43 protein-coding genes, 1 tRNA gene and 1 pseudogene are annotated in these 44,930 nt (G+C 70.6%); 24 read left to right on the forward strand and 21 right to left on the reverse strand.

Translation table 11 applies throughout. The annotated features are described in order from the left end of the window. Window positions 1-985: 985 nt before the first annotated feature. Window positions 986-2,239, reverse strand: coding sequence for a calcium-binding protein (locus COGEMETH_RS02100; RefSeq protein WP_238180971.1), 1,254 nt, complete (start codon window positions 2,237-2,239; stop codon window positions 986-988). A 675-nt stretch (window positions 2,240-2,914) separates the two neighbouring features. Between COGEMETH_RS02100 and COGEMETH_RS02105 the strand changes: the two genes are divergently transcribed. Next, window positions 2,915-4,678, forward strand: a complete 1,764-nt coding sequence (locus tag COGEMETH_RS02105) for a hypothetical protein (RefSeq protein WP_238180972.1) — start codon at window positions 2,915-2,917, stop codon at window positions 4,676-4,678. Further along, complete coding sequence (locus tag COGEMETH_RS02110; protein ID WP_238180973.1) at window positions 4,675-5,445, forward strand: glycosyltransferase family 2 protein; 771 nt, start codon at window positions 4,675-4,677, stop codon at window positions 5,443-5,445. The genes COGEMETH_RS02105 and COGEMETH_RS02110 overlap by 4 nt, the downstream gene beginning before the upstream one ends. 9 nt (window positions 5,446-5,454) lie before the next feature. Here COGEMETH_RS02110 and COGEMETH_RS02115 read toward each other — a convergent pair whose 3' ends face one another. Together COGEMETH_RS02115 and COGEMETH_RS02120 are read right to left on the reverse strand one after the other, a co-directional pair. Next, window positions 5,455-7,140 (reverse strand): glycosyltransferase family 4 protein, encoded by a 1,686-nt coding sequence (locus tag COGEMETH_RS02115; protein ID WP_238180974.1) that lies wholly within the window; start codon window positions 7,138-7,140, stop codon window positions 5,455-5,457. Further along, the gene (locus COGEMETH_RS02120; protein ID WP_238180975.1) at window positions 7,137-7,898 is read right to left on the reverse strand and encodes a sulfotransferase domain-containing protein; all 762 of its coding nucleotides are present in this window, start codon (window positions 7,896-7,898) and stop codon (window positions 7,137-7,139) included. The genes COGEMETH_RS02115 and COGEMETH_RS02120 overlap by 4 nt, the downstream gene beginning before the upstream one ends. A gap of 314 nt (window positions 7,899-8,212) precedes the next feature. Between COGEMETH_RS02120 and COGEMETH_RS02125 the strand changes: the two genes are divergently transcribed. Both COGEMETH_RS02125 and COGEMETH_RS02130 read left to right on the forward strand, forming a co-directional pair. Beyond that, window positions 8,213-8,407: a type II toxin-antitoxin system HicA family toxin gene (locus tag COGEMETH_RS02125; RefSeq protein WP_238180976.1), complete on the forward strand. Its 195-nt coding sequence runs from the start codon at window positions 8,213-8,215 to the stop codon at window positions 8,405-8,407. 11 nt (window positions 8,408-8,418) lie between these two features. Next, window positions 8,419-8,829, forward strand: coding sequence for a type II toxin-antitoxin system HicB family antitoxin (locus COGEMETH_RS02130; RefSeq protein WP_238180977.1), 411 nt, complete (start codon window positions 8,419-8,421; stop codon window positions 8,827-8,829). Window positions 8,830-8,872: 43 nt separating this feature from the next. Here the strand turns inward: COGEMETH_RS02130 and COGEMETH_RS02135 are convergent, their stop codons facing one another. Further along, on the reverse strand, window positions 8,873-9,256 hold the full coding sequence (locus COGEMETH_RS02135) for a DUF3307 domain-containing protein (protein ID WP_238180978.1): 384 nt from the start codon (window positions 9,254-9,256) through the stop codon (window positions 8,873-8,875). Window positions 9,257-9,396: 140 nt separating this feature from the next. Between COGEMETH_RS02135 and cynS the strand changes: the two genes are divergently transcribed. Then, window positions 9,397-9,885, forward strand: a complete 489-nt coding sequence (gene cynS / locus COGEMETH_RS02140; protein WP_238180979.1) for a cyanase — start codon at window positions 9,397-9,399, stop codon at window positions 9,883-9,885. A 113-nt stretch (window positions 9,886-9,998) separates the two neighbouring features. Then, the gene (locus tag COGEMETH_RS02145; RefSeq protein WP_238180980.1) at window positions 9,999-10,412 is read left to right on the forward strand and encodes a DoxX family protein; all 414 of its coding nucleotides are present in this window, start codon (window positions 9,999-10,001) and stop codon (window positions 10,410-10,412) included. A 22-nt stretch (window positions 10,413-10,434) separates the two neighbouring features. Here the strand turns inward: COGEMETH_RS02145 and COGEMETH_RS02150 are convergent, their stop codons facing one another. The 3 genes from COGEMETH_RS02150 to COGEMETH_RS02160 all read right to left on the reverse strand — a co-directional run bounded on the left by COGEMETH_RS02150 (window position 10,435) and on the right by COGEMETH_RS02160 (window position 14,070). Further along, window positions 10,435-11,616 (reverse strand): SMP-30/gluconolactonase/LRE family protein, encoded by a 1,182-nt coding sequence (locus tag COGEMETH_RS02150; protein WP_238180981.1) that lies wholly within the window; start codon window positions 11,614-11,616, stop codon window positions 10,435-10,437. Between the two features lie 17 nt (window positions 11,617-11,633). Beyond that, a complete protein-coding gene (locus COGEMETH_RS02155; protein ID WP_238180982.1) occupies window positions 11,634-12,608 on the reverse strand; it encodes an SMP-30/gluconolactonase/LRE family protein in 975 nt (324 codons plus the stop codon). Window positions 12,609-12,681: 73 nt separating this feature from the next. Beyond that, a complete protein-coding gene (locus COGEMETH_RS02160; protein WP_238180983.1) occupies window positions 12,682-14,070 on the reverse strand; it encodes a dipeptidase in 1,389 nt (462 codons plus the stop codon). 244 nt (window positions 14,071-14,314) lie between these two features. On the opposite strand from COGEMETH_RS02160, the gene COGEMETH_RS02165 reads away from it, so the two are divergent. The 7 genes from COGEMETH_RS02165 (at window position 14,315) to COGEMETH_RS02195 (ending at window position 19,724) form a co-directional block, all read left to right on the forward strand. Continuing rightward, on the forward strand, window positions 14,315-14,842 hold the full coding sequence (locus COGEMETH_RS02165; RefSeq protein WP_238180984.1) for a (2Fe-2S)-binding protein: 528 nt from the start codon (window positions 14,315-14,317) through the stop codon (window positions 14,840-14,842). Continuing rightward, window positions 14,839-15,852, forward strand: coding sequence for an FAD binding domain-containing protein (locus COGEMETH_RS02170; protein ID WP_238180985.1), 1,014 nt, complete (start codon window positions 14,839-14,841; stop codon window positions 15,850-15,852). Before COGEMETH_RS02165 ends, COGEMETH_RS02170 begins: the two co-directional genes overlap by 4 nt. 11 nt (window positions 15,853-15,863) lie before the next feature. Then, complete coding sequence (locus COGEMETH_RS02175; protein ID WP_238180986.1) at window positions 15,864-18,119, forward strand: xanthine dehydrogenase family protein molybdopterin-binding subunit; 2,256 nt, start codon at window positions 15,864-15,866, stop codon at window positions 18,117-18,119. A 4-nt stretch (window positions 18,120-18,123) separates the two neighbouring features. After that, entirely contained in the window at window positions 18,124-18,519 is a 396-nt protein-coding gene (locus COGEMETH_RS02180) for a nucleotidyltransferase domain-containing protein (RefSeq protein ID WP_238180987.1), read from the forward strand. Next, a complete protein-coding gene (locus tag COGEMETH_RS02185; RefSeq protein WP_238180988.1) occupies window positions 18,500-19,000 on the forward strand; it encodes a ribonuclease toxin HepT-like protein in 501 nt (166 codons plus the stop codon). The genes COGEMETH_RS02180 and COGEMETH_RS02185 overlap by 20 nt, the downstream gene beginning before the upstream one ends. Window positions 19,001-19,036: 36 nt before the next feature. Further along, window positions 19,037-19,474 (forward strand): EamA family transporter, encoded by a 438-nt coding sequence (locus tag COGEMETH_RS02190; RefSeq protein ID WP_238180989.1) that lies wholly within the window; start codon window positions 19,037-19,039, stop codon window positions 19,472-19,474. Between the two features lie 61 nt (window positions 19,475-19,535). Continuing rightward, on the forward strand, window positions 19,536-19,724 hold the full coding sequence (locus COGEMETH_RS02195) for a hypothetical protein (RefSeq protein WP_238180990.1): 189 nt from the start codon (window positions 19,536-19,538) through the stop codon (window positions 19,722-19,724). 10 nt (window positions 19,725-19,734) lie between these two features. On the opposite strand, the gene rfaD is transcribed toward COGEMETH_RS02195, so the two are convergent. From rfaD to COGEMETH_RS02225, 6 genes and pseudogenes are all read right to left on the reverse strand, one after another. Beyond that, entirely contained in the window at window positions 19,735-20,733 is a 999-nt protein-coding gene (gene rfaD, locus COGEMETH_RS02200; protein WP_238180991.1) for an ADP-glyceromanno-heptose 6-epimerase, read from the reverse strand. Further along, window positions 20,733-22,118, reverse strand: a pseudogene (rfaE1, locus tag COGEMETH_RS02205) (D-glycero-beta-D-manno-heptose-7-phosphate kinase). The gene rfaD and the pseudogene rfaE1 overlap by 1 nt, the downstream one beginning before the upstream one ends. A 109-nt stretch (window positions 22,119-22,227) precedes the next feature. Then, window positions 22,228-22,887 carry a D-glycero-alpha-D-manno-heptose-1,7-bisphosphate 7-phosphatase gene (locus tag COGEMETH_RS02210; RefSeq protein WP_238180993.1) on the reverse strand — a complete coding sequence of 220 codons (660 nt, stop codon included), beginning with the start codon at window positions 22,885-22,887 and terminating at the stop codon, window positions 22,228-22,230. Further along, window positions 22,884-23,132: a hypothetical protein gene (locus COGEMETH_RS02215; RefSeq protein WP_238180994.1), complete on the reverse strand. Its 249-nt coding sequence runs from the start codon at window positions 23,130-23,132 to the stop codon at window positions 22,884-22,886. Before COGEMETH_RS02215 ends, COGEMETH_RS02210 begins: the two co-directional genes overlap by 4 nt. After that, window positions 23,110-24,177, reverse strand: a complete 1,068-nt coding sequence (locus tag COGEMETH_RS02220; RefSeq protein WP_238180995.1) for a glycosyltransferase family 9 protein — start codon at window positions 24,175-24,177, stop codon at window positions 23,110-23,112. Before COGEMETH_RS02220 ends, COGEMETH_RS02215 begins: the two co-directional genes overlap by 23 nt. Next, window positions 24,174-24,497 (reverse strand): hypothetical protein, encoded by a 324-nt coding sequence (locus tag COGEMETH_RS02225; protein ID WP_238180996.1) that lies wholly within the window; start codon window positions 24,495-24,497, stop codon window positions 24,174-24,176. The genes COGEMETH_RS02220 and COGEMETH_RS02225 overlap by 4 nt, the downstream gene beginning before the upstream one ends. 299 nt (window positions 24,498-24,796) lie before the next feature. On the opposite strand from COGEMETH_RS02225, the gene COGEMETH_RS02230 reads away from it, so the two are divergent. The 8 genes from COGEMETH_RS02230 (at window position 24,797) to COGEMETH_RS02265 (ending at window position 31,742) form a co-directional block, all read left to right on the forward strand. Continuing rightward, complete coding sequence (locus tag COGEMETH_RS02230) at window positions 24,797-25,489, forward strand: GntR family transcriptional regulator (RefSeq protein ID WP_238180997.1); 693 nt, start codon at window positions 24,797-24,799, stop codon at window positions 25,487-25,489. A gap of 87 nt (window positions 25,490-25,576) precedes the next feature. Then, window positions 25,577-26,329, forward strand: coding sequence for an ABC transporter ATP-binding protein (locus COGEMETH_RS02235; protein WP_238180998.1), 753 nt, complete (start codon window positions 25,577-25,579; stop codon window positions 26,327-26,329). Beyond that, on the forward strand, window positions 26,322-27,032 hold the full coding sequence (locus COGEMETH_RS02240; RefSeq protein ID WP_238180999.1) for an ABC transporter ATP-binding protein: 711 nt from the start codon (window positions 26,322-26,324) through the stop codon (window positions 27,030-27,032). Before COGEMETH_RS02235 ends, COGEMETH_RS02240 begins: the two co-directional genes overlap by 8 nt. Before the next feature lie 44 nt (window positions 27,033-27,076). Further along, complete coding sequence (locus COGEMETH_RS02245; RefSeq protein ID WP_238181000.1) at window positions 27,077-28,297, forward strand: ABC transporter substrate-binding protein; 1,221 nt, start codon at window positions 27,077-27,079, stop codon at window positions 28,295-28,297. A gap of 71 nt (window positions 28,298-28,368) precedes the next feature. Further along, on the forward strand, window positions 28,369-29,274 hold the full coding sequence (locus COGEMETH_RS02250) for a branched-chain amino acid ABC transporter permease (RefSeq protein ID WP_238181012.1): 906 nt from the start codon (window positions 28,369-28,371) through the stop codon (window positions 29,272-29,274). 9 nt (window positions 29,275-29,283) lie between these two features. Next, a complete protein-coding gene (locus COGEMETH_RS02255) occupies window positions 29,284-30,288 on the forward strand; it encodes a branched-chain amino acid ABC transporter permease (RefSeq protein WP_238181001.1) in 1,005 nt (334 codons plus the stop codon). Window positions 30,289-30,422: 134 nt separating this feature from the next. Further along, window positions 30,423-31,313 (forward strand): dihydrodipicolinate synthase family protein, encoded by an 891-nt coding sequence (locus COGEMETH_RS02260; protein ID WP_238181002.1) that lies wholly within the window; start codon window positions 30,423-30,425, stop codon window positions 31,311-31,313. A 219-nt stretch (window positions 31,314-31,532) separates the two neighbouring features. Next, entirely contained in the window at window positions 31,533-31,742 is a 210-nt protein-coding gene (locus COGEMETH_RS02265) for a hypothetical protein (RefSeq protein ID WP_238181003.1), read from the forward strand. Between the two features lie 49 nt (window positions 31,743-31,791). On the opposite strand, the gene COGEMETH_RS02270 is transcribed toward COGEMETH_RS02265, so the two are convergent. Next, window positions 31,792-31,867 (reverse strand) — tRNA-Lys (locus COGEMETH_RS02270). A 232-nt stretch (window positions 31,868-32,099) separates the two neighbouring features. Here COGEMETH_RS02270 and selA point away from each other — a divergent pair. Both selA and COGEMETH_RS02280 read left to right on the forward strand, forming a co-directional pair. Further along, on the forward strand, window positions 32,100-33,524 hold the full coding sequence (selA, locus tag COGEMETH_RS02275) for an L-seryl-tRNA(Sec) selenium transferase (RefSeq protein WP_238181004.1): 1,425 nt from the start codon (window positions 32,100-32,102) through the stop codon (window positions 33,522-33,524). A gap of 144 nt (window positions 33,525-33,668) precedes the next feature. Further along, entirely contained in the window at window positions 33,669-34,163 is a 495-nt protein-coding gene (locus tag COGEMETH_RS02280; protein ID WP_238181005.1) for a MarR family winged helix-turn-helix transcriptional regulator, read from the forward strand. A gap of 5 nt (window positions 34,164-34,168) precedes the next feature. Here COGEMETH_RS02280 and COGEMETH_RS02285 read toward each other — a convergent pair whose 3' ends face one another. The 6 genes from COGEMETH_RS02285 to COGEMETH_RS02310 form a co-directional block, all read right to left on the reverse strand. Further along, window positions 34,169-35,560: a pentapeptide repeat-containing protein gene (locus tag COGEMETH_RS02285; RefSeq protein WP_373875302.1), complete on the reverse strand. Its 1,392-nt coding sequence runs from the start codon at window positions 35,558-35,560 to the stop codon at window positions 34,169-34,171. A gap of 42 nt (window positions 35,561-35,602) precedes the next feature. Next, window positions 35,603-37,903, reverse strand: coding sequence for an FdhF/YdeP family oxidoreductase (locus COGEMETH_RS02290; protein WP_238181006.1), 2,301 nt, complete (start codon window positions 37,901-37,903; stop codon window positions 35,603-35,605). A gap of 99 nt (window positions 37,904-38,002) precedes the next feature. Next, entirely contained in the window at window positions 38,003-40,147 is a 2,145-nt protein-coding gene (locus tag COGEMETH_RS02295; protein WP_238181007.1) for a TonB-dependent receptor, read from the reverse strand. A gap of 126 nt (window positions 40,148-40,273) precedes the next feature. Continuing rightward, window positions 40,274-40,906: a MarR family winged helix-turn-helix transcriptional regulator gene (locus tag COGEMETH_RS02300; protein WP_238181008.1), complete on the reverse strand. Its 633-nt coding sequence runs from the start codon at window positions 40,904-40,906 to the stop codon at window positions 40,274-40,276. A 145-nt stretch (window positions 40,907-41,051) separates the two neighbouring features. Next, a complete protein-coding gene (locus tag COGEMETH_RS02305; protein WP_238181009.1) occupies window positions 41,052-41,441 on the reverse strand; it encodes a response regulator in 390 nt (129 codons plus the stop codon). A 150-nt stretch (window positions 41,442-41,591) separates the two neighbouring features. After that, the gene (locus tag COGEMETH_RS02310; protein WP_238181014.1) at window positions 41,592-42,827 is read right to left on the reverse strand and encodes an adenosylmethionine--8-amino-7-oxononanoate transaminase; all 1,236 of its coding nucleotides are present in this window, start codon (window positions 42,825-42,827) and stop codon (window positions 41,592-41,594) included. Between the two features lie 81 nt (window positions 42,828-42,908). On the opposite strand from COGEMETH_RS02310, the gene COGEMETH_RS02315 reads away from it, so the two are divergent. After that, the gene (locus COGEMETH_RS02315) at window positions 42,909-44,033 is read left to right on the forward strand and encodes an aminotransferase class I/II-fold pyridoxal phosphate-dependent enzyme (RefSeq protein ID WP_238181010.1); all 1,125 of its coding nucleotides are present in this window, start codon (window positions 42,909-42,911) and stop codon (window positions 44,031-44,033) included. A 22-nt stretch (window positions 44,034-44,055) separates the two neighbouring features. Here COGEMETH_RS02315 and COGEMETH_RS02320 read toward each other — a convergent pair whose 3' ends face one another. Then, entirely contained in the window at window positions 44,056-44,664 is a 609-nt protein-coding gene (locus COGEMETH_RS02320) for a TetR/AcrR family transcriptional regulator (RefSeq protein WP_238181011.1), read from the reverse strand. Window positions 44,665-44,930: the final 266 nt, after the last annotated feature.

The raw sequence follows: 44,930 nt of genomic DNA on the forward strand, positions 1-44,930 counted from the left end.
GGGCCGCCGTCGTTGACGAAGAAGTCCTGCGAGAAGGGATCGATGGAGAAGTTCGCGATCGTCTGGTTCGACGAGAGAAAATACGTTGCCATGGCTTAACGATGCCTCCGAGCATCCGGGTGAAAACGAAGCCCGCCTATCGTCTCCTCCCCAACGCCCGCCTTCCAGCTCGGAGGCAGTCTGGCATACAGTAGGGAGCAGTTCGAATCGGCGTGCCCCGAGGGCGCTTCCGTATAGCAGAGGGGGCAAAAGCAGCAACTGCCGAGGTGAGGCGAAACCCTTACAGTGAACACACCAAATCAAGCTCTGTGGCCGGCGAGGCACAGTCGCTATGACACCGCAGTCGAAATCCGCAATATGAAGTCTTCTCGTAATGTTTCCGCTACCGCCGGTCTTATTGGGAAGAAACGTCGGAGATTCCTGTAATCCTTTCGTAAAATCGCCAAATTTTGAAAACTAAACAACGAAAATTTTGATGATTTAAGAATACTCGTAAGACACTTTTAGGCCATTTTCGGGTTCTCGCAGCGGCTCGGTTTGCTGAAGCTGCTAACGGTCAAGCATCGACGTTAAGACAAGTGCTTGCGGAAGCGGTACCGCTGATCGGATCGTCGGCACAGCGCTGACCGTATACGCGATATCGAAGACGGATCGGGTCTCGAAAACCTCCAGCCCCGCAGCCTGCTCGTGCCCGCACCTTTCGGTCCCGTAGAATCGATGGATCGGAAGACGCCTGTCGATCCAGGCACGACCTCGTGCCGTGGGCAGGACCTCTGGTTCAGGGCCTTCCGGGACGCTGGCCCGGTATGCCGTCCGCGGCGCCGGACGGTCGATTCATCCACAAGACTCCTCGGTAGCACCGAACGCGCATCGCGGAGGATCTGTCCCCCGCGATGCGTCTCGTCTTCGTGGAAGGGGCGGCCTCGTGAGGTCGCCCCTCTCGGATTGCCGATCCCGAGCGGTGTGAACCGCTCGGATGCGGGCTTTAGGCGACGGTGATGTCGGTGGCAGCCAGGCCGCCGGTGCCCTGGACGACGATGACGCCGGTGGCGGCGGCATTCGTGGTGTCGGCGTCGTAGATCAGGTAGCCGTTGCTCGCACCCTGGATGAAGGTGAAGGCGGTGCGGGGCAGCGTGCTGGCAGCGTAGGCGGTCACGGCATCCTCAACGGAGGCCACCGTGCCCACGGAGAAGCTGGTGGTGCGGCCCGTGCCGTTGCCGACGGCGAGGCCGGTGCCGGCGAAGCGCACCGAATCCGTGCCGGAGACGAAGTCGGTGATGACGTCGGCCGTGGCCGTGGTCACGCCCGTATCGGCGGGGACGGTCTCGGAGAAGACGTCGGCACCCGCGCCGCCGGTCAGCGTGTCGGCGCCGACGCCGCCCGTGAGGGTGTCGTTGCCGATATCGCCGAACAGACGGTCGTTGCCGTTGCCGCCGGAGACCAGGTCCTGGCCCTGGCCGCCGTAGATCGTGTCGTTGCCGCCGCCGCCGTTGAGCACGTCGTCGCCGAGGTTGCCGAGGATCAGGTCGGCACCGCCGTCGCCGCCCACGGTGTCCTGGCCCTGGCCGCCGAAGATCGTGTCGGCGCTGTCGCCGCCGAGGATGTTGTCGTTGCCGAGGTCACCGAACAGGACGTTGTTGCCGGCGGAATCGTCGAAGTTGATGACGTCGTTGCCCTGGCCGCCGAACACGGTGTTGTTGCCGGTCGTCGTGGTGCCGGTGCCGACGATGGTGTCGTCGCCGAGGTTGCCGAAGAGCTGGGCGGCGCCGGTGAAGCCGGTGAAGGTGAGGGTGTCGTTGCCCTGTCCACCGAATACGGTCGGCGACCCAGCGAACGCGCCGCTGGTGATCTGGTCGTTGCCGGCGTTGCCGAACACGAGATCGTTGCCGGTGATCTGGCTCACGACGTCGTCGCCGCCGAGGCCGAGGTAGTAGTCGCCGCCGGCAGTGTTGACGTAGCCGTTCGTGGAGGTGGCGTCGCCCGGGATGCCGGTCGTGTTGTCGCCGACCGTGATGGTCGAGCCGTCAGTCGACGTGAACTGGGCGCTGCTGATCTGGCCGACGGCGAAGTTCGTCAGGGTGACGGTGTTGGTGCCGTTGGTGATGACCGTGTTCGAGCCGCTCTGGAAGATGTTCAGCTTCGAGGCAGGGCCGCCGTCGTTGACGAAGAAGTCCTGCGAGAAGGGATCGATGGAGAAGTTCGCGATCGTCTGGTTCGACGAGAGAAAATACGTTGCCATGGCTTAACGATGCCTCCGAGCATCCGGGTGAAAACGAGCCGCCTCACGATCCTTACTCGACGCCCGCCTTCCAGCTCGGAGGCGGCCCGGCCTGTTCGGGTTCGGATCGAGTCGACACGGCTCTCAAGGCAGGGCCTGTCTATCAAAGGTCGGGCGGGGTGCAATAGCGTCGGCTGGCGGCATGTTCGAAAACATTACGTAAGGATCGCCGTGTGTCGCGCCGGTCACATAAGAGCAGGCGGTGATCAGGGGCGGTACAATCAGGCGTTGATTCTTGGATTATGCGGGTAGATTACGAAAAATGGGCCGGGATAAATCGGCAATCTACGTTGCCCGATGTCATGTAGTCGCTGAAGAGCCCTGCCGCGTCCCGATGACGGCCGGGGCCGGACGGACCGTGGAGGGTCGCCCCGATTCCGCCGGCCGGCCTCCGCGGCGGCGCCGGCCGTGCCGGTCGATCCGTCGCGGGGCGAAATCCGTGCGTGCGGGGGTGCCGGCCTTCGACCCGTGCCCATCCGTTCGGTTTGACAGGGGGACGAGCCCGCTCCTAAAGGCGGCCCTTGCTACGGGTCGGGATACAATCCGGCCGGATTCGGACCTGCGTCTTCGGGGTTCGCCCGGCGTCCTCCTGCCGGACCCTGCTCTCGAGACGACGGGCGATCCGAGAGGAGCGGAATGGCTGACGGGTCCAGAACGGCGATCATCGTGGCGGGGATGCACCGGAGCGGGACCTCCGCCCTGACCCGTGCGGTCAACTTGCTCGGCGTCGACCTCCCGGAGGGCCTCGTTCCCGGCTCGTCGGGCAACGAGCTCGGCCATTGGGAGCCGGAGGCGGTCGTGGCGATCCACGACGCCATGCTCCAGGCCGCCGGATCGGACGTGAACGACGTGGTCGGGTTCGACCCGACCTGGATCGGCTCGGAGGCCGCCCGCGAGAGCCGGCAGCGCATCCTGGACTACCTGGAGACGACCTTCGCCCGCGCCTCGGTCGTCGCCATCAAGGACCCGCGCATCTGCCTGGTGCTGCCGGCCTGGACGGAGGCCCTGGACCGGCTCGGCATCGCGCAGGCCTACATCCTGCCGTTCCGCCGGCCGGCCGAAGTCGCGGCCTCCCTCGAGCGGCGGCAGACGCGGATCTTCCCCGACAGCGTCTGGCCGCGGGAGCGCGGCGGCCTGCTCTGGCTGCGCCACGTGGTCGAGGCCGAGCGGTCCACCCGCGGGCGGCGGCGCGCGTTCGTCGCCTTCGACCGCCTGCTGGCCGACTGGCGCACGGAGTTGACGCGCGTGGCCGGGCAACTCGGACTGCGCTGGCCGGCCGGCCTGGAGGCCAATGCGGCCGAGATCGACGCCTTCCTCGACCGGCAGCACGCGCACGAGACGGCCTCCGGATCGGACGACACGCTCCCCGATTTGGACGGCTACCTCGACGACCTCCGGCGTCTGGAAGCCGAGCCGGACTGGACCGGGCATCGCTTCGGCGACGAGGCCTCGGCCGCGCCGGTCCGGCGGCGCTACCTCAACGCCTACGTCATGGCGATGGAGCGCAAGAACCTCCAGCTGTCCGAACGGAGCCGTGAGGCGCCGGCCGAAGCGCTCGGGGCTCCGGTCTCCGGCGACACCTTCGACTATGCGGGCTTGTCGCGAGCCCACGATGTGGCGGAGACGATGGAGGCGGACGCCGCCGCCGGGCCGCTGGATGCGGACCGCCTGAACCGGGCGTTGGCCCAGGCGCTGCGGGACGGCTCGGCGCATGTCAGGGACAAGCTCGCCCGCGCCGCCGCCGCCGTGCAGGCGGCCGAGACGCGCGAGCGCGAGGCCGTCGCCCGCGCCGGCGAGACGGCCCGCCTCCGGGACATCGCCGAGGGAGCCGCCCGCGAACGGGCGGAGGACCTGGAGAAGGCCCTGGCCGACGCGCGCGCGCGGGAGCAGGCGGCGATCCGCGCCGGGGCTCAGGCCCGGCGGGAGGCGGAGGCGGACCTCGCCGCCCTCCGGGAACGCCACGCCGCCGAAGCGGAACGCCGGGTCGCCCTGGAACGGCACCTGAGGGCGCTGCGCCTCCGCCGCCCGGCGCCCGCCACGCCGAACCCCGCCGGCCTCGCGGGTCGCGTGCGTGCGCTGCTCGGCGGACGGAGCCTCCCGAAGGCCGTCGCGGAGCGGGCCGAACGGGTGCGGCGCTCGGGCCTCTTCGATGCGGACTGGTACCTCGACACCTACCCCGACATCGAACTCGCCGGGACCGATCCCCTGCGGCACTTCGTGGAGTTCGGAAGCGCGGAAGGGCGCAGCCCCGGCCCGCGTTTCAGCGCGCTCCGCTACCTCGCCGCCTATGCCGATTGCCGCCAGGCCCGCTACGAGCCCCTGTTCCATTACATCGATCACGGGCTCCGCGAGGGCCGCCCGATCTTTCCCGTCGAGGCCCGGGCTGGGAGCGCGGCGTGAGCGCGGGCGCCGCGATCGAGCCCGGCCACGAGGTCGTCCTGGCTCATGGAGACGACGGCGAAGCCGTCCCGGCCGGCTGCGTCACGGTCGCGGTCAGCCTGTTCAACTACGAGCGCTTCATCGTCGACGCCCTCGACTCGGTCCACGGACAGACCCACTCCGACCTCGACCTCGTGGTGGTGGACGACCGCTCGACCGATCGCGGCCTGGAGGCCGTCTCCGCCTGGATGGCGTCGCACCACGCCCGGTTCCGGCGGGCCCGGCTGCTCCGGCACCGCAGGAACGGCGGGCTGTCGGCGGCCCGGAACACGGCGTTTGCGGACGCGCGGACCGAGGCCGTCTTCGTCCTGGATGCCGACAACCAGCTCTACCCGTCCGCGATCGAGAAACTCGCGGCAATTCTCGACCGGACGGGGGCGGCGGTCGCCTATTCGCAGATCGAGGTCTTCGGCAACGAGCGCGGTCTCGGCCAGGGGGCGGAATGGGACCGCGACCTGTTCCGGATCGGCAACTACGTGGACGCCATGGCGCTGATCGCCAAGCGCGCCTGGGCAATGGTGGGCGGATACGGCCCCCTCGACCTCGGCTGGGAGGATTACGACCTCTGGCTGAGCTTCATCGAGCACGGGCTCCACGGCGTCTACGTGCCGGAGGTCCTGTGCCGCTACCGGGTGCACGGGCAATCGATGCTGCGGACCGTGACCGACATCCGCCAGGAGCGCGTGCGCGCGCAGATCGCCTACCGCCACCCGTGGGTCGATCTCTGAGGAGAAGCCTCAGGCGTCGCCGGACCAAGCCAGGATGCCGAGCTTGCACATCCAGACGAGGGCCAGGGCGACCGCCTCCCGGCGCGAGGCCGGGAAGGCCGACTGGATCTCCGCGGCGCTCGCCCCGCCGCCGCCGATGCGGTTCAGCACGGCAGCGCATTCGGTGAGGTTCGCCCGCCATGGGCCCGCGAACGAATCGAGGCGGACGGGCTCCGTGCGGCGCAACTCGGCCAGAGCCTGGTCCACGCTCGCGCCCGGCCGCAGGGAGAGCCGCGTGCCCGGACCGAGCACGGCGGTGGCAAAGCCCGCAAACTGCGCGAACGGATCCCCCTTGATCGGATCGATCCGGGGCGTCTCCGCGGTGCCGAACGGGCGCCCGGCCTTGCGCTCGGATTCGAGGCCCTCCGACAGGTCGCGCATCTGGCGGGCGACGACCGGCCAGTCGAAGGTGGTGCGGACCCGCTCCCGCCCCGCCGCCCCCATCCGCCGCCGCAGCTCCGGGTCGGCGGCGAGCCGCGCGATGGCGGCGGCCGCCTGCCCCACGTCGACCGCCGTGTGCTGGGCGATCGTGCCGACGTAGTTCTGGTAGGCGTCCTGGTGGAAGACGTGGCGCGTGGCCATCATCCGGCCCGCGCGGCCGGGCGGGCCCCCGAGGGTACGGGCCAAAAAGCCCTCCTGCCCGTCGCGGACCGTGTAGCGGTAGCCGTCCCAGTCGCTGGCCACGATGGGCAGGCCCGCGGCCATCGCCTCCAGGGGCGTGAGCCCGAAGGTCTCCTGGATGTTGTCGACGAGCGACAGGAACACGTCCGAGGCGGCCCAGAGGGACGAGATCAGCTCGCGGTCGTTGCCGTCGAGGATGTGCAGCGGCATCTCCGGCGCGTAGGCGCGGGCGGCCTCCTCGTAGATCTGCCGGCCGAGGTCGCCGTTGGGAAACCAGCCGGCCATGGCGAAGGCAATGCGTTTGCCCGAGAGGGCGGCGGCCTCGGCCACCGCCCGGAACATCGGCTGCGGGAAGGCCTTCTCGAAGAACGAGAGGCGGCCGAGCCAGAGCACGAGCACGTCGTCCGGCCCGATGCCGAGGCGCTCCCGCGTCTCCGCGCGCCGGTCCGGCCGGTCGGCCTGCGCGGCCAGCGCGGCGCCGTCGACGCCGAGCGGCACCAGGGGCAGGGCCGGGCGCGGGCGGCCCCGGCCGCCGAATCGGTCGGCGAGGTAGGCCCCGTATTCCTTGAACATCACCTCCATCCCCTCCTTGACGGCGGGCGAGGTGCAGATCAGCGCGTCCCAGGGCTGGATCGGCGCCATGCAGGCGGAGGCGATGTACTCGCGGATCGCGGGCGCGCCGATGGTGTGGATCAGGCCGAGCAGGCTGTAGGCGCGGTCCCCCGCCTGCCGGCGCAGCCAGGCCTGGTCGGCGAGGTCCGCCTTGCCGCGCAGGATGCTGCCGGCCCGGATGCCGGCCTGCGGATCGTAGAGGCTCGCGGCGGTGATGCGCGTGCGGGACGGGCGCCCGCGCAGGAGCGCCTGGGTCAGGGCGGGCACGGAGCCGGGGACCGGCGAGAGCACCGAGACCTCCTCGAAGCCTCCGTGCTCGGCCAGCGCCCGGAACAGGCCGAGATTGGCCGTGTCCTTGCCGAAGGGGTTGTGGACCGCCCCGAATTCCGGCGTCGGGGCGTAGATGCCGAAGCGTCCGCTCACCGGCGGGCTCCGGCGAGCGCGAGGCCCGTCATCTGCGCGAACCGGCGCTGGTCCTCGGCGTAGAGCTCGCCGAGATAGGCGCGGTCGTCGGCCGACATCGGCGGGAAGCGGCCGGGCTCCGGCCCGACATTGGCGCGCACCGCCCCCTGCGGCCCCTCGAAGCCCGGCACGCCGAGGAACCGGCACACTTGGTCGAGGACCGCGTCGGGCTCGGTGCCGAGTGCCTGGGAATCGAGCAGCAGGATGTCGGCCTGCGCGAACAGCGCGTAGGCGCGCTCGATCTGGGCGGCGTAGAAGCCGCGCTCGACGTAGCTGTAGACACGGTGGTGCCCGGGTGCTGCCGGGTCGTCCACGCGGGCGCGGCCCTGCCGGATCGCCCAGGAGAACGGCCGGTCGTCGTAGCCGCGGGCCATCTCCATCTTCCAGTGCGAGTAGGCCCGCTCGACGGGATCGCGGAACAGGAAGATCAGGCGCATGCGCGGATCGTAGGCGCGCATGCGCGGCAGGCTCTCGGGCCAGTACAGGTAGATCGGCGTCGCCTCCCCGCGCAGGCGCCCGTCCGGCGGGTGGAAGGCGGCGTGGTAGGCGGCATAATCGGGGGCCGACCAGTCGACGTCGCCCTCGCGGTCGAAGAAGTGGACTTCCTTGCAGGCCGCCATCTGCAGGGCCGGATGGCCGCGCAGGTGCTCGAACAGGGCGGTGGTGCCGCCCTTCTGCACGCCGCCGATCACGAACTTCACGGACGGATCGTCTGCCATCGGCCCTCTCGCGCAAGCCCACCGCCCGGACGCGACGGTGCCGGTCGCGTCTCTAACCAGGTTCGCGTCGGCAAGCCAACGCCGCACCCGCTCGTAGCCTGCGGCGCGGATGGAATCCCGGATGCTCCCGCCCATCCTCCGCATCCTGAGTCGCTTGCGCTTCGGCAGGGGGATGGGTGGGCAGCCTATCGGGTCCCCGAAGGACCGCGGGGCTCGGCCGTGGAACCGGGGACCGTCTCCGCGCGGGGAATGACACATGTCACTTGCCGGGACCGATCCATGTGTGATGAAATAATTACACACGGAGTGGGTCGATGCCGAAGCCCGAGACCCATGCGAAGGCGATCGTCGATCGGCTCCTCAAGGAGGGTTGGGTCAGCGAGGGCGGCTCGAAGCACGACAAGTTCGGGCACCCGGACAGGCCCGGCGTCAAGATCATGGTGCCCCGGCACAGGACCCTGACGCCCGGCGTGGCCCGCAACGTCGCCGCCGCCGCCGGTTGGCTCTGAGAGGAACGCGCATGCCCCGCTATTTCGCTCTGATCGATGGCACGGCCGGCGCCTATGGGGCGGCTTTCCCCGACTGCCCCGGCTGCACCGCGATGGGTGAGAGCCTCGACGCGGTCATCCGTAACGCGGGCGAAGCCCTGCGCGAGTGGATGGGGGACCGCCTCGCCGCGGGTGGAACCGCCCCGGAGCCGCGCAGCGCCGAATCCCTCCTCGCGAGTCCCGATGCGGCGATGCTCGACGGACCGGCGTTCACCCTCGTGAGCGTGCCGCTGTTCTTGGACGAAGGCCGCTCGGTTCGCGTGAACCTCTCCCTCGATGCCGGTGCGCTCTCGATGATCGACAGGGCGGCGACGGAGCGCGGCATCACCCGGTCCGCCTTTCTCGTCTCGGCCGCACGGGACAAGATCCTCGCCGACGGATAGCGCACGGCGAAAACCTCCACGGCGGCGGCCGGTTCGGGATCAGCTAAAGGCTGAGGAAGGCCGCGACGAGGCCGATATCCGTCAGGCCATGCAGCATCTGGTCGAAGCCGAGCAGCCACCAGAACCGGACCTGCGCCGGACCCCAGCCGCCGCGCCGCGCCAGCCGGCTCTTGCCCCAGTCCACGCAGGCGTGGATCGCGAAATCCACCAGCGCCAGCCACCACAGGTGCGGGGCCACCACGAGGGCCACGCACAGGGTCGACGCCGCGTGGCAGGCCACGTGGGCGCAGAGGGGGCCGAGCCAGCCGGTCGCGCGCTCCTTGCCGCGGGCCATCCAGTCGGTCTGGAGCAGGAAGTCGGCGACGTAGTGCTTCGCGAGCATGGTGCCGGCGAGCAGCGCCATCGTCGAGACCGGGACCAGCGGCATCGTCTCCTCCGCGCGCACGGCCGGGCCGGAACGGTTCTGAGTGCCCGCAATCCTTCTCTTTTCCGTTAACCATCCGGTTCTCGCCAAGGTCGCCGGTCCCGGCCCGGTCCTTGCCTGCCCCGCGTCGCAGGAGGACCACCATGAAGCGCGAAGACCTCACCGAGAAGCTGCTCGACATCAAGCGGGAGAAGGGCTGGACCTGGAAGTACATCCAGGACGAGATCGGCGGCCTCTCGCCGATCCTGATCACCGCAGCCTGCATGGGGCAGATGAAGCTGCCCAAGGCCCAGGCGAAGAAGGCGGCCGCCCTGTTCGGCCTGGACCTCTCCGAGGAGCGGATGCTGAACGAGCCGCCCTATCGCGGCTCGATCCCCCAGATGCCGCCGACCGACCCGCTGATCTACCGCCTCTACGAGCTGGTGATGGTCTACGGCACCACCTTCAAGGAGCTGATCCAGGAAGAGTTCGGCGACGGCATCATGTCGGCCATCGACTTCAACATGGACATGGCGCGGGAGGCCAACAACAAGGGCGACCGGGTCAAGCTGACGATGTCGGGCAAGTTCCTGCCCTACAAGTACTACGGCAACGACGACGCGACCCCGGAATACGGCTTCAAGGAAGGCTGACCGGACGGAGGGCGGCGTGCCATCGCGCACGTCGTCGCCGAGCGCGACCGTTGACAGGCGGGCGGAGTCCGGGAAGCGAGTGGCGCGACGCCACGACCCGGAGACGCGCCACGATGAACGACCCCTTCGCCCGCCTGAACGGCTTCTCGCCCTACGCCCTGTCCGTCCTGCGGATCGTGACGGGCCTGCTGTTCATCGCGCACGGCACGCAGAAGTTCTTCGACCTGCCCCCGCGCACGAACCCGGCCCCGCAACTGCTCTCGCTGTTCGGCATCGGCGGCCTGCTCGAACTCGTCGGTGGCGCGCTCATCATCCTCGGCCTGTTCACCCGGCCGGTGGCCTTCCTGCTCTCCGGGCAGATGGCGGTGGCCTACTTCATGTTCCATGCGCCCAAGAGCGTCTACCCGTCCGTCAACGGGGGGGAGCCGGCAATTCTGTTCTGCTTCGTCTTCCTCTACCTGTGCTTTGCCGGCCCCGGCCTCTGGAGCGTCGACGCCACGCGCACGCGCTCGCGCGGCTGGTTCTGAGGCCGTCCGCGCCGGCCCGGCCTCAGGCCGGGTCGGCGTCGATCCGCACGCGCAGGATGGCGTAGGGCGGCTCCTGCAGGTCGCGGCCGCCGTTGAATTCCGGCCGGCGGTTGACCTGCGAGGCGGAGATGTAGAGCCAGCGGTCCGGGGTGATCCAGAACGTGTCGGCCCAGATCAGGCGCTCGTCGGAGGCGATGACCTCGATCGTCCCGTCCGGGTTCCGGCGGCCGACCGCGTTGTGCTCCTGCAGGCTCAGGTAGACCCGGTCCTTCGAATCCGTGGTCAGGCCGCCGGTCATGCCCTTCTCGCCGAGGTCCTGGACGGAGGCCGCCACCTCCGCATCCGTCACCGTCGGGTCGAGCAGGCCGGCGGTGTCGACCGCGTAGAGCCGCCGGCCCATCAGGGGCGCGTAGTAGAGCCGCTTGCCGTCCGGGCTCAGCGCGATCCCGTTGGCGCCGCCCTTCGGCGATTGCGGCGGGGCGTCGCCCTTGGTCAGCATGACGGGGCGGCGCTCGACGAACTTGACGATGCCCTTCTGCGACTTGGTGCTGGCATGCCCGTCCAGCCGCCGCGCCACCTGGCCGGTGGCGAGGTCGACGGCCAGGATCGCCCCCTCGTCCCCCTGACCCTGGTCGGTGATGTAGGCGCGCCGGTAGCCGTCCCGGATGTCCACCCGCAGGTCGTTCAGGGACGAGGTCGGGGTGATGCCGGAATCGAGCGGAATCACGCGAAGGATGCGATTCTCGCGGATGTCCACCTGGAGGAGCTTGGCTCCGCCCGGCACCGGGGCGCCCTTGCCCTCGGGCAGGCCGGCATCGAGCAGCCAGAGGGTGTCGTCGCGGTCGAACACTCCGTTGGGGACGTGGAAGAGCGCGGCCTGCGGCCGGGACCGGTCCGGCCGGTTGGCCGCCGCATCCGGATAGGGCACGACCTCGCCGCCGGCCACGACCTCGCCCAGGGTGATCGGGACTTTGTCGTCGAAGCGCGGCATCATCACGAAGACGCGCCCGCCCCGGGAGATCGCCAGCCCGGTCGGGGCCGAGGCGGCCTTGGCCGCGATCGCCAGTTCCATTCCCCCGGCCGGGCGGCTGGCCGCCGCCTTCGCGCCGGCGGTCGCGGGCGAGGCGGTGTCCGCGGCGGCCGCCTGCGTGGCGGCCAGGGTGACGAGGCCGGAGGCGAGAAGCGTGCGTCTGTCGAGGTCCATGGGGTTCCCTGGCGCGGTCAGCCGCGCGTGGCGGTCTTCAGGTCGATGGCGTGGATGGCCTTGCCGGCGGCGATGAAGAGCCGGCGCCCGTCCGCGCCGCCGAAGGCGAGGTTGCCGACGATTCCAGGCGTCGCGATGCGGCCGAGCCGGGTGCCGTCCGCATGGAACACCCGCACCCCGTCGAGGCAGGCGACGTAGACGCGGCCTCCCGCATCGACCTTCAGCCCGTCCGGCACACCGGCCTCCAGCGCGGCAAAGGTCCGGGGCGGCCCGAGCCGGCCGCCGGAGAGCGGGAAGGCCAGCACCATCCGCGCGCCTTCCGGATTCAGGGACGCCCCCGATTCGCTGACGTAGAGGGTCCGGCCGTCCGGCGAGAAGGCGAGGCCGTTCGGCTGGTCGACGGCGTCCGTCATCGCCTCGACGCGGCCGGGCTCGGGGATGCGGTAGACCCGCCGGGCGGTCTGGGCCGGCTCGGCCTGGATCCCCTCCTCCGGCTCGGTGATGCCGTAGACCGGATCGGTGAACCAGATCGCCCCGTCCGGGCCGAGCGTGGCATCGTTGGGGGAATTGAGCGGCTTGCCGTCGTAGGCATCGGCCAGCACCGTCACGGTGCCGTCCGCTTCGCGACGCACGACGCGGCGGGTGCGGTGCTCGCAGGTGACGAGCCGGCCGCGCGCGTCCAGGGTGTTGCCGTTGGCGTTGTTCGAGGGCGCGAAGAGCGGGCTCACGAGGCCGTCTCCGCCCAGCAGGTCGATGCGGTTGCCCTTCACGTCGCTGAAGACGAGGCCGCCGAGCCCGGCCACCCAGCACGGCCCCTCGCACCAGCGCCCCTGCCCGTAGAGGGTGCGCAGGCGCGCGTCCGGATCGATCACCGCGGTGAAGCGCGGGTCGTCCACGCGCACCACGGGCTCGGCAGCTTGCGCGAGGCCGGGTCGGACCGCGGCCAGGCCGAGGACGCCGCCGAGGATCGTGCGTCTGCGCAGGGTCTGCATGTCTCTCCCGGAGGCCGAGTCGTCCGGCTAACGCGACGGCGGCCGGGACGATCCCTCCTCCGGGGCGGCCGGGTCAGCCCCGTGCGCCGAAGGCCGCGAGGATGCGGGCCCAGGAGCGGGTGCCCTTGTGGAAGCTGCGCAGGTCGTACTTCTCGTTGGGCGAGTGGATGCGGTCGTCGTCCAGCCCGAAGCCGATCAGCAGGGTGTTGCGGTCGAGGATGCGCTTGAAGTCGCCCACGATCGGGATCGAGCCGCCGGCTCCCACCGTGACGGCCGGGACTCCCCATTCCTCGGCCAGTGCCGCTTTGGCGATCTCCAGTTCCGGCATGTCGAAGGGCAGGCTGATCGCCCGCGAGCCCTTGTAGGTGATCACCTCGACCCGGCAGTCGTCCGGCACCCGCGCCCGCACGAAGGCCTCGAAGGTCTCGGCCAGCACCTTCGGGTCCTGGTCGTCCACGAGGCGGAAGGAGACCTTGGCCGAGGCCGTGCTCGCGATCACGGTCTTGGTCCCCTCCCCCGTATAGCCGCCGATGATGCCGTTCACGTCGCAGGCCGGGCGGGACTGCACCAGCTCGATCGGGAGCCGCCCGCGCTCGCCGGCCGGCTCCTTCAGCCCGATCGGCCCCAGGAACTTCTCCGCAGTGAGGCCGAGGCCGCGCCACTGCTCGACGACCTCGGGCGGACGCTCGTGCACGCCGTCGTAGAATCCCGGCAGCGTCACGCGCCCCTCCGCATCATGCAGGTCCGCGATGATGCGCGACAGGACGTGGATCGGGTTGCGCGCCGCGCCCCCGAAGAAGCCGGAATGCAGGTCACGGTCGGCGCACGTCACCTTGACCTCGAAATAGGCGAGGCCCCGGAGCGAGGTGGTGATGGCAGGCGTGGCCGGGTCCCACATCCCCGTGTCGCAGACCAGCACGATGTCGGAGGCGAGCTTTTCACGGTTCTGCGCGACCCATTCGGGCAGCCCCTGCGAGCCGTTCTCTTCCGCCCCCTCGATCAGCAGGGTGACGCCGCAGGGCAACTCGCCGTTCATGGCCAGATGCGCCCGGCAGGCCTCGACGAAGGTCATCACCTGGCCCTTGTCGTCGGAGGCGCCCCGCGCGACGATTTTTTTGTTGCCCGCCGCGTCGGTCGCGATCCTCGGCTCGAAGGGCGGCGTCTCCCACAGGTTCAGGGGATCGACCGGCTGCACGTCGTAATGGCCGTAGAACAGGACGTGCGGCGCGCCGGGCTTGGGCTTGTGGGCGAGCACGACCGGGTGGAGCGACGTCTCGTTCACCGAGGTCTCGAAGCCGAGCGCCGTCAGGTCGGCCGCCAGCCAGTCCGCCGCCTTGCGGCAATCTCCGGCATAGGCCGGATCCGTCGAGATCGAGGGGATGCGCAGGAACGCGAACAGGCGCTCCAGGGCGTTGTCGAGATCCGTGTCGATGTCGTTGAGGACGGGATCGAGCGCGGCCATCGGGCTGCCTCCGGTGCGATGCGGGACCAGTGCGGGCAGGGTTAGCCGAGGCGGGCCCCGCACCGCAACGTCGGGCGATCGGCCTCTCGGGAACAGCCGCAGATTGGAACGGTTATCAGGAAAGCGACCGGGAAGCCGTGCGCCGCAGCGTCGACCCCCCGATTGCCGCGGGACGGCCGCGGCCCAGCCCCATCACGTCCGGTATCCGTCTGCGCGCGGCCCGGCGACACCTATGGAAAGTCCCATGCTTATTGAGAGCGGTTCGCCCGTCGCGGCCGACACACGGATCGGCATCAGCCTGACGATCAACGGGCAGCTGCGCGACCTCCAGGTCGCCCCCTGGACCACCCTCCTCGACCTCCTTCGCGAGCACCTCGACCTCACCGGCACCAAGAAGGGCTGCGACCACGGCCAGTGCGGCGCCTGCACCGTGCTGGTGGACGGCACCCGCGTGAATGCCTGCCTCGCGCTCGCGGTGATGAAGGACGGCGCCGAGATCACCACTGTCGAGGGCCTTGCGGGCCTTGCCAACGAGGGCGCCGGCAGCAACGGGCTGCACCCGATCCAGGCGGCCTTCGTCGAGCACGACGCCTTCCAGTGCGGCTACTGCACGCCGGGCCAGCTCTGCTCCTCCGTCGGCCTGATGAACGAAGGCCACGCCAAGTCGCGCGACGAGATCCGCGAGGCCATGAGCGGCAACATCTGCCGCTGCGGCGCCTACCCCAACATCGTCGACGCGATCGAGGACGTGATGCAGGGAGAGGCCCGATGAACCGCTTCGATTACGTCCGTGCCGGCACGGTCGCCGAGGCCGTCCAGGCCTTCGCTGCCGGACCGGACGCGCGCTTCATCGCCGGGGGCACCAACCTCGTCGACCTGATGAAGTACGACGTCGAGCGGCCGGGCCGCCTCGTCGACATCACTCGCCTGCCGCTGGCCGAGATCGAGGAGCACGACGGCGGCCTGCGCATCGGGGCGCTCGTGACCAACGCCAACGTCGCCTACGATGCCCGCGTCCGGGAGCGCTATCCGCTGCTCGCCAACGCGATCCTGGCGGGTGCCTCGGCGCAGCTGCGCAACGCGGCTTCCACCGGCGGAAACCTGCTCCAGCGCACCCGCTGCTATTATTTCTACGACACGGCCACGCCCTGCAACAAGCGCATCCCCGGCTCGGGATGCCCGGCGATCCAGGGCCTCAACCGCATCCACGCGATCTTCGGGGCGAGCGAGTCCTGCATCGCCACCCACCCCTCCGACATGTGCGTGGCGCTGGCCGCCCTGGAGGCCGTCGTGCGGGTGAGCGGGCCGGAGGGCGAGCGCAGCATCGCCTTCTCCGACTTCCACCGCCTGCCGGGCGACACGCCCGAGGTGGACACCACCCTCAAGCCCGGCGAGATCGTCGTCTCGGTCGACCTGCCGGAGCGGGGCTTCGCGTCCAACTTCACCTACCTGAAGCTGCGCGACCGGCTCTCCTACGCCTTCGCTCTGGTCTCGGTCGCCGCGGGCTTTGAGTTCGACGGCGAGACGGTCAAGACCGCCCGCCTCGCGCTCGGCGGCGTCGCCCACAAGCCCTGGCGCAACCGGGAGGCCGAGGCCCTGCTCCAGGGCAAGCCCGCCACCCGCGAAACCTTCCAGGCCGCCGCCGACCTGATCGTCGCGGAGGCCAAACCCCAGTCCGAGAACGGCTTCAAGGTCGAGCTGGCACGGCGCGCCATCGTGCGCGGCCTCGAACAGGCGGCCGCCGGCACGCCGCAATCGCTCTCCGACAAGCGCATCCAGTGAGATCCGACCCGATGACGCAGACGTTCAGCTCCACCGGCCGCGATACCTTCGTCGGCCGTCCCCATAGCCGCGTCGACGGCCCCGCCAAGGCCACGGGGCTCGCCAAGTACGCGGGCGAGTTCAACGCGCCCGACCTCAGCCACGGCTACGTCGTGTCCAGTGCCATCGCCAAGGGCCGGATCGTGGCGATCGACACCGCGGCGGCCGAGGCCGTGCCCGGCGTGATCAGGGTGTTCACGCACGAGAACCGGCCGCGCACGGCTTGGCTCGACTACAATTACCAGGACGCCGTGGCCCCGCCCGGCTCGCCGTTCCGCCCCCTCTACGACGACACCATCGCGTATAGCGGCCAGCCTGTGGCCCTGGTGGTGGCCGAGGATTTCGACACGGCCCGCCATGCCGCGACCCTGGTGCGCGTGGATTACGAGGCCGAGGCGCCGGAGACGGACCCCTCGAAGCTCCTCGACCTCGCCTACGACCCGCCCAAGAAGCGCAGCGGCATCAAGCCGCCGCCCAAGCCCTGGGGCGATGCTTCGGCGGCCTACGATGCCGCGCCGATCAAGCTGCGGGAAGAGTATCGGCTGGCCGTCGAGCACCACAACCCGATGGAGCCGCACGCCTCCACCGTGGTCTACGAGGGCGACGGCACCTACACGGTCTACGACAAGATCCAGGGCGTCTCGAACAGCCAGGGTTACCTCACCGGGGTGTTCGGCCTAAAGAAGGACGACGTGCGGGTGATGAACCCGTATCTCGGCGGCGGCTTCGGTGCCGGCCTGCGGCCCCAGTACCAGCTCTTCCTGGCGATGCTGGCCGCGCGCGAACTCAAGCGCTCGGTGCGCGTGGTGCTGACCCGCGACCAGATGTTCAGCTTCACCTATAGGCCCGACGCCCTCCAGACCGTCAGCCTCGGCTCGGACCGGGACGGGGCCCTGCAATCCCTGCGTCACGATGCGGTGGGCGCCACCTCGCGCTTCGAGGATTACCAGGAGGTCGTCGTCAACTGGTCGGCCGTCCTCTACGGCTGCGAGAACGTCGCCCTGAGCTATAAGCTCGCGCAGGTGGACACCTTCTCGCCCGGCGACATGCGGGCACCGGGCGCCGTCACCGGCGTGTTCGCCATCGAGACCGCGATGGACGAACTGGCCTATGCCACGGGCCTCGACCCGATCGCCCTGCGCCTGAAGAACTACAGCGAGAGCGACGCCACCGCCGAGGGCAAGCCCTTCGGCTCCAAGGCGCTGAAGGCCTGCTTCACGCAAGGCGCCGATCGCTTCGGCTGGGACAGGCGCAACCCCGAGCCACGCTCCATGCGGGAGGGCAAGGAACTCGTCGGCTGGGGCATGGCCACGGGCGTCTGGGAATCGATGATGATGCAGTCGAGCGCCCGCGCGGCCCTCACCGCGGACGGCAGGCTCGAGGTCGGCAACTCCACCGGCGACCTCGGCACCGGCACCTACACCATCCTCACCCAGATCGCGGCCGACACGCTGGGCCTGACCATGGAGGACGTGACCACCAAGCTCGGCGACACGCGGCTGGCCGAAGCGCCGGTGGCGGGCGGCTCCTGGACGGCGGCCTCGTCGGGCACCGCCGTGATGAAGGCCTGCCGTAACGTCGGCGAGCAGGTGTTCAAGCTCGCGCGCCAGATGGAGGGGTCGCCGCTCGCCAACGTCGATTTCGAGCGCGTGGCCTTCACGGACGGGCGCATCGAGGTCGCGGGCGATCCCGGCCGCAGCGTGTCGCTGGTCGACGCGATGCGGGCGGCCGGCGTCGAGTCGGTCGAGGCCACGGAATCGGCTGGCCCCGACACGGACTTCAACGCCAAGTACGAGGCCTACACCCACTCGGCCGTGTTCGTGGAGGTGAAGATCGACGAGGAACTCGGGCAGGTCCGCCTCACCCGCGTGGTCTCGGCCATCGCCGCCGGCAAGATCCTGAACCCGAAGACCGCCCGCAGCCAGATCATCGGCGGCGTGGTCATGGGCATCGGCTCGGCGCTGGAGGAGGAGTCGATGATGGATCACCGCCTCGGCCGGTTCATGAACCACAACCTCGGCGAGTACCACGTGCCCGTGAGCGCCGACATCCACGACATCGACGTGATCTTCGTGGACGAGGAGGACAAGGCCAACCCGCTCGGCGTGAAGGGGCTGGGCGAGATCGGCATCGTCGGCACCGCGGCGGCGGTGGCCAACGCCGTCTACCACGCCACCGGCAAGCGCATCCGCCACCTGCCGATCACGATCGACAAGATCCTCGGCTGAACCGATGGTGACGGGCGAGCCCGTCGCGATTGACGGTTCGACGGCGGCAAGCCATCTCTCGGGTGGAGGACAGATGACGTCTCCGCCCGATACCCGCTCGCCGACACAGGCTCACCGCGCGCGCGCCGTCGCCGGCGCACGCGCGGCCGTGGACGCCCTCCGGGAACTCGGCGTCTCGGCCCTGGTGACGGGCTCTCTCGCCGACGGCCGGTTTCGCTTCGGGTCCGACGTGGACCTGCTGGTCACGCGATGCCCCAGGCATCTCAAATACGCCATCGAAGGGGTCGTCGAAGACTGCCTGGGCGGCATTCCCTTCGATGTGATCTATCTCGACGAGGTCCTCGGCTGGCGCGCTCCGAGCTTCATGGAGAAGGCGGTCGATGCGCGCCATCTCGATTGATGTCGAGAACGAGTTCTCCGAGATCGGCGAGGAAGTCGGCCGGCTGACGATCTCCCTGTCGCGGTTGCGTCTTACTCCGCCGCAGCCCGGCAGTCATGAGGCCTGGGAGGCGGTGCATATCTGCGCCTCTGCCGCCGAGAAGATCTACACGGGCTTCGAACGGGTGATGGCGAGCATCGCGGCGAACGTGGACGCAGCCCCGATTCCCCATCTCGATGGATGGCACCGTTCGTTGCTGCGACGCATGGCGAACGATGTTCCGGGAATCCGGGCGCCGGTGATATCATCGGATTGCTATCAGCGCCTCGATCGCCCGCGCGCATTTCGCCATCGGGAGCGAAATACCTATGGGCTCGGCCTGGACTTCGACATCGTCCTCGAACGATGCGAGGAAATCGTAGGCGCCTTCGATCTGTTCCGACGCGAAGTCCGGTCGTTCCTCGCGCGGCCTGCGGCTGTCGATCCTCCGGCCGGCGCATAGAACCCGATCGTCCATCCCGCATGCCGAGGAGGCTCGTTGATCCAACTCTTGCAATCCTGGCGCTTCTGGGCGCTGCTCTCGGCGGCCTTCGCCGCCCTCACCGCGATCCTGGCCAAGGTCGGCGTCTCGGGCGTGCCCTCGGACGTGGCGACCTTCGTGCGGACCCTGGTGATCCTGGCGCTCACCGGTGCCATCCTCCTCGCCTCCGGGCAGGCGGCCGGGGTGGGCGAGGTCTCGGGGCGCAGCGCCGTGTTCCTGGTGCTGTCGGGGCTCGCCACCGGGGCGTCCTGGCTCTGCTACTTCCGTGCCCTCGCCCTGGGCGATGCCGCCCGCGTCGCGCCCCTGGACAAGCTCAGCGTCGTGCTGGTGGCCGTCTTCGGCGTGGCGCTCCTGGGGGAACACTTGAGCCTGCCGAACTGGATCGGCATCGGCCTGATCGCATTGGGCGCGGCCCTCGTCGCCTACGGCGCGTAAGGATCGCTTAACCCTGCCGGCCGCATCATCGCGGGAGTCCCACCGGTGCGGGAGACCTCGGATGGACGCGTTCTACGAGAGCGTCGAGACCTCGCTGCTGGCCTTCGGCTTCGCCCTGGGACTGGCGGCCTTCGCGGCCCTCGCCCTGCCCCGGCAGGAAAGCGTCCCGTTCCCCGTCACGCTGCCGATGCTCACCGTCACGGCGGTGGCGGCCCCTCCCCTAGCCGATACGGACGCCCGCCGGCCCTGACGGTGGCCCGTCAGCGGTGGCGGTCGGCCTCGTTGCCCGCCGCGAGGTAGCCCTGGACGTAGTCCCGCACGGCCTCTTCCAGGGACAGGAAGGGCCGGTCGTAGCCGGCCTGCCGCAGGCGGTCCATCCGGCTTTCCGTGAAGTACTGGTACTGGTCGCGGATCTCGACCGGCATCTCGACGTAGTCGATCCGCGGCGGCAGGTTCAGCGCCGCGAAGGTCGCCAGCGCCAGGTCGCGGAAGGAGCGGGCCTGACCCGTGCCGACGTTGAAGAGGCCATGGATTGCGGGCGTGCCGATCAGCCAGTCGACCACCGCGACGCAATCCTGGACGTAGACGAAGTCGCGCTGCTGGCCGCCGTCCGGAATGCCGTCGCGGTAGGACTTGAACAGGGTCACGGGCTTGCCCGCCGCGATCTGGTCGTAGACCTTGCAGACGACGCTGCGCATCGAGTCCTTGTGGTACTCGTTGGGCCCGAACACGTTGAAGAACTTCAGCCCGGCCCATTGCGGCGGGCAGGCGCCGCCGGCCTCGAAGCGCCCCACCACGATCTGGTCGAACAGGCTCTTGGACCAGCCGTAGGCGTTGAGCGGGCGCAGGCGCCGCAGGGCGGCCATCGACCAGTCGTCCTCGAAGCCGTCCGTGCTCTCGCCGTAGGTCGCCGCGCTGCTGGCGTAGATGAAGCGCGCGCGCTCGGCGACGCAATAATCCCAGAGCCGCAGCGACAGGGCGACGTTGGTGCGCACGATCAGGTCCACGTCGCGCTCGGTGGTGGCCGAGATCGCGCCCATGTGCACCACCACGTCGAAGCGCGTCCCGGCCAGGAGCTCGGGCAGGTCCTCGGGCAGGACGAGACCGGCAAGCCGCGCCTTGACGAGGTTGCGCCACTTGTCGCTGCTGCCGAAGCGGTCGCAGACGGTGACGGCATGGCCCTGGTCGGACAGGTGCCGGGCGATGCAGGAGCCGATGAAGCCGGCCCCGCCGGTGACGAGGATGGAGAGCTGGGGCATCACGCGTTCATCCGGCTGATGATCGAGGTCGTGCTCTGGCCCTGCACCAGGTCGACGAGCTTCACCTCGCCGCCATAGGCCATGACCACGTCCGCACCCACGACCTGGTCCAGGGTGTAGTCCGCGCCCTTGAGCAGGACGGAGGGGCGCACGGCGTCGATGAGGTTCAGGGGCGTGTCCTCGTCGAAGATCACCACGAGGTCCACCGAGCCCAGCGCCGCGAGCACGGCCGCCCGCGCCACCTCGCTCTGGAGGGGACGCGTCGGCCCCTTCAGGCGCTGCACGCTCGCATCCGAGTTCAGCCCGACGATCAGCCGGTCGCAGGCCGCGCGGGATTGCCGGAGCAGGCTGATGTGGCCGGGATGGAGCAGGTCGAAGCAGCCGTTGGTGAAACCGACGCGCTGGCCGGTGCGGCGCCACTGCGCCGCCAGCCGCCCGGCCTGGGCCGCCGTGTGAAGCTTGGTGCCGAAGCCCAGCAGCGTGTCGGCGATCTCGAGTTCGAGTTCGTCCAGCGAACAGGTGGCGGTGCCCTGCTTGGCCACCGCCACGCCGGCGGCGTAGTTGGCCAGTTCCGCCGCCGCCGGCCAGGGGATGCCGCTGGCCACCGCGAGCGCCAGGGTGCCGATCACGGTGTCGCCCGCGCCGGACACGTCGTAGACCTCGCGCTTGCGCGCCGGGATGTGCAGCGGCGCGGCCTCCCGGCCGACCAGCGACAGGCCCTTCTCCGAGCGGGTGACGAGGACGTAGTCCGCCCGCGCCGCCTCCAGCATGACGCGCGCGGCCGCCACGACCTCGTCGTCGCCGGCCACCGGCATGCCGGTGGCCAGCGCCAGCTCGGCGACGTTCGGGGTGATGCAGGTGGCCCCCGCGTAGCGTGCGACGTCCCGGTGCTTGGGATCGACCACCACGGGCCGCCCGGCCGCGCGGGCCGCCGCGATCACCGCCTTCAGCACCCGCGGCGTGAGCACGCCCTTGCCGTAATCCGAGACCACCACCGCCGACACGTCGGGGAGCGACTGCTGCACGGCCGCGATCAGCGCGTCCTCGGTCGCCGCGTCGACGGGGGCGGAGTCCTCGTGGTCCACCCGCAGCACCTGCTGGGCGGAGGCGATGAACCGGCGCTTGGTCGTCGTCGGGCGGTCGCCACAGCGGACGATGCGGTGGTCGATCCGCTCCTCGGCGGCGAGCAGATCCTCGACGGTGCCGCCCACCGCGTCGGCGCCGACCGCGCTGACCAGGAGCGAGCGTCCGTTCAGGGCCGCGATGTTGCGCGAGACGTTGCCGACGCCGCCGAGCATCCGCGTCTCGCGCTCCAGGTTCAGCACGGGCACCGGCGCCTCGGGGGAGATGCGCGCGATCGTGCCCTAGGCGAAGATGTCGAGCATCAGGTCGCCCAGCGTCAGGACGCGCCCGTGGAGGCGCGAGGCCGCGGCCAGCAGGCCGCTGTCGGCCGGGCCGCCGTGCTCCGCATCCGTCGTCGTCGCGCTCATCGCCTCAGCCTGTCGCATGGGTTTCGGCCGCGCGGAGCCGGGATGCCGGCGCCCCGTCCGCGAGCCAGGTCTCGACCGGTTCGAGCGCCGCGCGGACATCGCCTGCGCGATGCACCGGCATCGCGACGGCGGCCTCGCCGGGACCGACCAGGATGCCGCCGGAGAGGCCCGCGGCTGCGGCCGCGGCCATGTCGTCGCCCTTGTCGCCGATCATCAGCGATTCGGCGGCCGACAGGCCGAGGGACTCCGCGGCCCGCAGGATCATGCCGGGGTTGGGCTTGCGCATCGGCGGGTCGGCCAGCCGATAGGCCGCTTTCGCCTCGGGGTGGTGCGGGCAGGCCAGCACGGCCGCCGGCGCGACGCCGGCGCGGGCGAGGTCTTCGAGCATCCGCTCCTGCACCGCGTAGAACTCCGGCCAGCCGAACAGCCCGCGGCCGATGCCGGACTGGTTGGTGACGACGATGCAAGGCACGCCGGACCGTTGCGCCGCCCGCATGATCGCCACGATGCCGTCGAGGAGTTCGACGCCGTCCGGGTCGCGCAGGTAGTGACGGTCCCGGATGATGACGCCGTCGCGGTCGAGGAACAGCGCCCGCGTCCCCGGCGCCGGCCGGTGGCGGACCTCGTACCAGATCTGGTCGGGACCGACCGGGAACGGGCTCACGGCGTCCCATCCTTCGCAGGCGGGGCCGCGAGATGGGCCTCGGCCCGGGCGTTCGCCCGCTGGAGGGCGGCGTAGAGGGCGATCAGCCGCGCGATCCCGTACCGGTGGGGCGGGACGGGGCGCGCCTTGATCGCGTTGAGCGCCTCGATGAAGCGCAGCCGGGCCCGTTGCAGGTCTTCCAGGATCTGGCCCGGCGTCGCCGCAGCGCGCGCGGCCGTGCGGTCAGGACGCGATCCGATACGCATCGCGCACCTCCTCGTGGAAGCCGGCGAGCTTCCGTTCGCGGTCCAGGTGGCTGACCCCGATATGCAGGCGCACGCCGTCCCCGAGCGTCAGGGAGCGTGCCCGCGAGGCCGGCGGCATCCGTACGTCGAGGGCGCTGCCCACGTTCTCGGGCCTCAGGCCGGTCATGCATTCCGTGGTGAGGCAGCCGTTGAAAAGCTGCGCCGCGTATTGACAGCAGGGCGAGCAGGACATCTCCCGCGTCAGCAGCCGGTTCAGGCGCCCGAACGGCGCGTAGCGGCGGAACGGGCTCGGGCCGAACACCGAGATGATCGGCGTCGTCAGGGAGCAGAGATGCGCCGTGCCCCCGTCCGAGGCGACGACGAGGTCGAGGTCGTCCACGGCCCCGATGAAGCCCGCGAGGTCCCCGCCCCCGATCAGGAGGGAGACCGCGGCAGGTCGTCCGAGCCGGTCGCGGATGAACGCCGCCTTGGCCTGCTCGGCGGGACCGCCGATCAGCGTGACGGCGTCGGCCGTCTCGAGCAGATGCCGCGCCATGTCGATCCAGCGCGTCGTCGGCCAAGCGTTGGCGTGGAAGCCCGAGCCGATCGAGAGCCCGATCCGCTTCGGCACCCGCCCGGCCTTCTCCGTCACCCGCTCCAGGCGCGTGCCGAAGAAGGCACGGTCGATGTCGTAGAAGCCGGCAAAGCGGGCGGCGACGGTGTAGTCGATCAGGGATTGGTGGTCCTCGTGCGTGTCCTCCGGCTGGACGAAGCTGCGGGTGCGCAGCTCCGCCCATTGCCGGTTCAGCACGTGGTCGTTGCGCAGCATGGCGACGACCTCGAACGGGCTCAGGTCGGGGCTGGCCAGGGCACCGCCGGCCTTGGCGAGGTGCGGCAGGTCGATGGCGCGGATCTCGATGCCGGGAAACAGCAGGCGGGCGAGCGCGAGGTTCTTGGTCGCGACGAAGACCGTCGCGTCCGGCCGCGCGGCGCACATCGCGCGGATCGCCCCCGAGGACAGGATCAGGTCGCCGAGATGGTCCGGCTTGACGATGGCGAGGCTCATCCGGCCGTCCGCGTCCGCTCCAGGAGGTCGTGCTCGTTGAGGAGCGCGCGCGCGGTCTCGGCCTGGAGCAGGAGTTCCAGGGAGACGAGCAGTCCGCTCGCCTCGCGGGCGCGCTCGACGGCCCGACGCGCGTTCTCGGCCTCGTTCATTCCCGTGGCGGTCTCGATGTAGCGGCGGCTCAGGCCGTCCGGGACCGGACGGTTCTCGGGCGCGGCCTCGTACACGGACTTGCGCAGGAAGAAGGACTGCCAGGGCGGGCCGCCGACATCGCCCAGGCGCTCGAACTCGGCCCTGATGCAGCCGGTCAACGTCGTCAGCATCGCGTCGCCCATCCTTCTCCGTCGGGTCCGGGGCCGCACTCGGTCGGCCCCACCTATCGCAGAACGTCCGGTCGGGGCTAGACCCGGCGCGCCGCAGCGGGCTGTCCGTGCAATCCCGGATCGGCTCACGCATCGGCGAATCGTCGTGTGGCACGGGGCGTGGGCCGCAGGGTCCGATCCGGACCTTGCCGCCGAGGATCGGGGCGGCGTGGAGCGGCGCGTTCCCTCACGAACGATCCAGCAGCGCCCTCGAAGACGTGCTATCATCGGATAAAATATACGAGAACGATCGAGGCATCATGTCCGCTGCGGCCCCCACGCGTTCCGTCCCCGACCGCCTGCGCCACAAGACCGTGTCCGCCGCCGTCGCCGACGCGCTGCGGCAGCGAATCCTCAACGGCGAGTTCGCCCCCGGAATCCAGCTTCGGCAGGACGCCCTGGCGGAGGAGTTCGGGATCAGCCGCATCCCGATCCGCGAGGCCCTCCTGCAACTGGAGGCCACCGGGCTCGTCAAGATCGTGCCGCATCGCGGCGCCGTGGTCTCGGGCCTGTCGGTGGAGGAGGTCGAGGACATCTTCCAGCTGCGCGTCCAGCTCGAACCGTCCCTCCTCCTGCTGTCGGCGCGCCGGTTCTCCGAGGACGATTTCCACGCGCTGCGCAGCCTCACCGAGGAATACGGCACCGCGCTTCAGGCGGGACAGGTCGAACTCTGGGGCGAGTTGAACCGGCGCTTCCATCTCGACCTGCTGCGCCATGCCGGGCGGCCGCGCTCCCTCGGGATCGTCTCGGGGCTGCTCCAGGATTGCGACCGCCCGACCCGCCTCCAGCTCTCCGCCTCCGGCGACGTGGCACGCGCCGACCGCGAGCACACCCAGATCGTCGACCTCTGCGAAGGCGGCGCGATCGAAGCCGCGGCCGACCTGCTTCGGGCCCATATCGAGCACGCCGGCACCTCGCTGGTGGCGATCTACCGGCGCTCCGGCGGCGCCTGACCGCCGCCGGCCGACCCGTCACAGGCGCTTGACGGATTGCAGATTTTATACAATCTACGAAGCAGGACGTTCGGCGGGGGGCTCACGGTGTCGGACTACGCGCTGGTGACGGAGGGACTGACCAAGGCGTTCGGCGGCTTCACCGCCGTGCGCGCGGTCGACCTCAAGGTCCGGCGCCACGCGATCCACGCGCTGATCGGCCCGAACGGCGCCGGCAAGACCACCTTCTTCAACCTGCTGACCAAGGTGCACCGGCCGACCTCGGGACGCATCGTCTACGAGGGCGCCGACATCACCGCCGAGACCTCCGCGGCCATCGCCCGGCGCGGCATCGTGCGCTCGTTCCAGATCTCGGCGACCTTCCCCAAGATGAGCGTGCGCGACAACGTCCGGGTCGCGCTCCAGCGGCGGCTGGGCACGCAGTACAGCTTCTGGCGCTCGATGCGCTCGCTCGCCGTCCTCGACCGGGAGGCGATGGCATTGCTCGCGGATGTGGGCCTTGCCGACTATGCCGAGGCGAACGCGGCCGACCTCTCCTACGGGCGCAAGCGCACCCTGGAGATCGCCACCACCCTGGCGCTCGACCCGCCGATGCTGCTCCTCGACGAGCCGACGCAGGGCATGGCGATCGACGACGTCGACCGCATCAAGCGGTTGATCCGGAGGATCGCCAAGGGCCGCACCATCCTGATGGTCGAGCACAACATGTCGGTGGTGGCTGACATCTGCGACGCGATAACCGTGCTCCAGCGCGGCGAGATCCTGGCGCAGGGCAGCTACGCCGAGGTCTCGGCGGACCCCGCCGTGAAGGCGGCCTATCTCGGGGGCGGGCATGCTTGAGCCTCCCGTCGCCCTCCAGATCCGCGGGCTGGAAGCCTGGTACGGCGAGAGCCACGTCCTGCACGGCATCGACCTCACCGTGCGCGAGGGCGAGTGCGTGACCCTGCTCGGGCGCAACGGCGCCGGCCGCAGCACCACCCTGAAGGCGATCCTCGGGCTCACCGATCGCCGCGCCGGCTCGGTGAAGGTGCGGGGCCAGGAGGCGATCCGGCTCTCCACCCACCGCATCGCCCGCCTCGGCCTCGGCTACTGTCCGGAGGAGCGCGGCATCTACCGGACCCTGACCACGCAGGAGAACCTGACGCTCCTGCCGCGGCTCGGCTCCGAGGGCATGTCCGTCGCCGAGGTGCTGGCGATGTTCCCCAACCTAGCCGAGCGCGCCGACAGCTACGGCGGCCGGCTCTCGGGCGGCGAGCAGCAGATGCTGGCGCTCGGGCGCATCCTGACCACCGGGGCCCGCATCCTGCTGCTCGACGAGATCACGGAGGGGCTCGCCCCGGTGATCGTCGAGGCGCTCGGCCGCGCCGTGTCGCTGCTGAAGAGCCGCGGCTTCACCATCGTGCTGGTCGAGCAGAACTTCCACTTCGCGCGGCATCTGGCCGACCGCCACTACGTGATCGAGCACGGCCGCGTGGCCGCCGAGATCGCGGCCGGCGAGGTCGAGAGGCGCGAGGCGGAGGTCGGGCGCCTGCTCGGCGTCTAGCGTTTCACGAGGCTCCGGGGTCGGGGCGGACAGGGGGCAGGATCATGCGCGCGCGGTTCATCGGTTTGGCTCTCGGCGCGTCGATCGCGTCCCTCACCATCCCGGCGCTGGCGGCGGACAAGGTCAGCGACGGCGTCGTCAAGATCGGCATCCTCAACGACCTGTCGGGCATCTACTCCGACTTCACCGGCCGCGGCTCGGCGGTGGCGGCGCAGATCGCTATCGACGAGATGGGCGGCAAGGTGCTGGGCGCGCCGGTCGAACTCGTGGCGGCCGACCACCAGAACAAGCCTGACATCGCCGCCAACCTCGCCCGCGAGTGGTTCGACCAGGGCAAGGTCGACATGATCGCCGACTTCCCGACCTCCTCCACGGCGCTCGCCGTGATGGAGATCGCCAAGCAGAAGAACCGGGTGACGATGCTCTCGGCCGGCGTCGCCATGGCCGCGATCAACGAGAAGTGCTCACCGCTCAACGCGCAGTGGATGGTCAACACCTACGCGCTGGCCGCCGGCACGGCCAAGGCGCTCCTCAAGACCGGCCGCAAGAGCTGGTACTTCGTCACCGCCGACTACACCTTCGGCCATTCGCTGGAGAAGGACGCCTCGGCGATGGTCGAGGCCGAGGGCGGCAAGGTGCTCGGCGTCTCGCGCCACCCCTTCCCCGGCGGCGACTTCTCCTCCTTCATGCTGAAGGCCCAGGCCAGCGGCGCCCAGGTGATCGCGCTCGCCAACGCCGGCAGCGACACCGTCAACGCCGTCAAGCAGGCCGCCGAGTACGGCATCGGCCGCTCGGACAAGCAGGTGATCGCGCCGTTGCTCACCTACATCACCGACGTGAAGAGCCTGGGGCTGGCCAAGGCCCAGGACATGTACCTCACGGAAGCCTTCTACTGGGATTACGACGACCGCTCGCGCGCCTTCGCCGAGAAATACTTCGCCAAGATGAAGCGCATGCCGAGCGCCTCTCAGGCGGCAGTCTACTCGGCAGCCCTCAGCTACCTCAAGGCGATCGAGGCGGCCGGAACCGACGAGGCCGGGGCCGTGATGGCGAAACTCCGCACCATGACCATCGACGACGCGGTGATCCGCAACGGTCACCTGCGCGCCGACGGGGCGCTCGTGCACGACATGCTGCTCCTGCAGGTGAAGAAGCCGGCCGAATCCAAGCGCGACTGGGACTTCTACACCGTGAAGTCCGTGCTCAAGGGTGAGGAGGTGTTCCCGAAGCCCTCCGACGCCTGCCCGCTCAACGCCAAGGGTTAGGAAGCCTCCCTCCCCCGCAGAGGGGGAGGGAAATGCCGCTCCCCTTTTCCTCGATCCCCGCCGGTGCCGCCATGCCCGACATCACCCTCCAGGCCTTCATGGCCCAGCTCACGATCGGGCTCATCGGCGGCTGCTTCTACGCGCTCCTGAGCATGGGGCTCGCCATCATCTTCGGGCTCCTGAACATCATCAACTTCACCCACGGGGCGCAGTTCATGATGGCCGCCTTCCTCGCCTGGATCGGCCTGACGCAGATCGGCCCCTGGCTCGGCTACCCGGACTTCCAGGTCAGCTTCTGGGTGGCGCTGGTGCTGGCGCCCCTGTGCGTCGCGGTCTTCGGCATGGCGATCGAGCGGCTGCTGCTGGCCCGGCTCTATCACCTCGACCACCTCTACGGCCTGCTCCTCACCTTCGGCGTGGCCTTGGTGATGGAGGGCGGCTTCCGCTACGCCTTCGGCGTGTCCGGGCAGGGCTACGAGCCGCCGGAGATCCTTCAGGGCCCGGTCGACGTCGGCTTCATGCTGCTGCCGAAGTACCGGATCTTCGTCGTCGTCGCCTCGCTGCTGATCTGCTTCGGCACCTGGTTCCTGTTCGAGCGGACCAAGCTCGGCGCGTATCTCCGGGCCGGCACCGAGAACCCGCGCCTGCTCCAGGCCTTCGGCATCAACGTGCCGGTGATGATCACGCTCACCTACGGCTTCGGCGTGGCGCTGGCCGGCATCGCCGGGGTGCTGGCCGCCCCGATCATGCAGGTGACGCCCCTGATGGGCGGCAACCTGCTCAACATCGTCTTCGCGGTGGTGGTGATCGGCGGGCTCGGCTCGATCCTCGGCTCGATGCTCACGGGGCTGGCCCTGGGGCTGATCGAGGGCCTTACCAAGGTGGTCTACCCGGAGGCCTCGACCGTCGTGGTCTTCGTCATCATGGCGCTGGCGCTGCTGGTGCGCCCGGCCGGCCTGTTCGGCCGCGACGTCTGAGGGAAGCCCATGTCCACCACCCTCAAGATCTTCCTCGTCCTGGCGGCCTTCGCCCTCGTGGTGCCCTTCGTGCCGGGGCTGATCTACCCGGTCTTCGTGATGAAGGTGATGTGCTACGGGCTGTTCGCCTGCGCCTTCAACCTGCTGCTCGGCTTCACCGGCCTCGTGTCGTTCAGCCATGCGGCGTTCCTCGGCAGCGCCGGCTACGTCACCGGCGCGCTGATGATCCGCTTCGGCGCCCATCCGCTGGGGATGCCCGCGGCCCTGGTGCTGGGCGTCGCGGCCTCGCTGCTCGTCGGGCTCGCCATCGGCGGCCTCGCGATCCGGCGGCGCGGCATCTACTTCGCGATGATCACGCTGGCGCTCTCGCAGATCGTCTACTTCCTGGCCGTCCAGTTCCGCTGGACCGGCGGCGAGGACGGCCTCCAGGGCATCCCCCGCGGAAACCTGTTCGGCCTCGACCTCACCTCCGACACGACGATGTACTACGTGATGCTGGCGCTGTTTTCTGCCGGCTTCCTGTTCGTCGACCGGATCGTGCACTCGCCCTTCGGCCAGATCCTCCAGGCGGTGCGGGACAACGAGGCGCGGGCGACCTCGCTGGGCTACGACACCGACCGCTTCAAGCTCCTGGCCTTCGTGCTTTCGGCGGGCGTGGCGGGCTATGCGGGTGCGATGAAGGCGCTGGTGTTCCAGCTCGTCTCCCTCAACGACGTCTCGCTCCACACCTCGACGGAAGTGGTGCTGATGACCCTGCTCGGCGGCGTCGGCACGATCTTCGGGCCGCTCGTCGGTGCGGCCCTCGTCGTCGGCCTGCAGAACTACCTCGCCACCATCGGCGACCTCGTCACCGTGGTGATCGGGCTGATCTTCATCGTCTGCGTCTCGTTCTTCCGGCGCGGCTTCGTCGGCGAGTTTCTGCATGTCCGCCGGCGCCGGGCCGAGCGGCGCGCCCGCGCGGCACCGAGGCCGGAGCCGCCCCCGAACGACGCCCCGGTCGCGGAGCCGGCCTGAGCGGCGGCACCACCCGGAACGCCGAAACCCAAAAAAATTCGCCGTCACGCTCGGGGCCGACGCGTGCGCGGAGCCCTCGACGCGTCCCGAAGTCGGCCCGAACCGCAGTTTTTTCAGAAGAAGGACCGACGACCATGTGGACCGGTGTCATCCCCGCCGTCACGACCAAGTTCACCCCCGAGGGCGACCTCGACCACGCCGAGATGGAGCGCTGCTTCGCCCTCCAGATGGATGCGGGCTGCGACGGCATCATCGTCTGCGGCTCGTTGGGCGAGGGCCCGATGCTGTCGCAAGACGAGCGCATCGCCGTGCTCAAGCGGGCCCAGGCCGTCACGCAGGGCAAGCCGACCCTGATGACCGTCTCCGAGGCCGGCACCCGCGAGGCCTGCGCCCTCGCCGCCAAGGCGGCCAAGGCCGGCGCCACGGGACTGATGGTCGTGCCGAGCCCGATCTACCACACCGATCCGGCCGAGACGGCCGCCACGCTCCGCGCGGTGGCCGCCGCCGGCGACCTCCCGGTGATGATCTACTCCAACCGGGTCGCCTACCGGGTCGACGTGACGCCGGAGATCATGGAATCGCTGGCCGACGACGCCCGCTTCGTGGCGATCAAGGAATCGTCGGACGACATCCGCCGCACCACCGAGATCATCAACCGCCTGGGCGACCGCTACGCCGTGCTCACCGGCGTCGACAACCTCGCGCTCGAAGCGCTGGCGGTCGGCGCCTGCGGCTGGGTCGCGGGCCTCGTCTGCGCCTTCCCGAAGGAGACGGTGGCGATCTACCGGCTGATGCAGGCCGGGCGCACCGCCGAGGCCCTGGCGATCTACCGCTGGTTCCGCCCCCTCCTCGACCTCGACGTCTCGACCTTCCTCGTCCAGAACATCAAGCTCGCCGAGGCGCTGGCGATCGGCTCGACCGAGCATGTGCGCGCCCCCCGCAAGGTCCTGTCCGGCGCCCGCCGCGCCGAAGTCGAGGCCGTCGTGCGCGACGCCATCGAGCGCCGCCCGGCCCTGGCCGCCTGACATCCACCCCCGCGTCCCGTCCGGTCGCGCGACGCGGGCGGTCGGGACGCCGACACGAGCGCGTCGTGGCCCGAGGTGTGGAATGCTTCGCGCGCACCGGGCGTCGCGGCACGCTGATCGCGATGCAGGGAAAGCCGGACGGCCCTCCGCAAGGCGAACCTGCCGTGGGCCGTCGAGTGTTTCCGGCACCGGGTCGCGGCAGTTCGCGAGGCGGCCGGCATGGACACCAAGGTGAACTTCGTCGGGCTGCGCCACGGCGGTAACGTCGAGGCCGATCTCACGGACGCGCAACGCCGACCCGTGAACGGCCACCTCACCACCGCAGCGCTGCTCAGGGATGCGCAGCCGACACCCAAGCAGAGCCACGCGCGCGCGAAAACGCCGCGACGCTCGGACGAAGAAGAATGGGGTGTCGGAATGAGCCGCTGACGCCATTTCGGAATGGCGTCTTCGTATCGGGCCAAGTGTCCGGATTATTTGGTGGGCGCACTAGGGTTCGAACCTAGGACCCGCTGATTAAGAGTCAGCTGCTCTACCAACTGAGCTATGCGCCCGTCGCCGAAGCGAGGGTTGCGGGGCCACCAAAACGTCTCCCCCGCAAGCAGGGGTGCCAATAGCAATGGGGGCATGGGCTGTCCACCCCCGGCGGGCAAGTTTTCCGCATCCCGAGTCTACGCATCCAAGGGAGGGCGAGCCGGCTCGTCACGGACGGGCAGGACCGTCCCCCTCCCCGATCGTGTGCCGGCGAGGCTGGAGGTGGCGGGCCGACCTGCTATCACTGCCGCGATGAGCCGTGACGCCACCGATCCGACCGCGCCCGCGCGATCGGCGCTGAACCGCATCCCGTCCGTTGAACGCCTGCTCGGCCATGCCGATGCGGCCGCCCTCGGCGCCGCCTACGGGCGGTCCGGCCTGGTCGAGGCCGTCCGCGCGGTGCTGTCCCAGATCCGGACCGAAGGCGGCCCCGTGCCGGAGCCGGCCGCGATCCTCGCCCGCGCCGGGGAACGCCTTGCGGAGGAGCGCCGGCCTTCCCTGCGTCCCGTCTTCAACCTCACCGGGACGGTGCTGCACACCAATCTCGGCCGGGCGCTGCTGCCGGAGGCAGCGGTGGACGCCGTCGCCGCGGTGATGGCGGGGGCCAGCAACCTCGAATTCGACCTCGGCACGGGGGAGCGCGGCGAACGGGACAGCCATGTCGAGGCGCTCCTGTGCCGGCTGACGGGGGCGGAGGCGGCGATCGTCGTCAACAACAACGCCGGGGCCGTCTTCCTCGTCCTCAACGCGCTGGCCATGCGCCGAGAGGTCGTGGTCTCCCGCGGGGAACTCGTCGAGATCGGCGGCTCGTTCCGGGTGCCGGAGGTGATGGCGCGGGCCGGCTGCCGGATGCGCGAGGTCGGCACCACCAACCGCACGCACCTGCGCGACTTCGAGGAGGGGATCGGTCCGCGCACCGGCCTCGTGATGAAGGTGCATCCCAGCAACTACGCCATCCACGGCTTCACCGCCCAGCCCGAGGAGCGGGACCTGCACGAGCTCTGCCGTGCCCGCGGCGTGCCGCTCGCCCTCGACCTCGGCAGCGGCAGCCTCATCGACATGGCCGCCTACGGGCTCCCGCCGGAGCCGACCGTGCGGGCAGCGCTCGCGCATGCCGACCTCGTCACCTTCAGCGGCGACAAGCTCCTCGGGGCCGTCCAGTGCGGGATCGTGGCAGGCCGGGCCGACCTGCTGGCCAAGATCCGCAGGAGTCCCCTCAAGCGGGCGCTACGGGTCGACAAGATGACCTACGCGGCCCTGGAGGCGACCCTGCGGCTCTACCTGCACCCGGAGCGCCTGCGGCAGGACCTGCCCACCCTTCGGCTCCTCACCCGCACGGCACCGGAGATCGCCGCGCAGGCGCAGCGCCTGCGCCCCGCCGTCGCCGCGTGCCTCGCCGGGCGGGCGGAGGTGGCGGTCGTCGGCTGCACCAGCCAGATCGGCTCGGGGGCGCTGCCCGTCGAGACCCTGCCGAGCGCGGGCCTCGCCCTGACGCGGCCGGATGGGCCCGGGGGCCGGCGGGGGGCGGGCGGATGGTGCAAGCGCGTGGCCGGCGCCCTGCGCCTGCTTCCGGTGCCGGTGATCGGCCGGATCGCCGAGGACGCCCTGCGCCTCGACCTGCGCACCCTCGAGGACGAGGCCGGTTTCCTCGCCAGCCTGGAGCGGCTGGCGATCTGAACCGTACACATGGCCTATGTCGCGAGGGAAACGAAGGAATTTGCGGTATACCGCGCGTTGCTTTCTCGTCTATCGTGGGTGCCTGGGGCAACGGTATCGGCGCGGTCGCACCCGATGCGTGACGGTTCGCTGCGGACGGGTGACATGGCGTATTTGGCGAACGCGACGGACTTGGCGAACCCGACGGACCTGGCACACGATCCCGTCCAGGACCCGCTGCTCCTCGACAACCAGCTCTGCTACGCCCTCTACGCGGCCGCCCACCGGATGACGAAATCCTACCGGCCGCTGCTGGAGCGGATGGGCCTCACCTATCCGCAATACCTCGTGCTGCTGGTGCTCTGGGAACAGGACGGCGTCACCGTCTCCGAGATCGGCCGGCGCCTGCGGCTCGATTCCGGCACCCTCACGCCGGTGCTGAAGCGCCTGGAGGTCGCGGGGCTGCTCGTGCGCAACCGGCGCCAGTCGGACGAGCGCGAGGTCGAGATCGCCCTGACCGCGCAGGGCGCCGCCCTGCGGGCCGAGGCCGTCGGCGTGCGCGAGAGCGTGATGTGCCAGCTCGATCTCAGCGAACCCGAGATCCGGGCCATGCGGGCCGACCTCAACCGCTTGATCGAGCGCCTCAGCGCCCGCGACTGATAGGCCTACCGCCGCAGGCGGTTGCCCAGGACGAAGCCGAACAGCCCCATCAGGATGATGCCGGCCGCCCCCTGGATGCCGACCAGCAGGTTGGTGATCCGGCCGATGGGCTTGATGCCGATCTCGGGCGGGTTGGCCGTCATCATGTTGAGGGCGCTGTAGCTGACGAGATCGAGGGGGTTGTGGGTGGCGCCCCCCTCCGGCCCCTCCACGATCAGGCCGCCCGTCGCCCCGTACAGGATCGCGAACAGGCCGATGACGAGGACGAAGGCGCGGGCGATCCGCGACAGGCTCTCGCCGTAGTCGCAGAGCCATTCGACGAAGCGGTCCGAGGTCCAGCGGTAGCCGTGCCGCAGGAGGGCGCGGGCGTCGCGCTCGCGCCAAGCGTCACGGGCCTGGGTGCCGGCGTGGTAGCGGCCCATGCGCCGGCCGCGCTTGTAGGCCCAGCTCGCCTCGTCCTGGCTGCCGATGCTCTTCCAGTTCTGCTCCAGGGCGAGGTAGCTCGACTGCGCGGCCTCGAAGGCCCCGGCGACCTCCTCGCCGACCGCCCCGCCGAGCTGCTCCACCCGCATCCGGGTGCCGTTGAGCCAGGCGCCCGCGAAGCGGGCATGGTGGAGGCGGCAAGTCGCGAGGTTGAGCCGCACCAGGCTCGTCTCCGACAGGTCCGCACCGGAGAGGTCGGCCCCGTCGAGCTTGACGCCTGCGAAGTTGGCGCCCTTCAGCCGCGAGCCCACGAGCCGGGCCTTGGCGAGGCTGGCGCCCTCGAAATCGGCGTGCGTCAGGTTCACGTCGCTGAGGTTCGCCTCGTCCAGGCGGGCCTTGCGGAAGCTTGTGTAGTCGGCGTCCGCTCCTGTGAAGTCGGCCCCCCAGAGGTCGGCACCGGAGAAGTCGGCCCCGTCGAGGAGGGCGCGGGGGAACTTTGCGAACCGCATCGCCGCGCCGGTGAAGCGGGCATCCTCCAGCATGGCGTCGGCAAAGCCGACTTGCCCGGCCACGATCCCGTGGAAGCCGGCGCCGCTGAGGTCGGCCTCGCTGCAATCGGCCTCCTCCAGGATCGCGCCGTCGAAGCGGGTCGAGCGCCCGACGATTCCGCCGAGCCGCGCGCGCCTGAGGTTGGCGCCCGAGAGGTCCGCCTCCTCCAGGCGCGCCTGCGACAGGTCGCTGCCGGAGAGGTTCAGGCCCCCGTGCTCGGCATCCCACCAGGGCGGGGGCGGCCCATCGGCTCCGACCAGCCGGGCGAGGGATTCCCGACCGGCCTGGAGCCGGGACAGGTCGAGGGCTTGCGCCCCCGCCTCCAGGGGCGCCCCGTCGAGGGCGGCGATCCGGTCGAGAAGGGCGCGGGTGCGGGGATCGGTGGAGCCGGCTGGGTCGCGCATGGCGAGGGTGTCGTGGTCCATGCGCGATCTAGCAGCCTTGGCGGTAGCGATGCCAGACGCGATTCAGGCCGCTGCGCCCTGCGATCCCTTGACGATGCGCACCGGGATCGCCTTGGCCGCCGGGGTCTTGGCCTGCTCGTCGTGGTGCCAGAGGGGGATCAGCACGTTCAGCTCCGGGTAGTAGCCGGCGCAGTTGCCCACCGGGATGTCGTAGCGCACGATCCGCAGGCCCTTCACCACCCGGACCACCTCGTCGGAGGCCACGGTCGCCACGTCCACGTGCTCGCCGTCCGCGAGGTGCAGCCGCTCCATGTCGGCGGCGTTCATGAACAGGATGGAGCGCGTGCCCTTCACCCCGCGGAAGCGGTCGTGATAGCCGTAGACCGTGGTGTTGAACTGGTCGTTGGAGCGCAGCGTCATCAGGTCCAGCACGTCCGGTCCCGCTGCCGGCATGTCCGGATCGGCATCGAGGCCGGCCGGCACCACGAAGTTCGCCTTGCCGGTCTCGGTCTCCCACTTGCGCTCGCGGGCTTTAAGCGGCTTGCGCAGGCCGCCCGGATCGAACATCCGCGCGTTGAAGTCCTTGAACAGGTCCGGGTAGGTCGCCTCGATCGCGTCGCGGACCTTGGCGTAGTCGCCGGCCCAGGCGTCCCAGTCGACCTTCGGGTTCGGAGGCAGGACCGCCTTGGCGAGTTCGGCCACGATCCAGGGTTCCGAGCGGACGTGTTCGCTCACGGGCTTCGTCACGCCCTTCGAGCCGTGGAAGCAGGAGGTCGAATCCTCCATCGACACGGCCTGTGGGCCGCCGGCCTGCTCGTCGACCTCGATCCGGCCGAGGCAGGGCAGGATGTAGCTGACCTCCCCGTGCACCAGGTGCGAGCGGTTGAGCTTGGTCGAGACCTGCACGGTGAGGCGCTGCCGGCGCCAGGCGGCCTCCATCGGCCCGGTATCGGGGATCGCCCGCACGAAGTTGCCGCCCAGGCCGATGAAGGCCCGCACCGTGCCGTCGCGGATGCCCTCGCAGGCCTCGACGGTGTTCAGGCCCTGGTCGCGCGGCGGCGCGAAGCCGTATTGCGCGGCGATCCGGTCCAGGGGCACCAGCTCCGGCTTCTCGGAGATGCCGACGGTGCGCTGGCCCTGGACGTTGGAATGGCCGCGCACGGGGCAGATGCCTGCACCCGGACGGCCGACGTTCCCGCGCAGCAGCATCAGGTTGACCAGCATCTGCACCGTCTCGGTGCCCTTGCGGTGCTGGGTCAGGCCCATGCCGTAGATTCCGATGGTGCTGCGCGCCTTCGCGTAGGCGGCGGCCGCCGCCTCCAGGTCCGCGCGCGTCAGGCCGGAGCGGCGCGCGATGGCCGGCCAGCCCTGCGCGTCGCAGAACGCCCCGAACGCGTCGAGGCCGTGGGTGTGCTCCTCGAGGAAGGCGTGGTCGAGGACGCGCGCACGCCCGGCGGCCTCCGCCGCCCGGTCCGCGGCCAGGAGCGCCTTGCACAGGCCGGTGATCGCCGCGAGGTCGCCGCCGGCCTTCACCTGATGGTACTGCGTCGAGATCCGCGTGGAGGAGCGCGTCAGCATCTCCACGGGGGATTGCGGGTCCGTGAAGCGCTCCAGCCCCCGCTCGCGCAAGGGGTTGAAGGTGACGATCGCCGCACCGCGCCGACGCGCCTCCTGCAACGGGTGCAGCATCCGCGGCGCGTTCGAGCCGACGTTCTGGCCGAAGAACAGGAACAGGTCGGCGGTTTCGAAATCCTCCAGCCGCGTCGTGCCCACGGCCTGGCCGATCGACGCCTTGAGGCCGACCGAGGTCGGCTCGTGGCACATGTTGGAGGAATCGGGCAGGTTGTTGTTGCCGTACATCCGCGCGAACAACGCGTACATGTAACTGGTCTCGAGGGATGCCCGCCCGGAAGCGTAGCAGACCACCGATTTCGGATCGAGGGCGCGCAGCTCGCGCCCGATCTCCGCGAAGGCATCCGCCCAGGAGACCGTCTCGTAGCGGTCGGACACCGGATCGTAGCGCATCGGATGCGTCAGGCGGCCCTGTTCCTCCAGGGCGTAGTCCGACCAGCCGCGGAGCTCGGTGACGGTGTGCTCGGCGAAGAAGGCCGGCGTGGTGCGCTTGCGGGTCTGCTCCCAGGCGGTGGCCTTGGCGCCGTTCTCGCAATATTCGAAGGCCAGGGGCTTGGCCGGCTTCGACCAGGCGCAGGACACGCACATGAAGCCGCCCGGCTTGTTCTGCTTCATCAGCATCGCGGCGCCGGTGACAGGGATCTCCTCGCGGGTGAGGATCTCGGCCAGCGACCGTGCGGAGCCCCAGCCTCCGGCGGGACCGTCGTAGGCTTCGATCTTCGGCTCGCTCATGTCGCACACCTGACGGCGCGGTCCGGAACGGTCCGCGTTCAGCCAACGCCGCAGCCGGGCCTAGGATCAGAGCCATGATGACGCGTGGCGTCGTCCGGCTCAGAAGCGGGCGGTGAGGAAGAGCCGGAGGTTGCGCCCCGGCAGCAGGATCTCGTCCTTCTTGAAGGAGGCCGAGTTGCGGATGCGGTCGTCCAGCAGGTTGCGCCCTTGCAGGCCCAGCGTCACCTCGCTGGCGCCGTAGAGGGCCGGGTCCAGGGGCTTGGTGTAGCTGACCTCGGCCCGCAGGTCGTCCCAGCCCGGCGTCGTGGTCTCGAACGGCGCGATCTCGGTGTGGGCGAAGGCGTGGAGCAGGTTCACCCGCGCGAACCAGCCGTCCGCCCGCACGAACAGGCCGCCGCCGACCCGGTGGGGCGGGATGCGCGGCACGTAGGACCCGTCGTCGAACTGCGCGCGGACGAAATCGTACTGCGCCTCGATGCCGGCCCAGCCGCTGTCGACCGCGAAGGCGTCGAGCTGCGCGCCGATCTCGGCCCCGTAGAAGGTCGCGTTCTGCTGCGAGTAGACGATCTGGCGCAGCTCGTCGTCGCTGCCGCAGGAGCCGAAATCGTCGCCGCAGCGGATTCCGGTGTCGCGCTTGTAGATGAAGCCGGTGTAGCGGGTGAAATAGCCGGTGGCGTCCAGGCGCAGCGGCCCCTCCGCCCGGCGCAGGCCCACCTCGACGGTGCGCGCGCGCTCCAGCCGCAGGGTGGGATTTCCGATCTCGAAGGTCTCGGTCGCGTCGTGCGGCCCCTGCGAGAACAGCTCGTAGGCGGTCGGCGCCCGCTCGACGTAGCTGCCGTTCAGGCTGCCGACGAAGCCGTAGGGCAGGTCCTGGAGGGCGCCGAAGCTGAGGCTCTTCGGGGCGAATTTGCGCCGCAGCCCGTAGGCCAGGGGGTCCTGCCCGTCGACGGGCAAGTCATCGCTGGGGAATTGCCGCGCGGTGCTGGTCGAGCGGTCGCCCTCGATCCGCCCGGCCGCCTGGACGCGCAGGCCGCCTCCCACGTCGAGTTCCTCGAACAGGTAGACCGCGTTCGAGCGCGCCTCGGTCGGCGGCAGGAAGCTCTCCCCTTGCGTGTTGAGCACGCGCCGGCCGGTCTGGAGACCGAGCGCCCCTGTGAGCGTGCCGAGCGCGGTGAAGACCGGAACGTGCTGGAGTTCGACCCGCCCTTCCGCCTCGCGGTTCTTGAAGGTCGCCTGGATGCCGTCGATCCCGTCGCCGCCGATGCCGGTCTCGTCGTGCCGGTAGACCGAGCCGCCGGCCCAGAACCGGATCGCCGCGAAGGGCCCTTCCAGGGGCCGGTACTCGCCGCGGGCCAGCACCCGGTCCTGGCGCGGGTCGAGGCGGGTGCGGCTCTGCGCGGCCTCGCCGCCCGGGATCTGGTAGAGGGCGTCGTAGTGGCTGTAGGACAGGCCGACGAAGCCGCGGTCGCCGATGAACGACAGTCCCACCGATCCGCCCTGCGTCTCGGTGGCGGAGTTGCGCTGGATGCCCGACGGCGTCGCGTAGCTGTCGGTCGCCGTCCTGAAGCCGTCGGCGTGGACCGCGACGCCGTCATAGCCCGCATCGACGGAGGCCGCGCCCAGGCGGCCGTTGTCCACGCTGGTATAGCCCGTCGTCACCTGCCCCGCGATGCCGCGCGCGGGGATGAAGGTCGGCACCCGGTTGTTCTCGGCCGAGACCACGCCGCCGATCGCCTGCGAGCCGTAGCGCAGGGTCGCCGGGCCCCGGATCACCTCGATGCGGTCGGCTGCCAGCGGGTTGAACGGCACCGCATGGTCCTCGCCGAGCTCCGACACGTCGCCGATCGAGACGCCGTTCTCCTGAATGCGGACGCGGGCGTTGTCGAGGCCGCGGATGATCGGGCGGGAGGCCGCGCCCGGCGCGTAGGTCGAGGCCGAGATGCCGGGCCGGTCGGAGAGCGCATCGCCCAGGGTGCGCGGCTGGTCGCGGGCGATCTGGTCCCGGCTCACCACCGTGACCGGCGAGAACGCGTTCGCCGCCACCGGCAGCAGCCCGACGGGCAGCGTGGTCGCGGCGCCGATGGTGCCCGGCGCCTGGATCGGGCTCGCGGCCGTGACGCTGAGTTCCTCCAGGGTCACGGCGGGCGAAGCCTGTGCGAGGGCGGCCGATGGCAGCGCGAGGCAGCAGAGGCTCGTCGCCACCAGGGTGCCGGCGGCGAACCGTATGCGGTCGAGGGGTGGCATGGGCATCCGTTAGAGATGTTATGTTATAACAATCTCTCCTTACGACGGGCTCCGCAACGGGCAAGGCAGGCCACGGCCGCGAGCGTCCAGATGCGTAACGTTATTACAACACCATCTCGCCGTGGATCAGAAGGCCTGCGGCGCCGATGCGTCGGCGAGGGCCGCCTCCGGCTCGTCCTCGTCGGACTCGATCTCGGCGTCGGCCTCCGTCTCGTGGCCGGAGACGCCTGCCGCATCCGCGAGGCTGCGGGCGGCCTTGCGCAGGAGCTTGCGCAGGCGGCGCTTCTCCTTGCCGTCGAGGCCGCCGAGGAGTTCGGCCTCCACGTCGTCCCAGATCCGCTCGATCGCATCCGCCTTCGCCAGCCCCGCCTCGGTGAGGCGCACGCGCACGATCCGCCCGTCGCCGGCCTCGGCCCGGCGCTCGACGAAGCCGAGGGCGGCCAGCCGCGAGATCGTCTTCGAGGCGGTGGGCGGGCGGACCCGCAGGGTCGCGGCGAGGTCCCCCATCGTCATGGTGCCGGCCGCGGCGAGGGCCTGCACCACCTGCTCCTGTCCGGCGAACAGACCGAGCCCCGCCAGCCGGTCGCCGATGCGGGAGCGATGCAGCCGCGCCGCCTGGACCAGGGCCCAGCCGACGCTCTTGGCACCGGGGGGGCGGGCGCGCTTGGGGGACCCGGTCGCGGCCTTGTCCTGCTTCGCCTTGCCGGTCACGGGGATGCCTGGGATGTCGCCGACTGAAGATTCGTCCGCCGCTGGCATGGTGCACCCCACTGCCCGCGCGTCCAGGCGCGGAGACCCGGAACCCCACGGGTCCGAGTCTTCTGTACGGGGCATGTGCCCCGCGCCTGTGAAGGTGCGATGACAAAGCTTTGCCGGGACGCGATCGTCCTCGGCAAAGGGCCTTTCAGCAGGGCATCAGTCGGCGCAGGCGCTCCAGGATGTCCTCTCCCGTGCAGGGGCGGGCAATGAACTGCGCGCCGGCCGGCATCCGCTCCGGATCGGGCGCCGCCCGGCCCGAGACGATCAGGATCGGCAGTTGCGGGCGGGCCTCGGCGACGGAACTGGCCAGTTCGAAGCCGTTGGTCTTGCCCGACAGTTCCACGTCGGTGACGAGCCCGCAGATGTCGGGCCGCGCCTGGAGGATGCTGAGCGCCCGCTCGGCGGACGCGCATTGGACGGTCTCGTAGCCGCCGTCTTCGAGGACGTCGCCGAGGTCCATGATGGTCAGCGCCTCGTCCTCGACGAGGAGGATCACGGGCCGATCGTCCTGGGGACTCGTCTGCTCGCTCGTCACGATGTGCAACCCTCCAGCGTTCTGTCCGGGGACCGGTCCGTGCTCACGGAACCGGCCTCGCCGCGCGCATTCCAGCCGATGTCCCAACGAGAGAGACGCCGTCCGGTTGCAGCGGGCCTCGATCCCGCATCACGCGAATGCGAGCGCGCCTCAGGCGCTCCGCAAGGCCTCTGCCACCACGCTCGCGACCAGCAGGTCGAGGTCGGCCGGCCCGATGGTGAGCGCCGGCGTCAGGTAGAGCACGTCGCCGAACGGCCGCACCCAGACGCCGCGCTCGACGAGGCGCGCCTTGAGGACGGCGAGGTCCGGGGGGCTCGCGAACTGCACCGCGCCGATGGCGCCGAGGACGCGCACGTCCCGGATGCCGGGCCGGCCGCGCAGCACCGCGAGCCCCTCGGCGAGGCGCGCCTCGATCGTGCGCGCCTGGGCCAGGCGGGGCTCCCGCTCGAACAGGTCGAGGCTGGCATCGGCCGCCGCACAGGCGAGCGGGTTGGCCATGAAGGTCGGCCCATGCATCAGGGCGGCGGCCGGATCGTCGGACCAGAACGCCTCGAACACCGCGCCCGTGGCGACCGTCGCGGCCAGCGCCATGGTGCCGCCGGTCAGCGCCTTCGACAGGCAGAGGATGTCGGGCACGATTCCCGCCTGCTCGCAGGCGAACAGGGTGCCGGTGCGGCCGAAGCCCGTGAAGATCTCGTCCAGGATCAGCGGCAGCCCGTGCCGGCGGGCGAGGCGGGCGACGGTGGCCAGCACCTCCGGTGGATGCATGCGCATGCCGCCCGCCCCCTGCACCAGGGGCTCCACGATCACCGCCGCGAGTTCGTGGCGATGGAAGGCGAGGACGGCATCGAGGGCGGCGGTCTCCGCATCCGTCCCGGGCAGATCGCAGAAGACCTGGGCCGGCAGGTAGGCGCCGAAGCGGCGATGCATGCCCTCGTCGGGATCGCAGGCCGACATCGCCCCCATCGTGTCGCCGTGGTAGCCGCCACGGAAAGACAGAACGCGAGTGCGGCCGGTGACGCCCCGGTTGAGCCAGGACTGGACGGCCATCTTCAGGGCCACCTCGACGGCGACCGAGCCCGAATCGGTGAAGAAGACGTGGTTCAGGTCCCCGGGCAGGAGGGCCGCGAGGCGGGCGGCCAGCCGCTCGGCCGGCGCATGGGTGAGGCCGCCGAACATCACGTGCGGCATGGCCTCAAGCTGCGCCGCGACCGCTGCGGCGATGTGCGGGTGGTTGTAGCCGTGCACCGCCGTCCACCAGGAGGCGATGCCATCCACCAGTTCCCGCCCGTCGGCCAGCACGATGCGCGAGCCGTGGGTGCGCACCGCCTCCAGGGGGGGCGCCGCCGTCTTCATCTGCGTGTAGGGCCGCCAGAGTGCCGTCATCGCCGCCCGGATGACCCCCCGATGGGCGGGGGTCAAGGCGAGGCTTGACATCCCACCGCCTGCCGGGGCCATCACCCGGTCATGGACAGCCTCGAATCCTTCGCGCAGGCCAAGCTCGCCGGCCTGGAGGCGGGCGCCCTGCGGCGCCGGCTGGTGCCGACCCTGCGGGGGGCGGAGTCTTCGGCCGAACGCGGGGGACGCGCCCTCGTCTCGTTCTCCTGCAACGACTACCTCGGCCTCTCCCACGATCCGCGGGTGGTCGCGGCGGCGCAAGGGGCGGTGGCGGCCTTCGGTGCCGGGGCCGGCGGCTCGCGGCTGGTGGCCGGCAACCACCCGGTGCTGACGCGGCTCGAAGAACGGCTCGCCCGCCACAAGGGCACGGAGGCGGCCCTCGTCTTCGGCAGCGGCTACCTCGCAAACCTCGGCATCACCCCGGCGCTCGCCGGCCCCGGCGACCTGATCCTCGTGGACGAACTCGCCCATGCCTGCATGTGGGGGGGCGCGCGCCTCTCCGGCGCCCGCGTCGTGAGCGTGCGCCACAACGACGTCTCCGACCTCGCCCGGCTGCTCGCCGAGCACCGGGGCGCCCACCGCCGCGCCATGGTCCTGACCGAGCGGGTCTTCAGCATGGACGGCGACCGGGCGCCCATCGGCGACATCCTGGGCGTCGCCGAGGCGCACGATGCCTGGGTGCTGGTGGACGACGCCCACGGCCTCGGCGTGGTCGAGGCCGGCCCGCGGGCGCCCCTCGAAATGGGCACCCTGTCGAAGTCGCTCGGCTCCTACGGCGGCTACCTCTGCGCCTCGCAGGCCGTGATCGACCTCCTCGTCAGCCGCGCCCGCAGCTTCGTCTACACCACCGGCCTGCCCCCCGCCTCGGCGGCGGCGGCGTTGGAGGCCCTGACGATCCTCGAAGCGGAGCCGGAACGCGGGGCGAAGCCCCTGCTTCTGGCCCGCCGCTTCACCGCCCGCCTCGGGCTCCCCGAGGCCGAGAGCGCGGTCGTGCCGGTGCTGGTGGGCGAGGCGGAGGCGGCGCTCGCCCTGTCGGCGGCCCTGGAGGCGGCGGGCTTCCTGGTGGTGGCGATCCGCCCGCCCACCGTGCCCCCCGGCACGGCCCGCCTGCGCGTCGCCTTCTCGGCCGCCCACGACGCGGCGCAGGTCGACGCCCTCGCCGGCGTCCTGGCGGCGCTGACCGGCCGGAGCTGATCGCGAACGTTTGTTTCGGCGCCTACGCCAGCACCCGCTCCACCAGCATCCGCGCCAGGGTTTCGGGCGGTTCCGGCGTCATGGCGCCGAGCTTGCCCGAGGTCGAGAGGGCGGCGAGCCCGTGCAGGGCCGCCCACAGGGCGGCGACGGTGCGGGCCCGCTCCTCGGCTTGCGGGACCAGGGGCGCCAGCACCGTGTCCACGAGGCCGACGGCCTGCGCCAGGGCCTCCCCGTGCCAGTCCGGCACCGTCGTGCCGGGCGCCAGCGCGTATTCGTGGACGAGGCTCCAGACCAGGGGGTCCGCCCCGACGAAGGCGAGGTAGCTCTTCGCAAGCACCAGGGCGTTGACCCGCGCATCGGCTCCGGGCTCCAGGCTCCCGCCCAGCGCCGCGTGCAGGCGGCGGAAGGTTCGGGCGTTGACCCGCAGCACCACCTGATCGAGATCGCCCACCCCGTTGTAGATCGAGTTCGGCGCGTAGCCGATCGCGGCCGCTAGCCGGCGCATGCCGAGGGCGCGCGGCCCTTGCGCCCGCACGATGCCCTCGGCCGCCTCGGTGACGAGGGCGACGAAGGCCTCGCGATCGTGCTCGCCGCGGGGACCGGCCTGCTTCTTTCGCGCAACTCTCGCCATGCACGTCTCGAAGCCTGTTCGCGCCGCCGTGTCGAGGGCGTTGAAGCCATTGGGGAAGCCATGAGACGGCCGGCGCAGGCAAGCCGCACCGCCCTGCCTGAAATGCAGGCGGATCGGGGCGGCTGCGCCAAAAAGATTGACATGCCGTTGTTGTCACGGCGGCAACGCATGACCGGCGTGCAAGCCTGACCGTTGCCGAACCCCCTGGCTCTCGGGTCCGGGCGTCCGCATATTGCGCTGCAACATGGATCGGGCGACAGGCCCGA

This window comes from Methylobacterium trifolii, assembly GCF_022179685.1.
GTDB classification, from domain to species: Bacteria; Pseudomonadota; Alphaproteobacteria; order Rhizobiales; family Beijerinckiaceae; genus Methylobacterium; species Methylobacterium trifolii.

What these genes read in the sequence shown, in the direction of transcription:
- COGEMETH_RS02175 (WP_238180986.1), top strand. Translation starts at nt 15,864, where the DNA reads ATGACGCAGACGTTCAGCTCCACCGGCCGCGATACCTTCGTCGGCCGT.
- cynS (WP_238180979.1), top strand. Translation starts at nt 9,397, where the DNA reads ATGAAGCGCGAAGACCTCACCGAGAAGCTGCTCGACATCAAGCGGGAG.
- COGEMETH_RS02195 (WP_238180990.1), top strand. Translation starts at nt 19,536, where the DNA reads ATGGACGCGTTCTACGAGAGCGTCGAGACCTCGCTGCTGGCCTTCGGC.
- COGEMETH_RS02250 (WP_238181012.1), top strand. Translation starts at nt 28,369, where the DNA reads ATGCCCGACATCACCCTCCAGGCCTTCATGGCCCAGCTCACGATCGGG.
- COGEMETH_RS02285 (WP_373875302.1), bottom strand. Translation starts at nt 35,560, where the DNA reads ATGGACCACGACACCCTCGCCATGCGCGACCCAGCCGGCTCCACCGAT.
- COGEMETH_RS02170 (WP_238180985.1), top strand. Translation starts at nt 14,839, where the DNA reads ATGAACCGCTTCGATTACGTCCGTGCCGGCACGGTCGCCGAGGCCGTC.
- COGEMETH_RS02310 (WP_238181014.1), bottom strand. Translation starts at nt 42,827, where the DNA reads ATGACGGCACTCTGGCGGCCCTACACGCAGATGAAGACGGCGGCGCCC.
- COGEMETH_RS02295 (WP_238181007.1), bottom strand. Translation starts at nt 40,147, where the DNA reads ATGCCACCCCTCGACCGCATACGGTTCGCCGCCGGCACCCTGGTGGCG.
- COGEMETH_RS02180 (WP_238180987.1), top strand. Translation starts at nt 18,124, where the DNA reads ATGGTGACGGGCGAGCCCGTCGCGATTGACGGTTCGACGGCGGCAAGC.
- COGEMETH_RS02300 (WP_238181008.1), bottom strand. Translation starts at nt 40,906, where the DNA reads ATGCCAGCGGCGGACGAATCTTCAGTCGGCGACATCCCAGGCATCCCC.
- COGEMETH_RS02240 (WP_238180999.1), top strand. Translation starts at nt 26,322, where the DNA reads ATGCTTGAGCCTCCCGTCGCCCTCCAGATCCGCGGGCTGGAAGCCTGG.
- selA (WP_238181004.1), top strand. Translation starts at nt 32,100, where the DNA reads ATGAGCCGTGACGCCACCGATCCGACCGCGCCCGCGCGATCGGCGCTG.
- COGEMETH_RS02225 (WP_238180996.1), bottom strand. Translation starts at nt 24,497, where the DNA reads ATGCTGACGACGTTGACCGGCTGCATCAGGGCCGAGTTCGAGCGCCTG.
- COGEMETH_RS02255 (WP_238181001.1), top strand. Translation starts at nt 29,284, where the DNA reads ATGTCCACCACCCTCAAGATCTTCCTCGTCCTGGCGGCCTTCGCCCTC.
- COGEMETH_RS02215 (WP_238180994.1), bottom strand. Translation starts at nt 23,132, where the DNA reads ATGCGTATCGGATCGCGTCCTGACCGCACGGCCGCGCGCGCTGCGGCG.
- COGEMETH_RS02105 (WP_238180972.1), top strand. Translation starts at nt 2,915, where the DNA reads ATGGCTGACGGGTCCAGAACGGCGATCATCGTGGCGGGGATGCACCGG.
- COGEMETH_RS02125 (WP_238180976.1), top strand. Translation starts at nt 8,213, where the DNA reads ATGCCGAAGCCCGAGACCCATGCGAAGGCGATCGTCGATCGGCTCCTC.
- COGEMETH_RS02245 (WP_238181000.1), top strand. Translation starts at nt 27,077, where the DNA reads ATGCGCGCGCGGTTCATCGGTTTGGCTCTCGGCGCGTCGATCGCGTCC.
- COGEMETH_RS02290 (WP_238181006.1), bottom strand. Translation starts at nt 37,903, where the DNA reads ATGAGCGAGCCGAAGATCGAAGCCTACGACGGTCCCGCCGGAGGCTGG.
- COGEMETH_RS02315 (WP_238181010.1), top strand. Translation starts at nt 42,909, where the DNA reads ATGGACAGCCTCGAATCCTTCGCGCAGGCCAAGCTCGCCGGCCTGGAG.
- COGEMETH_RS02320 (WP_238181011.1), bottom strand. Translation starts at nt 44,664, where the DNA reads ATGGCGAGAGTTGCGCGAAAGAAGCAGGCCGGTCCCCGCGGCGAGCAC.
- COGEMETH_RS02100 (WP_238180971.1), bottom strand. Translation starts at nt 2,239, where the DNA reads ATGGCAACGTATTTTCTCTCGTCGAACCAGACGATCGCGAACTTCTCC.
- COGEMETH_RS02265 (WP_238181003.1), top strand. Translation starts at nt 31,533, where the DNA reads ATGGACACCAAGGTGAACTTCGTCGGGCTGCGCCACGGCGGTAACGTC.
- COGEMETH_RS02150 (WP_238180981.1), bottom strand. Translation starts at nt 11,616, where the DNA reads ATGGACCTCGACAGACGCACGCTTCTCGCCTCCGGCCTCGTCACCCTG.
- COGEMETH_RS02280 (WP_238181005.1), top strand. Translation starts at nt 33,669, where the DNA reads ATGGCGTATTTGGCGAACGCGACGGACTTGGCGAACCCGACGGACCTG.
- COGEMETH_RS02145 (WP_238180980.1), top strand. Translation starts at nt 9,999, where the DNA reads ATGAACGACCCCTTCGCCCGCCTGAACGGCTTCTCGCCCTACGCCCTG.
- rfaD (WP_238180991.1), bottom strand. Translation starts at nt 20,733, where the DNA reads ATGCCCCAGCTCTCCATCCTCGTCACCGGCGGGGCCGGCTTCATCGGC.
- COGEMETH_RS02165 (WP_238180984.1), top strand. Translation starts at nt 14,315, where the DNA reads ATGCTTATTGAGAGCGGTTCGCCCGTCGCGGCCGACACACGGATCGGC.
- COGEMETH_RS02230 (WP_238180997.1), top strand. Translation starts at nt 24,797, where the DNA reads ATGTCCGCTGCGGCCCCCACGCGTTCCGTCCCCGACCGCCTGCGCCAC.
- COGEMETH_RS02220 (WP_238180995.1), bottom strand. Translation starts at nt 24,177, where the DNA reads ATGAGCCTCGCCATCGTCAAGCCGGACCATCTCGGCGACCTGATCCTG.
- COGEMETH_RS02260 (WP_238181002.1), top strand. Translation starts at nt 30,423, where the DNA reads ATGTGGACCGGTGTCATCCCCGCCGTCACGACCAAGTTCACCCCCGAG.
- COGEMETH_RS02130 (WP_238180977.1), top strand. Translation starts at nt 8,419, where the DNA reads ATGCCCCGCTATTTCGCTCTGATCGATGGCACGGCCGGCGCCTATGGG.
- COGEMETH_RS02135 (WP_238180978.1), bottom strand. Translation starts at nt 9,256, where the DNA reads ATGCCGCTGGTCCCGGTCTCGACGATGGCGCTGCTCGCCGGCACCATG.
- COGEMETH_RS02160 (WP_238180983.1), bottom strand. Translation starts at nt 14,070, where the DNA reads ATGGCCGCGCTCGATCCCGTCCTCAACGACATCGACACGGATCTCGAC.
- COGEMETH_RS02155 (WP_238180982.1), bottom strand. Translation starts at nt 12,608, where the DNA reads ATGCAGACCCTGCGCAGACGCACGATCCTCGGCGGCGTCCTCGGCCTG.
- COGEMETH_RS02185 (WP_238180988.1), top strand. Translation starts at nt 18,500, where the DNA reads ATGCGCGCCATCTCGATTGATGTCGAGAACGAGTTCTCCGAGATCGGC.
- COGEMETH_RS02120 (WP_238180975.1), bottom strand. Translation starts at nt 7,898, where the DNA reads ATGGCAGACGATCCGTCCGTGAAGTTCGTGATCGGCGGCGTGCAGAAG.